Below are 49,793 nucleotides of genomic sequence, written 5' to 3'. Positions count from 1 at the left end.
ACATTGGCAGTGAGAAACACGATGTCTTCCTGTGTGCGAGCCGGTCGGCAAAATCCTTTATTGACGTGGCTGCCTGCCTCTGGATTAGCCGTGACGTTGCCCCTTTGGCTTAATCCGGTTTGAAGTTCGCTCTGGCCCAACGCGAGGACCAGAGAACGAAGCGCAGCCGTGGGGCCCCTACGTCAAACAGCAACTGCAAGAATGCAAGCTTCTGTACGAATATCTATTGCGCCGTAGGGGACAGTCTCAGAGCCTGACCCGAAACTCGGGATTGGGCGTGGAAGCGGTTGAGTGGCCCCGTCCGTTGTGATTCGCTTGAGTTGTCTAGACTTGAGCAGATCACGACATGGTTGGACGGAGGCCACCCGCCGCAATATTGCCGCGCGGGGCACGCCGAGGCGTGGATTTTCATCGCCTCGATCCGCCTCATGCTTCGCCGCATGGCAGCTCCGCGTCGTGCCTAACCGAGTTTCGAGTCAGGCTCTCACAATCGAGCGATGTGATGGCGAATCGTGAATATAGTTTTTAACGACAGACCACTAAATACTTTATTCCATTGGCTAAACGCATTAACTTCTTAAACAGATGACCGCTGATCGAACCAGATAAGGAGACTTCGATGATCCACAATCTGCCAAATGCCATGCTGACAGAGGTATTCAGGCGGGTAGCCAATAATGCCGACCAGGTCGCAGCTTTCTATGATATCAATGCAGTGCGCAGCACCAATGGGAGGTTCCGAGCAGTTATTGAGAGCGATCCGACAATTCGGTCTGAATTCAGAACGCTTGAGCAGGAAACACGATCCGCTCGTTCCGAAAATGCCAGGATCGAGGCGGGTAATCCAGCTGCGACTAGAACTGCAGATGACATCATCAGCTTTCATGGCCTGACCAATCCGGTCACCCAGGACATCATCAAGCTGACAGAGGCATTCAGGCGGGTAGCCGATTATGCCGACCGGGCCGCAGCTTTCTATGAAATCAACGCGTTGCTCAGCACCAATCTAGGGTTCCGAGCACTTATTGAGAGCGATCCGACAATTCGGTCTGAATTCATAAAGCTTGAGCAGGAAACACTACCCGCTCGTTTCGCAAATGCCAGGACCGACGCGGGTAATCGAGCTGCGACCAGAACTGCAAATGACATCATCACCTATCATGGCCTGACCAATCCGTTCACGCGGGACATCATCAAAGGGCAAGCCGCGAAGCGCGACATCAACGCCAATCCCGACATGGTTGCCCGTACCGCCATCGAGCGCAATGGCGTGACCGACCCGGGCACGCAGAACCAGATCAAACAGATGGCCGCGAAGCGCGACATCGACGCAGGCATGGTTGCTCATACCGCCATGGAGCGCAATGACGTCGACAATCCGGGGTTGCGGAACGAGATCAAACAGTTAATCGCGGAGCGCGACATCAAGGCCAATCCCGACATGGTTGCTCGTACCGTCATCGAGCGAAACAACGTGGACGATCGGGGCTTGCAGGACTATATCAAAGTGCGAGCTGCGGAGCGCGACATCGACGCAGGCATGGTTGCTCATACCGCCATCGAGCGCAATAGCGTGACCAATCCGGACAAGCAGAACCAGATCAAAGAGCTGGCCGCTAAGCGCGACATCGACGCAGGCATGGTTGCTCATACCGCCATCGAGCGCAATGACGTGACCGATCCGGGCACGCAGAACGTCATCAAATATAGAGCCGCAAAGCGCGACATCGACGCAGGCATGGTTGCTCATACCGCCATCGAGCGCAATGACGTGACCGATCCGAGCAGTCGGTACTGGCTCAGTCAGCGCGGCTCGAACGCCAATAGGCTCGGCGACCGTTCTCGTCAGGAGGGAGGACGTGGGCTGTGATCGGCTTCCAAAGCGTAGGGCGACCCAGGTGCTCCCGTTGTACGGACATGTCCAAACTTTGGAACAAAGACCCAGACGCTACTAGCTCGGAGACTACGAAAAATATATGTTCAAAGAAGAGTGTTTTGAAAATCAATTCGATCGACCAATTCAGCGTGGCAGCTTCGATGCAGGAGTACACTGCCGTGCAATAGAACAGCACCCAGGCAACTTGCAACTCATTCCGCCTGATCCGACGGCCGCAGATCACAATGGAGGATCCGGCATCCTGACATCAGCGGGTCGATGCGGATGCCGCCGCGGTACGGCCTGCACAGCAAAGACGGTTCACTGTGGTCGCGCGTTAAGACAGCAGTTAGGAAAGCGGTTGGAGAATGTTGCGTCCGAAAGTCCTCTAGCGGATCGGCGCAAGCGTCTGGCAACCACGACAACAGCGCTTTACCTCACTCACAAACAAGGCGGTCCTCACCGGTGCCAAGGCAAAGCCTATGCCGCGCGATTAACAAAGGCAGGCATCAGCAGCGGTTTTCCGGAAACAAACGTGCCTGCATCCACGGCGAGCGTCTGTTGACAGACCTTCGCGCTTTGGAAATCCGAATCGAGTCAGCCGACAAGCCCGTTCGTGTTGGAGGCCGGCTGTGGGTCGGCCGCCGCGGGGCACAGATAGCCGTGCATCGCCTCACGCAGAGATTCGCGTTCTGTTTATCGTCTTTTACGGGGTGCAAACCTGACGTTAGCTTGTTCATAGAACGGCTTGCGCTCGCTCATGAGTCGGGTGATTGTCTGATCCCGGTCGGAGCCTCGCAGCAGCGGGCGGGTGGTATCGTTCCTGAGGCGACGTCGGAGCATCTCCGGGTCGGTATCGATCCAGATCGAGACCGCTTCTCGCCGACGAGGCGCCTGGTCTGCTTGTCCATTAACGAGCCGCCACCAGTCGCGATGACCGCGGGCCCTTGCTCGAGCACACGCGATTTCCTTCGCCTCGAGCGCCTTGAAATAGTCCTCGCCATTCGAATTGAACATCTGCGTTATCGATATACCAGCCTGCCTCTCGATCTTTTTTCGTTATCGATGAATTGCAGCCCCAGTCGGTTGGCGAGGGGTCGGCCAATGTTGGATTTCCCAGCGCCGGGCAGCCGGGGATGCCGATGAACACGATCGGCCGTGCGCCGAGGGCCGCGACAATCTCGATTGCCTCCGGTGACCTGGGGCGCTGGGGCCATTCTTGATTTTTCGACAGGTCGCAATCCAAACACCGCAGCGGCGCTACCTCTGCGATCCCCTTCGGCTTCCCAGTGAGGGAATGTCCAGTGCGCCGTCGAGGATCGCAATTTCCGCGCAGATCTTCTTCGTCCGCTGCACCAGTTGCTCGACCCTGGCTTGCGCCAAAGCATCGCTGCTTGATTCTCGCCGCAGCTTTTCGAGCAATTTATAAATGTGGTGATTGCCAAGATTGGCTCGATAGCTGTGGCGTGTGGAACTCGACCTCGAAGCGGTAAGCTTCCGGCGTTGTGAGCACTGTCTTTATGTCGACGAAGGTCGAACTGCTTATTCTGAACCAGTTGGTTGTCTGGCGCTCGGTGTAGCCGCGCTCCTCGAAGGCCAGCATGGCTTTCTTGACGGCTCGTGAAAAACCCCTGTCGGGGACTTCGAAGACATGGCGTACGGCACTGCTGATGAGCTGCGGCGCGCTGCCAGGCGGGACGTTCATGCCGGTGAGCTGATCTGCCAGAGAGGCATGCGACCCCAACCGGCGCTCCAGATGGGGCCTATTCACCTTGATGTTCGCTTTGTCGAGCTTATCGCAACTTGCGTGCCGCCTCGGTGATTTTCCCCTCTTCGGCTCTAGCGCGGGCGGGCTCGATATGAGCGCGCTCTAAGGCCACCTCGCGGGTGAGCGCGATCATATCAGACTCCTCGGTGGGAGACCAAAGGCGGGAGGGTGCAAAATGCCCTGCTGGGTGGCGAGTTTGACTGAGGCTTCCATGATTGAAGCCGCCAGCGTTGGATTGTCCTTGAGATCCTCCAACGTCGCATCCACATCAAACCTTCCTTGGGCGAGGGTCTTCGGGCCACTTGCAGAAACCATTCGCAAGGGTCGCCAGTTCCTGTGGAACAAAGCGAGAGAGCCCAGGGTCGCAGGCGGCGCGGCCAACAACCTCGTTGGCGATTAGGGCCGTGGCTCGGCGACAGGCCGTCTCTCTCCGATACTTGCTGAAAGCGCCCGCTAGCGTCGCGAGATCCCGCGAGACAAAACTCGATAACGCGGTGCCGCGGTCGGCGCGGCCAAGAACATGGTTGGCGATTGCAGCCGTGGCCTTGCAACAGTGCGCCTCGTTCGGCCATTTGCTAAGAGCGTTCGCCAGAGTCGCCAGTTCGATCGGAACAAAGCGAGAGAGCCCAGGGTCGCGGGCAGCGCGGCCAACAACCTCATTAGCGATTAGGGCGGCTTGACGACAGCCCGTCTCTTCCAGCCATTTGCTGAATCCATTCACGAGCTGCGATAGGTCCTGCGGCTTAAAATGAGCGAGCTGAGTCCCGACGCGAAGGATCTCCTTGGCGATCGCGACTGTGGCTTGGCGACAGTCCGCCTCCTTTGGTCAGTTGCTGAAACCATTGGCAAGCATTGACAGGTTGCAACCACTTGCCTCATCAAGTGCTCGCTTTGTTGACAGAGTTGAGCGATTCTGATCGCTCCATCGCGACATTTCGTCGACAATCGGTCCCGACCGAATGACGACGCAAGCAGGTGAAACGCATTGAGTTCGATCTTGCTCATCAGCTTGAGATCGAGCCGCGATATGCGAGCTGCAAGGGCCCTGCAAGCTTCTTTCCCCGCCCGCTCTCCCGCGTCCCGGCTCACCGCGTTGCATGTGGTCGCGTACCCCCATGATTCCCCGGCGACGATATCTTCATCCAAGCGCGAGACAAATCTGCTGTTAAATTCGACGGCGGCCTTTTGAAGAAACGTAGCTTTATCTGGGATCCGCAGGCGGTCGGACCACCGTACTACTTCTGTCGAGAACCCACCGATGTTGTGCGCGTGATAAATTGCTTTCAATGCGACATAAAGCTCGTCTGAATTGCGAGCCCTCGGCCGCCTGATCGCCGTGCCAGGATCCGTCCCCGAAATGGGACCAGCTTTCCCCGCTGCGCAAACCCCGCCCCACCCACGTGCGGCAACAGAGGAATCAGGAGATGCGTCGTGCAGGATGTTACTGCTGCGGACGGGTCCACCCTCTGGATTCTTAGGCTCGGAGCGCGTCCTCTCCATTGGCGGATTAAACTGTGGACCAGCTTCTCCAGAGCCAGGATCGCGGGGCCCCACCTGTGTCCTCCGCGCCGCGAGTTGCGCTCATCGGGGTCGTCAAGCCTCTGGACTAGCGCGACGAGGCCCTCCTGCTGCGCCTTGGTGAGACAATTAAAGTGGGGCGCGAGTGATTGGATCACGCTGGGCTGCATGAGCGCGGCGAAGCGATCCGCGCCGGGCTCGTGACCCGTTAACCTCGCCCAGATGGCCTGAACCCGGATAGCCCTTTGACGCCTTTCTCGAGACGCGGGCGATAGCTGGGCGGCGTTACGCAACTGGTGATTTGTCTGCGACATACTCAGCAGATCGGTCGGGCTCAGCCGCTCAGCAATATCACCGAGTAGCTCCGGCTGCAGATGAAGGATACTGGTGTGCTGCATGCTGAGAGAGGAGGAAACGCTTGACGCTTGAGGATCAGAGCGCGCCTGCTTCACCATAGAACAGGACGATTGTCCGGATCCTTCGACCCCAACAGCCGGTCCGTCGGTAGAATCGCCCGTGATATTACGTTCGATGGGCCTAACCATCGAGATGGGCGCCTTGCCAAGTTCGTCAATGCTCCTTATAATTCAGCGGCCTTGGCGACAAGCCATCCGTGATTGTCGCGCAGCGGCTATCGGCGATCTGTCGGCTGTGCAATATTGTGGCGAATTTCAGACCGCTGGAAACAACCTGCATTTTGCATCAGCCTAATTTGTCGGCTCCTTCGTCATCAAGATGTTTCCCAGCAAACGACGTGCCGTTTGAACGACCGATATTGATCTGAGCCCTACCGTGCCGAGGGAGATGGAATTTGCCTGCTCAGTCAGCGGTGCTGATGTCGGCTCTGGCTTACGATTTCCCCGGAGAAGACCTGTCCCATCGCTCCATGTCCGCTCGATCTGGCATGCGCGGCAAGCTTGCGGCAAAACTTTCTATCGCCGCTCAGGCCGCTTCAGATCGCAGCAGTGATCGGTCCGCGGAACGTCGCGACGAACCGGCGTCAAAGCCTCTTGCGTGAAGGGAAAGTTTCCGATCCTGAACCCACCGCGCGATCTTGGCCATTTTGCCTTACCGACGTGTACGGTGCAAAGCCAAAGGCGGCATCGTGGCGTGCTCACTGGAACGGATCTGAAGGTAAGTGGCGGGCCCTAGGCGATTGCTGGTCTGTTCGTTTGCTCGAAAGCAGACATGCCGAATGTCAATAGTCCGCCAATCTGTTGGGAAGGCAACCAACGCTCGCCAAAAACGAGCACCTATTTTCGGCTGCGCAACTTGGCCCGGATCTTGCGGCGTGCTTTATCGCAGCACGAAAAGATTGGTTTTAGGTGTCCCAGTCCACAATATGGCAACGTGATGTCCAAGTGCATTGAACTTCACTCTTTATTCGCGCGCCTGGAGCGCGCCTATATTCGCGCGCCTGGAGCGCGCCTATAAAATCTTGTCGCGAAGTACGTTGCCGCGGATCGCAAAGCAGCCCGCTGGCGATTAGCCCATCAACATCAGAGGCAAAATGGCGTCACTTTCGGCCTCTTTCAAAACACAGATGATGTCGCCACTGCCACAAGCGGCATCAGGCGCAAACTACGTCTCTTCAAATTTGTCAAGGCTATCCATGCAACTACGCCACCTCCGCTATTTCGTGAGCATCGTCGATGCTGGGAGCTTCTGCCGGGCAGCGGCCACCATCCATGTGGCCCAGCCAGCCCTCAGCCAACAGATCGCTGGCCTCGAAGCCAGGCTCGGCGCCACCCTGTTGCACCGCAGCGCACGCGGCGTTTGCCCCACTCAAGTGGGAAAGGCCTTCTATCGGGAGGCCGTCTTCATCTTGCAGCGGCTAGAGCGACTGCCCGGCATCGTTCGCTCCACGGAGGGAGAGCCAGAAGGTCCAGTTGGGCTCGGCATGTCTTCGACGCTCGCCGTCTCCCTCGCCGCCCCCTTGGTGGCCGCCTGCAGGACGGCACTCCCCAAAGTAACCCTGAGCTTGGTTACTGGTGATTTTCTCCGCATCAGGCCGCTCATGGAATCGCACGCGCTTGACGTTTGCATGGTCTTCGAGGACACACCCACCCTTGGTGTTTCCCGCAAACCGCTGTTCCGCCAGCGCCTCTATCTGATCCGGCCTGCCAAGGCAGAAAATGCCGCAACATCCGTGTCCCTCAAGACGCTAGCGGCAATTCCCCTTGTGCTGCCAGCGCAGCCGCATACGATCCGCGACGCACTGGACCGGGCGTTTAGAGCGGCCGGAGTGATACCGAACTGCGTGGCAGAGGTCGACACGTTCTGCAGCGTGCTCTCCTTGGTCAAAGCCGGCGTAGGAAGTGGGATCGTTCCCAAGAGGGATTTCTCGGGCATTCCAGGCTACGAAGGTCTGAGGCCTGTCGTCATCGATCCGCCAATTCATCTGACGGCATGCCTCACGTCATCCGCCCACATGCCGCTCACCTCCGCCGCTGAGGCGGCAAGTGCCCTGCTCGCCGCGCAGGTAGAAAAGCGCTTTAGTGAAGCGCTGCCCGCCGAATGGGAGCGCGTCCCGATTTAGAAGTTGTCGAGAGGCGAGTAATCCAAGCGGTATGTCTTTGGCACCGTTTTCAAGGCGATCAAGCGATTTTAGCCACGAACCCACGAGCTGGTTTCAGCTATGGCCTGTGAGCGGCGTCCTCTTGTGGAGCGTTATGTGTGCGCTTCTGTGTCAGGCCTTATGACGCGCGCATTGCTCCGGGCAAATAGCGATTGCTCCGCCTTGGTCAAGCACAGGGGACGCGTAAAGTCGCCAGCAACCAGCAGCTGCGGCGACGCCAACCCATGGCGGTCCTCGCCGCCATCGCCCGGCTCAATGCGAATGGTGATCCGGCTGCTATCGATTTCTGTTACCTGATACGCGCCCCGTGGCGCGTAAGCCCACCGCGTCTGTGGCATCAGAGCGACCGGGTTCCTCGTCGCGTTCACTGCGCTGACCACCTCAGAGGCGCTCAGCACGACCAGCAACTTGCGCGGCGCCGTCGCTTTGAACGCCTCGGCACGACTTCTTGGGCGCTACTGCCTATCAAGGCCACTCAGGGTGGATGTAGTCAGATCTCATTCATAAGAATTGGAGATGATCCCATATCGACATGATATTTGCTTCTGGCCCACGTTGAGTAGATTGGATGTAAACGACAGTTCGACCATTGAGCGGATGCCCCTTCCCCAGCGAGTGGAGTGATTTCGGGATATCCGTCGCCATGACGGGAGCGATTTCATGGGGAGCCCGAAAGGCTTGCATCAACAGCTTGTCCGAAAAGCACGAATCACTAGGCAGCTTGCCGATTTCAGAGATCTTTGACGATGTGTTTTGGGCTGAGCTGTTCCATTGCGACTGTCGTCCGCATCGTTGGTCGCCGATTCGGCCGTCACAAACAGTGTCTGTTCCACCCCACCTGCGGGGCGGGCTACCGCGCCGCCGCGGGACCTCACCTTGGGGACGATGAGCGGTTCTCGCAAACGCTCAACGAGCGGAATTTCAAAGAGTGTGAGTCACTCGACGACGCACCCCGCAAGGGTCTCGGCAGTCACGAGCTTGAGTCGCTCGAAGCAGCAGCCAGGCGCCCAACCCGTCAACAAAGCTCCATTTCCTGGGCGGCACAACCGACCGTCTCGCTGGCTCGAGCGAGTTCTTCCATATGGAGGGGCACGTGATTGATCTGCCTTGCTATAGTTCACGAGAGGCCGCCACCATTTCGCGTCTTGCAGCCCGCTTGCCGGCCCCTTTCAGCCTCGCTGGCATCAACGTGGCAGCCGTCATTCCCGGTTCGACACCACCGCGTGTTCCGGCGGATTGCCGCCGGTTGATGGTACGCCTACACGGCCACGATCTCCGCATCGCGATCGACCCGATTCTCCTTCCGTCCATGGCGGTGACACACTGGCCGGACATCACGGCGCTGCCATTGGACCACGGCTTGCGGGAAATTCTGTTCGACATCGTGCTACGCGATGTGGCGATTCAGGTGGAACGATGGTGCGGTCAGCGGCCCATCTGGTCTTCTTCCGAGATCACCGAAGTGCTGCCCTACGCCATTGGGCTTGTTCGCTTGGACGGTCCAGAAAAATTCCTCGGCCTAGTAGAATTCGATGCCGGCGGACTCGAATGGATCACCTGCTGCTGCTGCGATGCGCTGCCGGTCGTGTCCGCAATCCTCGACGATCTGGCCCTCTCTATCGATCTAAGAGTCGCTCGTTTGAACCTTACTTTGGCGGAACTACAGTCAATCGCACCGGGCGACGTCATTTTGCTCGACGCCTCACCGGTCGCTCGTGACGGAACGATGACCGTTCTGATGTGTCTCTTTGGCAACACACGATTCCGCGTCTCGATAATGGATGCCCGCCTTGCAGTCCTTTCAGCAGTGGACCACATGATGGATAAATCAGACTCTCTCCCTCCGGAAACCTTCGACAGCATCGACCTGCCGGTCGATGTGGAGGTCGGACACCTGACCATGTCGCTCAAGCAGCTTCGTGAACTCGCTGTGGGCCAGGTATTGGATCTTGGTTTCGACGCGACGACCAATGTCGCTTTGCGAGTCAATGGCCAGGTAGTCGCTGCGGGCGAGTTGGTGCGCATCGCCGATCGGACAGGTGTGCGTGTCGTAGACATACGCCTACCACGCGCCGAGTCATGAACACCGGGTTGCCCGATCCCGCTACGATGATCGCCTTGATCGGCGCGATGGCAGTTGTCCCTTTCCTTGCGATCACCGTCACGTCGTACGTCAAGCTCGTTGTCGTGTTCGGGCTGATCCGAAATGCCCTCGGCGTTCAGAACATTCCGCCGAACATGGCAATGAATGCGGTCGCCATCCTGCTCTCCGTATATATCATGCAGCCAGCGGCCAACAAGGCATATGAAGCCGTGCGCCACAAGGAGATCGCGTTCGAAGATTTCCGTGGGCTCGTCGAAACGATACCGCTAGCTATAGAGCCCTTTCGCGATTTTCTCCTAAAGAACACGTCGCAACAGGAACGACAATTCTTCGCCAATGCGACCCGTGAACTATGGAACAAACGGGACGCCGATGCGGTAACCGACAGCGATGTTATGATTTTGGTCCCGGCATTCATAACATCCGAGTTAGCGGACGCGTTCAAGATAGGTTTTCTGCTGTTCCTGCCCTTCATCGTCATCGACCTCGTCATTTCGAATATTCTTCTGGCGATGGGTATGATGATGGTTTCGCCGATGACGATCTCCCTGCCCTTCAAGCTGTTCTTGTTCGTCGCTGTGAACGGATGGCAGCGCCTGATCCACGGTCTAGTCTTGTCCTATGCGGGACCAGCATGATGAGTACCGCCACTCTGGCCAACATCGCCGTCGAAGCCCTGAAACTGACTCTGGTTCTGTCGATGCCCACGATCCTTGTCGCGACGGGGGTCGGGCTGGTCGTCAGCTTGGTGCAGGCCCTGACCCTAGTTCAAGAGCAGACACTTCCGTTCGCGGTGAAACTGATATGCGTGAGCCTGGTTTTGATGACAACTGGGAGCTGGATCGGTCAGGAGCTGTACCAGTATACGCTAAACGTCTTCAACAATATCGGAGCGATGTAAGGTCCGTCTCATGTCGCTGCTTGATCCGTCTCTCTTGCATACTGCCCTTGTCGTCTTTGCGCTCGCGACGACGCGTACGACGGGCATGATGCTGATTATACCCATTCTGGGGCGCAGCATTGTGACCGGACTGGCGCGGAACGGCGCGATCACAGCATTGAGCGTCCCGGTGATGGCGCATGCTTGGGCAACTAGGCCTGCGAGCCTCGATACCTGGGATCTGAAGCTGATCCTGGGCCTGGGGCTGAAGGAACTCTTGCTTGGCCTCGTACTCGGCATGCCAATTGCCGCGACCATCTGGGGTGTTGAGGCGGCGGGCACCTTCATTGACAACCAGAGGGGCGCCGCAATGGTGAGCCTCTTGAACCCGGCGAGCGGCAATCATGTCTCGCCGCTTGGAACGCTGTTCGCCCAGCTCTTCGTCACATTGCTATTTGCCACCGGCGGCTTTTCCGCATTGGTCGAAGCGCTCTATCGCTCGCATGAGGTCTGGCCTTTGTGGAGCTTGCATCCTGCATTCGGTCCGGCATTCGCCACGGGGGTTCTGCATCTCGCAGATGTCGTCATGCTACTGACTTTACTCCTCGCCGGTCCAGCTATCGTTGTTATGTTCCTTAGCGAAATGGGTCTGGCGCTGATCGGCCGCATTGCACCGCAACTGCAGGTCTTTTTTGTCGCCATGTCTGTTAAGAGTGCGGTGGCCCTCCTGGTTTTAGTCCTCTCGCTCACGATCATTCTGGCCGAGGCTGATAAACGCGTGCCATCACCGGTCGCGATATTCAACCTCATCGCCACATGGTTGTCATGAGCGCCGAAAAGACCGAAAAGCCTACACCCAAAAGGCTGCGCGACCTGCGCAGGAAGGGGCAGGTGGCGCACAGCCGTGAAGTCGTTTCCGCGGCACTGACTATCGCATTCTTTTCTCTGTTCTACGCCTCCTTATCCGGCATGATAGACCGGCTCGAGGCGATGATCCTGCTACCTGTACCGCTTCTCCAAGGTGATCTCCTGAGTGTCACTCAAAAGCTCCTGCAGTCCTATGTTGCCGAACTACAACGCATGCTCGCGCCCTTCATCGGCATCGTTCTGGTCATCGGCGTGGGTGCCAACATATTACAGAATGGCCCGATGTTCTCGCCCGAGGCGACCTCGCCAGCGCTGAAGAAGCTAAGTCCCCGTGAGAACGTCAAGAGGATCGTCTCGCTGAGGAATTTCATGGAATTGGGCAAATCAATCGGAAAGATTTTGGTACTCGTCTCGGTTCTGCTGCTCGTGCTGCGCGAAGGGATGCATGCGCTCGTCGAGACGCCGAGTTGCGGGATCTCCTGCCTAAGGGGGGTGACAGGTAGCCTGCTGCTCAGTATCGCCATCTATGCGGGATTGAGTTTTCTCACGGTGGCAATTGCGGACTTTGCGTTTCAGCGTCGGCAATTCACGAAGAAAAACATGATGTCGAAGTATGAGGCGAAGCGAGAATACAAGGAGAGTACCGGTGCCCCCCTGGTCATAGCAAAACGCAAACAACTCCATATGGAGTTGCTCACCAAAGGCATGACCAACCGGTCGCGCAGGGGACCGTCGTGATACCATCCGACGTATGTTGCGTGGCGATTTATTACTGTCGGAAGCGTACTCCTCCGTGATCAGTACCATCGTACCGATCTGGCGCAGCATATGATCGATGATGTTGGCTACCACTATGCCAGTGAGGCGAAACAATCCGCTGCACACACGCTGCTGAAGGCTGACGTCCTAAACTTGCTGGAAATTGAGGGCGGGGTACATCCTTTGCTGAGGATCAGGAGCCCATGCCGGGGTGCCGGCACCAGCATTGGAGGCACCCATGACGACGAGAATACCGGCATCGATGCGCACGCGCCAATCCCTTTCCGACCTATTGAAGGGCGTCTTCCACACCGGCTGGTCGCTCGGATCTGATGAAGCTTGCGACCCGCCTAGTCGTGGAGGAAGCACTGGAGGGGGAAAGCCGGGATGCGGTCGGGCGGGACTACTACATTGCCCGCGATCTCGCTGCCGGTCTGGTGAAGGACCACGAGGCCGAGCTGCCGAGCGCGGTCGTCTGCTTCATAGACAACTTCGAAGCGGCAATCGCGCATCTGAGAATGCCGATCACTCACCGCGCGCCATCAGGACCACGAATCTTCTGGAACGTCTGTTCGTCGAGGAGCGGCGCAGGCTAAAAATCATTCCCAATGCTTCGGTGAGAAGCTCGTTATCAAGCTCATGTTCGGCGCCATGATCCGAGCTGCCGAGCAGTGGCGGGCAATAAGGATCACCGACTCCGACCGCCGACAGTTGACCGTCGTCAGGCAGGAACTCGATCAGGAGTACGAGGCCCGAAACGACCTCGACAAGAAAGCAGCGGCAAACGAGCCCAGATTTGTCCAGCAGTTTCCGGACTTTACCCTGCTGAAGGACGAGTCCAGTAGACGAATATATTACACATCTACTCGAACCTCTCGCCAAACTTCTTCGGCTTCCCGGTAAATCTGGAGACCCGGCCCGGCGATCGGTCGCGCTATTTAATGTGTCAGCTGGCCTCCGATACAAGATTTATTGCGGGCTGATTTGTCTGTTGAGTCCTATATGCATTTTGTATGTACTCATATCGGTTTGATATTTGTTAGGCATGTCGCGACGTTATAATAGGTATGGACCGATATCCCTTTGGCGCGACCGAAAGAACATAGCCCACTGACACAGTTCGCCTCGATGGGCGCTGCCCAGAAGTTGCTTCGACAGGAGCGGGCACGAAGCCTTAAATGGTGGGAAACATGCGGATCCGCCAAGCCGCGGACCGGCAAGTCGGCCCGCGAGGAAGCCCGTGCGCCGCAATCTGCAGTGCACTGCCCATAGACGTTGGCGGGACGCCCCAGGCGAACCGCCGTAAGACCGCACGGAGCCGAAGTAATGTCTGATGGGACAGTATTCGAAACGGCCCCTTCGCGCCTTTGCTCTGATCGGATGGCGATCGAGCCGGTCCCGGTGCAGGTGGGCTCATGGCGCGGTGAAGTTGTTCGCCTGGCGGGGCCTACACACTCGACCCTCTTGGAACAGGCAAGAGAAGAGCGCACTTTCGGGTTTTCCGAGGCGATCGAGTCAAAGGCGCTAGCTGAGCGCAAAATCTTGGAGGAGCGCTTAGCGCCGTCGCTCAGCGCGGTCCATGAGATTGATGCCTATTTTGAACGTCTCCCTTATTTCGACCGTACCGAGTTGCCGGGGCTGTTGCGCGATATCCGCAGCGACGATTCTGCCGTGCAGGACATACTCCGAAAGGTATGCCGGCGGTTCGCTGACCCCTCTTATGCCTATGCGGCCCTCGATCTGGCGGCGCGAGAGTTGCGACGCGAGGGGCTCGACCAGCTTGCCGTACGGACGGATGGTGCCAAGGCCCAACTCATGGCCAAGCAAGGGGTGGCTGTTCGTGCCGGCCTCAATATTTCAGTGGTGGCGTCTGAAGTAGCGGCGGGTGATCAGAGGCTCGCTGCAGAGCTGCGTGATTTCTATCGGGCCACGGTCTCCAGCGATCCAGGACCGCTCCGGCTTTATAAGGAGATTCTGAGCAAGTTTGGAGTCGAGGGCTTTGCTCGGCATGTCGCCTTTCTTACGCGTGCGCTCGGCGAGGACATCGCCTCGGCTGGCCCGTCGGTCGAGCCGGCTCGGCTCTGGGAGATCCTCAGCGGATTATCGGCGCTGCGAGTGCTGGATACCGTGCACGAGTGCTGCCAAAAAATGGTCGAACGGATACGGCGGCGAAATATCATCGACATCACCGCTACCGGCGTGATGCGGCAATTGTTGCCGCTGGTGGAGGATACCGTTCCTGGCCCGTCGAAGGTCATTCCCATTCCCGAACGGCTAGGAATCCCTCTCGTTCACCTTGATATGCAGATTGCCGTACTGCGTGACTCTCGAGATCTTCTCGCGATGATTCCGGTGGGAGTCTACCGCGACTTGGAGGCAAGAGAATCGACGTTGCGGGCGATAGAGGAAGCGATGGACATCCGCATTGAACAGGAAGAGAGTGCATGAGCGCCCATGCTTCTATTCGGGCTTTTTGCTCGGCGATGGGACTTCCACCGCAGGCGCCCCCATTGACGCTGCGTTTTGAACGATCGGGTGATCTCCACATGGAGTGTCGCGATGGCTCTGTCGCAATGTACTTAACGCGCGCCATGCCGCTTCACCGCAAGGGGATCGCCGCGGCAGCTCTCAAAGCGGTACACCCGGATCGTATACTGCCGCACATGGTGAACGTCGCCTTTTACGGCGAGGCGCTGCTGGTCCTGCTCATCAGCATAGCTGAAAACAGCGTTGATCTTCCAACGCTAGAAACCGCGGCGCAGGTTCTCGTACGGCTCGTCGACGAAATTGATGCCGCAGCGCGGTGACCAATGATTCGCATCGATTCCGGCAGCTTGAATTATTCTGCTCCAACCGTCTCCGGATCGACGGAACTGCGGCGAACAGGCCTCATAGCCGATGCTCGGTCGACTTTGCAATTTGATCTCCTATACGACGCCCCCACCGTCGATGACCTGATGATGGCCGCCTTTGCGCCTCCGATCGCGAATCGCGGAATTCTCGAGGCGCCGACATACGCCTTGACGCTTAAGGCCGCACATGCATCGCTGGCCGATCTGGCTGCGCAAACGGGAGGCCTAGATCGTGCCGTGCTGTGCGACGCGCTCTCGGTGCTCGATCGGGCGCAATGCGACCGTTTTTTTTCGAAAACGCCTGCCGTGCTTTGATGCGAGGATAAATCTGATGAGGGAACCGTTTATCAGTCCCGACAAGCGCGATGCGCTATCAGTGCTAGCGTATCTCTACATCAAGTTTGGCCTTCTTCACGATGCAGCCAAGCTTCTGCTCGCCCTCGAGCATCTCGACCCCGCATGGGGTTGGGCACGGCATGCACGCTGTCTGGTATTGCTACGAGCGGGAGACTGCGAGGAGGCCGCTGCCGAGGCGGGTCGGCTTCTTTTGCACCCGCTGAGCGATGAGGAGCGATTCCGGATATTGCAGGTGCGGCTCAAGGCTTATTGGAAACTGGGTCTCAGATCCGAGGCGAGAGCCTGTCAGCGAATGGCCACAATACTGCTGACACAGACGGCCGTGCCGGGTGGGTCGCCGGGACGGACAGCGTGAATTTTCTCAACAAGGTCCTGGCAGTTGCGACTGGCCGGAACGACATTATTCTGGCGGGGCTATTGGTTGCCATCATCTTTATGATGATCATTCCGCTGCCGGCCATCCTGATGGATGTGCTTCAAGCTCTCAATCTTGGGATTTCCGCGCTCCTGCTTATGGTGGCAGTCTATATTAAGTCACCCCTCGCTTTCGTCACCTTCCCGTCGGTGCTTTTGCTGACTACGCTCTTTCGGTTGTCCCTCGGTATCGCTGCGACACGCATGATCTTACTGCACTCAGACGCCGGCCAGATCATCAAGACTTTCGGCGATTTCGTGGTAGCTGGGAATCTCGTTGTGGGCGCGGTTACTTTCTTGATCATCACCATCGTGCAGTTCGTGGTCATCACCAAGGGGTCCGAGCGCGTGGCTGAAGTCGCCGCACGCTTCTCGCTGGATGCGATGCCGGGCAAGCAAATGAGCATCGACGGCGACCTGCGTGCCGGCGGCATCGATATTCAAGAAGCCCGTCGGCGCCGCATCGCCATCGAGCGCGAGAGCCAATTGTACGCCGCGATGGACGGTGCGATGAAGTTCATCAAAGGTGACGCAATCGCAGGCTTGATCAGCATCTTCGTGAACATCATAGGCGGTATTGCGATTGGTGCCCTGCAAAAGGGCCTGGGCTTGTACGAAGCGCTCGAGATTTACACCATCCTGACTATCGGCGACGGGCTCGTCGGTCAGATCCCGGCTCTCTTCACCTCAATCACGGCAGGCTTCATCGTCACGAGGATAAGCGACAGGGATAAGGGCTCAGATCTCGGCAGTGAGATTGGAGACGAAGTCACAGCCCAACCACGTGCCCTGATCGCAGGATCCTTCATTCTAATTCTGTTCTCTTTGGTACCTGGCTTTCCTACGGCAATTTTCGTGATCTTGGCAGTATTGGCTGGAGGCGGTGGCTGGTTGTTGCAGCGCAGACGGCCGCTTTCAGCACCGTCGAGTCCCTACTCGGTCGCCGGTGTCAGGGCGCCCGTGACGGCGTCGGACGGGCCGGCTGAACGGAGCGGCGGAGGCTGCGATGCCATCACGCTCACAGTTCCTCTGATGCTCGACATTGGTCGAGACGTTCAGAGCATCGTCCGGCCAGACTGGCTGAACAAGGAGTTGGGCGCTGTGCGGCAGGCGCTCCTTCTCGATCTCGGCGTTCCCTTTCCAGGCATTAATCTGCGTGTCAGCGACAGCAACAAGGATGGCGCGTACACGATCAATGTAAATGAAATTCCATGTGGTGAAGGATCGTTACGGGCGCAGCACCTTCTGGCTCGTGATATCCCCGAGAACCTCGACCTCGTGGGCATTCCGTATGTTCTCGATAAGCCATTCCTGCCTCAGATCGAGACCACGTGGGTGGACATCACACATCGCGAGTCGTTGCAAGCCGCCAATATCCCATTTTTTGAACCGGTTCAGATCCTCAGCTACCACATTGGTCATGTCCTGCGTCGGCAAGCAGGTGAGTTTATCGGAATCCAGGAAACAAAAATTCTGCTGAATCAAGTGGAAAGATCTTTCCCGGAACTCGTAAAAGAGGTGCTGCGGACCGTTCCTCTGCAGACGATTTCTGAGATCTTGAAGCGATTGGTTTCCGAGGAGGTCTCGCTGCGCAACATGCGCGCTATCCTCACCGCGCTGGTCGAATGGGGACCGAAGGAAAAAGACACAGTTCTGCTCACTGAGCATGTGCGCTGTGCATTGAAAAGGCAAATCTGTTTCCGGCATTCTGTCGGCAGGACCCTGTTGCCAGCCTACATTCTTACGCCGGAAGTGGAAGACACGCTGCGTAATGCCATTCGGCAGACTTCCGCCGGCAGTTATCTCGCCCTCGACCCTGGCACCACGCGGCAAATCATTGAGAAGGTGCGGGATGCGATCGGCAATGTCGGCCAGCAACCGCACAAGCCTGTGCTACTGACCTCTATCGACATCCGCCGATACTTGCGCAAGATCATCGAAGTCGATCTCTACGGGCTACCCGTGCTCTCCTATCAGGAACTTACCCCCGAAATCTCCGTACAGCCGCTGGCAAGGATATCGCTGTCGTGAGAGGTGCCAACATGGGATACGTTAGTCTGGCTAGCGATGATGCCAAGCTGAGCCTACGCGTGCTGTCCGGTCCCAACCGGGGTGCAGAGACCCCGCTCGAGGAAGGAATGTGGCTGATCGGTGCCAGTGATACCGACGACCTCACCTTCGCTGATCCAGAACTGGCTGCCACACATCTTCGCATTACCGTCGAGGCGGGACGCATCCATATTATTGCCTTCGCACCGGGGGTTCGCATCGGGACCAAAGACCTCCCGGTAGGTAACTTGACGGTGCTCGATCCGCTAACACCGGTAAAGGTCGGGCGGACGATTTTTGGGATCGGGCCGGCCGGGAGCAGCTTTCCCGAGGCGGACTCCATAGGAAACAGGGAGCAGGACACTTCCGCGCCGCTAGCCCCTCCCGAGCTGGCGCCGGCCTTGATCGGCCGACTGATACATCTCATGGCAGGCTCGATACCGCGGCGACTACGGCTCGGGGCGGTAGCTTGCGCTCTCCTGATCATGCCTGTCGCCGTGTTTTGGGCCGCCATAGGGCGAGTTCCCCCCTCCGCCTCACAAGTGTCTCCGGCCACTGACCCGATGAGGACCATGCAACAAATCATTCGCGAATTGAATGTCGCTCGAAACGTCGAGATTGCCCGGGTTGATGACAGACTGGTCATCGAAGGAGACTTCCGACCTGGAGACGATGCTGAACTACAAGCCGCCCTGAACAACGCCGGCCTTGAGGCGGAAGTGATATCCAAACCACCGACCACTCTATCGGAATCGCAGCTCATCGATCTCGTGACGACGGTCATAAGCGGCTTCGGAATTGAGGGCAGCGTCCGCTTGATCGGCGCCGGGGAGATCGCGATAACAGGATATGGGCCAAGCGATGCGAAGGTCGAAGCAGCGCTTCATCGCCTGCGGCAGGACATTCCGGGGCTAACCGAAGTTGAAAACGCGATCGTGACACCCGACGGCGCTCGCGTTTTTCTAGAGACCGCGATGACGGCGCAACTGCGGCGCTCCATTCACATCTTGACGAAGGCAGACGGCGTGCTCGTTTCGGGGGCTCTGACTCCGCTTGCTTTTGAAGGGTGGCAGAAGGTTGCTTCTCGCTTTCAGCAGAAGTTCGCACCCTACATCCCGCTTGAGACACAGTTCACGACGGTAATATTGCCGGCGCCCAGAGGTGTACACCTAGGCCGAACGCCGTTCATCGTCGTTGAGAATGGAACGCGCCTGAAGATCGGCGACAATCTCGAGAGCTTGGGCCAGATCGTTGCTATAGACCGAGGCGGAATTTCAGTGCGCATCGGCGGGGATGAGAGGCATGTTCCTTATCCGAGCAAGCCGAATTGGATGGTGGAGGAGGAAAAAGGGTGAGCGAAGTCATAGCCATGTTTGAGTTGCAGAGACAGCTGCTAAGGGATTTTGACGGTGCAAAGAAAGCCGCCCTAGAGAGGGAATTCGATACCTGCCGGCAATCGTTGAAACGTGAAATGGATGCTGGCGTTTCGAGGCAGGAATTCGAAGTTTTGGCGGTCATAGCCGACGCGATAGGCGCGGCTACAGAAGTGATCAATGCAATATAGATGGCGTATCGCGATAAAGAAATTCCGCTATCTTGGAGATAATCATGTCGCCTATTTCTGGTAATAACCTTTCCGTAAGCAGTATCGATAGCAGCCTCGGCAATGCCACTGTTGAAGCAGAAAGAAATCTTAACGGCTTCATGGCATCCGTGAAAGCGGACAACCCGGCCGATCTTATTAAACTTCAATACCTCGCTCAGCAATGGACCCTGAGTCTAAGTTTGGAATCCGATATTATCAAATTGCTTTACGATGCCCTGAAGGGAGTGTCCCAGAAAATCAACTGAACATCCGGCTAGATTGGAGGATTTTGGCGCTTCCAACTTCTCTCGCCTGGCGCTGGCAAGCAGTACTTTGTTGATGCCTTCCCAGGTCGGCGCCCGGATTGCGCTGATCGTCTTGTCTGCACCGCTGCATGCCGTGTACATGGCCGCGGGAGCTATGACTTGGGGCGACGGTCTTCTGCGGTAGGTTGCGGTGCGTCGCCCGCTGGCCTGCGCTCATCGACGACATTCCGAGCGTTCTCGATTCCGAGGCGGGATAATCATCGTAGGTGCTCAGGAAGCCATCTTCGGAGAACAACGTGATCAAGCAATTGCGCAAGAACTCTTCGTCCTCACCAGGAACTGCTCGCCGTCAACGCCTATGCAAGGCGGGCGGAATCAAGAGTTAAGACGCACAGGAGATCAGCAAGGCGCTTACGACGGAGATGGAAGATGGATAGGATCAATAACACTGTTCACGCGGCAGCCTCAGCCACGCAACACGCAGCCTTTGACCAGCATCTGCGCGAGTCAGCACAGCATTGTGAACGAGAATTCCATGCAGATCCTTTCCCTGGTCCTAGCTCTGCCCAGCAAGAGGACCATATCGGTGAGGCAACCCAGCAACCACAGCTTGTCGTCGTTTCGAACCGCGTTTCAACTTTTGACCCCTATCGACCCAAGACGGGCGGGCTAGCCGCGGCTCTCGAGCCCCTCGTGGAACGTTCCGGCGCCGTCTGGATGGGGTCGTCGGGCAACTTAGGCGATGACAATCAGCGCCCCTTGGACCTCGCGCAGCATGGCGAAGGCCATGTGGCGAGGCTCGATCTTCCGGCCGCACACTATCCTGGTTTCTACCAGGGTTTTGCGAACTCGACGCTGTGGCCAGCGTTGCACTCGCTGCCCGACCGGATCCAGGGCTCGGAAGAGCATTTTAAAAGCTATCGCGAGATCAACGCCTTCATGGCGCGCGCGCTATTCGACTTGAGGGATTCGGACGCGGTCTGGGTTCATGATTATCATTTCCTCCTGCTCGGCGTTGATGTGCATAAGCTCGGCATCGACTGGCCGATCGGCTTCTTCCTACATACGCCATGGCCGACGCCTGACATTATGGAGCGGGTGCCTAACCATCGCGAACTCGTGAAATCGATGCTCGGGTACGATCTACTCGGGTTTCAAACCAACTGGGACTTGGATAATTTCCTTGCCTATCTGCGTTCCCATCTGGGGCTGAAAAGCAAGGATGGCGTTGTGGTCTCGGAGCGCGGCCGAACGCGATGTCAGAAATTTCCGATCGGTATCGATCCGAAGCAGTTCGCACAGCATGCTTCCGAGTCGCTTACGAAACAGGACCCCTATATCTCGTCCTTGCAGAAGAAACTCAAAGGCGCGAAGCTTGCAATCGGGGTCGATCGGCTCGACTACACGAAGGGTATCGAAGCGCGGGTCGAAGCCTTCGATCAGGTCTTGGCAACCGAGCCGCGCAGCATCGTGCTCCTGCAGATCGCCAATCCCTCCCGCACGGAAATCGAAGCCTATAAAAGTTATAAGCGCAACGTTGAGAGCCTGGTCAAACGTGTCAATGACGAGCATGGCACGGACGAGTGGCGGCCGATCCTCTACGAGAATGATGCTTTCAGCCAGGCTCAGTTGGCAGGTCTCTATCGCGCCGCGCATATTTGCGTCGTAACGCCCCTGCGTGACGGCATGAATCTGGTAGCGAAAGAATATGTCGCTGCGCAAGATCCGGAAGATCCCGGCGTTTTGGTGCTGTCGAAGTTTGCGGGTGCGGCCGAAGACTTCAACCACAACGAAGCGCTGCTGGTGGATCCGAACCGCCCCGACGAGATCGCGACCGCGATTTCAAGAGCGGCCAACATGCCGCGCGAAGAGCGCATCCAACGCTGGCGGCCAATGATGGATAAAATTGAAGCATATACGATCCATGATTGGTCGGCGGACTTCGTTCGGAAATTGGACAAAAGCCGGGTCACGGTGCCGGCGGACCACTTCCGATACCTCGGCTTCGGCTGGATCAACGAGGCGCAAATGCCCCCGTACCCGACCGACGAGTTGGACCCCGCGCTGAAGAGCACAGCCGAGTTGGACGCCGCGATGAAGCGCGCAATGGATAGACATTGGGTCCTGCCGCCGACGAGCGGTGCAGACCGTGCGGAAGCGTCCATGAACAATCGATCAGCAAGTGATGTGTACTATTTCGACGGGGCACGGTCACAAGGTCCGCCAAGTTGAAGAGATCTTCGACTTGGCCGCGCGCTCCCTCATTGAACACGGCCATCGTCAGCCGATGCAGTTTCAGCAGATCCGCGCAGCTACGCCCTCGTCGGCAGAAAGCTAAAATCACTAGCGACCCATCACCAGGTGCACGAGCGGTTTCTGCTGCCTAATATGTTAACGAGTACCGTTCGTTGTCGGTCCCTTCGGGGCTATGGAGGTCAAGCCATTCGGACCATAACAAGGGTTGTCCATTGGAATTTGCTTTGGAATATTTGTAGAAGAGCGAAATGAATTCCAGCCGATCATTGCGAAAGTCTGAACGTTCTTCGTGGGCGACGTTCTTGTAGAAATTCAATGCTCGGCCAGGGTTAAACGCGAGCTGCCTATTTATGATTTCCTCAAACGACACCCTTGAGGAATTGCGCAGCATGTCGTGCATCGCGATAAAGATGCCCGTACGGCCCTGACCCACACCACAGTGCACATGCAGCTTCTCGCGAGCCGCCATGCCCCGCTCCATTTCAATAAACGCATCAACATCCTCTGCTCGCGGACCGAGATGGTCGGACACCATCAAACGCACATATTTTGCACCCGCCGTTCTTACAACTTCTTCTTCGCTAAAGATTCGCGGCGCATTCAAGGTCACTGAGCGCGGATTTTTAACCTTATTCTTAACGTCTTTGCGGTGAAGTATCTGCACTGTATCTTGCCCCTTTAGCCCATGTATCCTATCGCGTTCATCCGCTAGAACTTCTTCGCGCGATTTGCCAACATTAGCCCAGTTATTGGGCACCCGCCAGGTCCCCGGAAAACCGCCGACGATCGCATGGGACTCTCCCGGACGTCAAGTACAATTACTGGGCTCTCCGGCGATGGGTTCAACCTACTAACTTGTTCGATGGAAGCAATACTGGCGCTGCCAGACACATGCAGGTCCTTCCAGCCTGTTGCATTGCAACTTTTTGGAAAATCAAACTCATCCGACGATCTAAAGTTATCTACTGATCCAGGGCTTCTGTCATATTGCAGAACTGGTGTTGCCAAAGGACGCCGCGGTACTAATAGTGGGGCCTTGAATTTCTTAATCAGTTGCGAAAGGCGTTTGGGCATTGACGGCGTACGTTTCTCTGCAGGGACGGAGCTTTTGCCACCATTCGGCGTAACGTCCTGCTGCGAATCAACGGGGCACGCAAGATTCGAACACTCGTTGCTGTCGCTGGCCCCCGCTTGACCCAGCTGGTGATTTGTCTGCGACGCCATCAGCAGATCGATCGGGCTGAGCCGCTCAACAATCTCACCGAGTAACTCCGGCGCCAGGGGAAGGACACCATCGGTTCGCTGCTCCTTCCGAGAGGAGGAAGCGCTTGACTCTTGCGGCTCAGAGCGCGTCTGCTCCATGACAGGACAGGATGTTTGGCCGACTCCTTCAAGGCCAACAGCCGGTCCAGCGGGTAATTCGTCGGGGCTATCACCTTCGTTGACGCTGTATCCCGAGATGGGCGCCTTGCCCCAACCATCAATGCCCCTCATCATCCCGTCTCCTAGAGAGCGACAACGTGATTGTCGCGCAGCGATTAGTCTCGGATCCAAACTTCGGTCTCGGAGCACCAATCACCGGACGTTTGGGCGACGCAGAAGGCTTGACGGCATTCCCCCAAGTCACCGGATGAATGACCACCTGCACATATCACTACTTGAGGCGGTGCAAGGCGCAAATACTTGATCACTATAAGGGTATCGGTGGCCGTGATGGATCGGTGCGTCTTGGGGCCGAGGTGTGCCCGCCGCTTCCAGTGGGCCAATAGACCCCTTGTCGCTTGGCACTTAACCGGGGTCTTCCTCAATTTGTGTGGTTCATCCGCTGTTAGCGACGCTATCGCTATGGGCGGGCATGCGAACGAAATCGAAATGGTCGCTCGGCCCAGGGGTCAGAATTCTGGGTCTCGCGCTCACTGATGATCACAGTTGGGTTGTTTCCGCTGCCGGACCAGCGATCGGCATTTGCCCCGATTGTGGCCGGCGAAGCCGAAGACGGCATGGCTGGTCCAACCGCAGCCTTCAGGATCTGCCGGTCCAGGGCAAGCCCGTGACGGTGAAGCTCCTTCGCACAGGCCGGCGAGAACCTTTTCAGAGTGAGTGAATCCTTCGGAGCGTTTGAACCGCATAAATCAAGAACTCCAACATTTTTCGTGCCGAAGTCAAGCAGATTGCAGAGTGAAAATGGTGCGGGGCAAGCGGACTCGAACCGTCAAGGGGTCCCGATCAAATCAGAATCCGCTCGACCTACTCGAGTGTCACGTCATCGCTGCGGCGATCATAGAGCTGCGTCGTGGTGGTAGTGGAATGGTTCGCCATGTCGCGCGCCTTTTCCAGGGTGCCTCCATTATTGAGATAGGCGGTAATGCCGGTGCCGCGCATGCTGTGGTTACCGATCTTCCTGTCGCCAAGCTTCGCCTCATTCGCCCTTCGGCGTATCATCTGGTAGGCGGCAGGCTGTGTAATGGCCTTTCCGGTCCTGATCCATGTGGTGTCATCGCGGGCCATCCGCCGCGAACAGCTTGGAAACAAGGCCGCTTTGGGATCGTCGCGCAAGCCGCTTGCATCGAGCCAGGCTTCGAGCGCCGCTTCCAAGGTGTGATGGCAGGGGTTTTCATGCTCCTTGCCTCCTTTCTCGTGCAGCCGCACCCAAAGACGGCTCTGCCGGACAAACACGTTACCCACTTTCATTTTCGTGGCCGCGCCTATGCGTGAGAAGGCGAAGACCATTAAAGCGATGAGCGCCCGGTCGCGTTGGCCGAGGAGTGTGCTCGTGTCGATGCTGTCGAGGAGCACACGCGCATCGTCGGCATCAAGGATGGGCGTCTTCCCGCGTCGCCATAATCGTATTCCTTGTAACCATTTCAACGTGGGCAGGCCATAAGCCAGTCCGCTTCATACCGAGATTTCAGGGGCAGCAAAAGCGAAAATTGCAAAAGCCCGGCCAAATCGCAAAGCGGCTCGCAAGGCTCATGACCGCCTGTCGCCCGAAGCATCTCCCGCGCTGGCGCTCGGAATGGCCCAAAAGACAAGCGATGCCTGCAACGCTCCGGAAAAAATTGCAGAACCGCATTTATCGCTGGTTTTAGAGTCCTATCACGGGATCTGCGATCTACCGATGTGAGCAAGGTACGCTGACGACCCAGCGACTACGGGCGCGCGCTAACGCCTCCATATTCGTCGCTCGCCGACGGGTAGTTCACCTAGCCGCCTTTCAAGCGGCAAGCTCTTCCCATACGGCGGTGTCAGATGTCCGACAATGTCGGATACGCAACACACAGAGTCCGATTAATCACATAGCCGAAACGGTTTTCTCATTTGGCACGGTGCGTGCGTGGTCATCGCAAACACATACGAAGCCAGGAGAGTCGTCCCATGATCCCCCACCAAAAAATGCCGCCCCACCTTTCCACGACGCATTCAAAACCGGAGCCATCGATAAATCTTCGGTCTGGTTGGCTGCGCGGGACACTTTTTGCGACCGCGCTGTCGTTTGTGACCACCGCCGCTCCGGTTCTGGCGGCCACCGATGACATCAAGGCAACGAATTTCCTGCTCGACAACGGCATGGAGGTCGTTGTCATCCCCGATCGCCGGGCCCCGATCGTCACTCATATGGTGTGGTACAAGATCGGCAGCGCGGATGAGCCGCCGGGCAAGTCCGGCATCGCCCATTTCTTCGAGCATCTGATGTTCAAGGCGACGACCAATCACGCGGCTGGCGCGTTCGACCGCGCCGTCTCCGCCATCCGCGGTTCGAAAAACGCTTTCACCTCTTATGACTACACTGCCTTTTACGAGACGGTGGTGCCGCAGGCGCTCGAGCAGATGATGGATTTCGAGGCCGATCGCATGCGCAACCTCGTCTTGACCGACAATGTCATCGCCACCGAGCGCGACGTGATCCTCGAGGAACGCCGCTCGCGCATCGATAGCAATCCGCAGGCAGTGCTCGGCGAGGAGGTCGATGCGACACTCTGGCCGAACCAGCCCTATCGCATTCCGGTGATCGGCTGGATGCAGAAGATGGAAAAGCTGAACCGCGCCGACGCCAAGGCTTTCTACGACAAGTATTACACGCCCAACAACGCCGTGCTGGTAGTGGCCGGCGATGTCGAGCCGGAGGTGGTCAAGGCGCTGGCCGAAAAGACCTATGGCAAGATTGCGCGTGGTCCAGACCTGCCGCTGCGCATCCGTCCAGTCGAACCCGAGCAGAACACCAGGCGCACGGTGACGCTCACCGACGCGCGTGCCAGCGTGCCAAATTTTTCGACGCTATGGGTGGCTCCCTCCTATCACACTGCGAAGCCGGGCGAAGCGGAAGCGCTGGCCCTGCTGGCGGAGATCCTCGGCGGCGGTAGCCGCAGCCGGCTCCACCAGCAGCTTGTCGTCAAGCAAGGCATCGCCGACGCGGCCGGCGCTTTCTTCCAGGGCACCATGCTCGATGCCACCAACTTCACCGTCTATGGCGCGCCGCGCGGCGACGCCAAGCTGGCCGATGTCGAGGCGGCGGCCGAGGCCGAGGTCGCCCGCATCGCCAAGGACGGCGTCACATCGGGCGAGTTGGAGAAGGCCAAGGATCGTTTCGTCCGCTCGATGATCTTCGCCCGCGACAAGCAGGATTCGATGGCCAACATCTACGGCGCGACGCTCGCCACCGGCGGCAGCGTCAGGGATGTCGAGGAATGGCCGGACCGCATCCGCAAGGTCACGGCCGATCAGGTTAAGGCCGTTGCCGCCCGTTATCTCGTGTCCGACCATTCGAGCACTATTTATCTCTTGCCCAAGGACAATTGACCCGAAACCAACTCCGCAGCGCCATTGCACAAGCATTGCCCTCTCCCGTTGGAGAAGGGAGGGCCGTGCGCCTCGTCACCTTGCTGGCCGTCCTTTCCCTTGCTATTTTCTTCCTCACCCTGCCAGCGTGTACCGCCCGTGCTGCGGCGAACATCCAGGAGGTGAAATCTGAAAAGGGGATCACCGCCTGGCTGGTGGAAGACCATAAGCTGCCGATCGTCACGCTCCAGTTCGTGTTTGACGGCGGCACCAGCCAAGACCCGGCCGGTAAGGAGGGGCTTGCCAATTTGATGACCGGCTTGTTCGACGAGGGCGCAGGCGATCACGGCGGCGACACCTTTCAGGTGCGGCTCGATGATGCCGGCGCTGAGATGAGCTTCCACGCACGGCCTGACGGCATCTATGGCTCAGTGCGCATGCTTTCCCAGCGCCAGGACGCCGCTTTCGATCTCATCAGGCTCGCGTTGAACAGGCCCCGCTTCGATCAGGAACCCTTTGACCGAATCCGCGCTCAGCTTCTCTCCGGCATTATTGCCAACGAGCGCGAACCTCACGCGATCGGCAGGGATGCATGGCGGTGTTTTTCGCCAACACTGTCGCACTCAAAATCCACCTCCGTCTTTGCAGGACTCTTCGGCCAGCGCAGGCTCTACGGCGCGCATCCGTATTCGAGGCCGCCCGAGGGCACCAAGGAAAGCCTGGCCCGCATAACGCCCGCCGATCTAAGCGCCTTCCACAAGGCCGCTTTCGCCCGCGAGGGGCTGCACGTGGCGGTTGTCGGCGACATCGATGCCAAAACTCTGAGTGCAAGGCTCGACCAGTTGTTCGGCGATTTGCCTCAGAAGCAGGCGCTCGCCCAGGTACCTGATGTCACCCCGAAGCTCGGCCGCATGGACCGGTGTTGGGGTGCCGGCCGCATTCCCGTTCGAGACGCTTTTTGAGGATACAATAACGTGATCCACACCCCCAACGATCTGCTCGAGCGGATCGACACCGGCGGCATAAAGCAGGCGAAGTTTGCGAAGCTTGGCCTGGAGTTCATGATCGAGGTGGCGAAGAGTGCGGGCACCGCGACGTCGCTCTCCGAGACAGTTGGCTTTGTCTGGAGCACCGATGCCGGCTCGCTCGCCGATGCGTCCCCTGCCACCGCCTACGGCGATGTCACCGCCGAGCGAACAGGCATCGGATCCTACGCGGTGACCTTTGTGGGGCTTGGAGAGTGGGATAGCGCGCAAGTCGACGTGCAGGTTGTCGCGTTCGGGTCGCCGGACAGCCGCTGTGCGGCAAGCTCGACGGCGTCAGCCGGCCAGGATCTTGTTGTGGACGTGCGCTGCACGGGCCTTGACGGGGCTCCGGTGGATAGCCGTCACTCCGTCCTTCTCACATTGCCATAGTCCGGTTCTCGACAGCGAGTCGCGCCAATCGTCCTATCCGCACCGGCTGCTTCCGCTGGAAGCCGCCGGTTGCTCTTCCAATGTACCAAGTGCCCGGATAATGGAAGCGGCCACCGTTGCCGGCCCGCGGGTGCCGTCGGAGGCCTCGTCGGAGTGTCAATGAGCGTGGAATCGGGACCCCGCATTTTCGCGCAAAAGGGACCCCGGTGTTGGGGCGGTGAAGGGCACGCCGATGAGCGCCCGATCAGGCGGAGCTGGTCGGGGTTGCACAGCCTGATCGGGCGCGGCTGATTGGCTTTTCGGCTTTAGCTTTGAGAGCGGCTCTTGAAGCGCCAGGAGTCGTTTCCGGTCTCGACGATCTCACAGTGGTGCGTCAGGCGATCGAGCAGCGCGGTGGTCATCTTGGAATCACCGAAGACGCTCGGCCATTCGCCGAAGGCGAGATTGGTGGTGATGATGACGCTGGTGCGCTCGTAGAGCTTGGAGACGAGATGGAAGAGCAACTGCCCGCCGGCCTGGGCGAAGGGAAGATAGCCGAGTTCATCGAACACGACGAAGTCGAGCCGAGTGAGATGATCGGCAATACGTCCCTGCCGGCCGGCACGGGTCTCGGTCTCGAGCCTGTTGACCAGGTCGACGGGCGTTATCAACTTAACTCGCGTTCAGGGATTTGCGGCATAGACCCGATGTCATGAACCGCAACCGTCAGCTACAAGCGCCATCGTTTCCCGCCGCAGATCATCGCCAATGCGGTCTGGCTCTACTACAGGTTCCCCTTGAGCCTGCGTCTGGTCGAGGAAATGCTGCTGGAGCGCGGGATCGTGGTTTCGTATGAGACAATCCGCCGGTGGGGCATCAAGTTCGGTCCGCATTACGCTCGCCGCTTGCGCCGCAAGCAGCACAGCCGAAACGATGTCTGGCACCTGGACGAGGTCGTCATCACCATCGCCGGCAGGAAACACTGGTTGTGGCGCGCCGTTGACCAGGATGGCTATGTGCTCGACGAGATCGTCCAGAACCGCCGCAACACCAAAGCGGCCAAGCGCTTGCTGACGCGGCTGCTGAAGAAGCAAGGCGTCGCGCCGAAGCGCATGATCACTGACAAGCTGCGCTCCTATGGAGCAGCCAGGCGACAGGTGATGCCGGACGTCGAGCATCGGGCGCATAAGGGATTGAACAACCGTGCCGAGAATTCGCATGTGCCGCTGCCCGGCGTGCAGTTCAAGACCGCCTGGGTGATGCTCATGAAGCTACGTGAGGCGATCGCGTGGCGCAGGGAAGACATGGTGCTCAAGGGCGAAGTCGAGATCGACGGCAATACGCTGGCGGCTATATCCGACCCGCGAACAAGGCCGAAGACCGCGTCGACCGCCGGCCGAGACCGCGCTCCTGAGCGCCAAGGCGCACAGCCGCTTCATGTTCTGGAACTGCTTCAGGCGTGGCGGCCAGACATTCACGCGCGGCATCCGCGACGATGACGGAGGTGGGCAGCGGTCCGTGACCACGTCTCCCGCGAAGCTACCGTGAACCGTGATCTCCGACGAGCATGGCAGCTACAACGACCTGGCGGGCGTCAACAAGCTGAAGCGAGTGAACCACTCCAAGGCCTACCAGACCGAGGGCGGCACGAACACCAACCAGGTCGAAAGCTTCTTCTCGCGGGTGCAGCGCGCCTACCCGACCAATCTTTGCGAGCTGTCGAGGACCGCTGACAGACGATTTGCGATATGGGTCTGCGAGGCCTTGGCTGCGACTCCTCGGAAATGGATCCCATTCGCATTTTGTATGAAATCGCCGGCTTTTCCGGTTGGCACAAGCGTTGCAGAGCTATTTGCGATAACATTTCGCCTAATGGGTAGGACGCATGAATTGCTGCAACAAGCTGCCTGACATCGGCCGCCGTCAATTTCTAAGAGGAGGAACGTTTGCCGATGCAGGAAGGGCCATACCTGTGGAACTGCCTGCGCAGACTCAGACAAAGTCTGCACTGGGGCTGGCACTCGTCGAATACCCATCGAACAGGCTGAAGCCGAACGAACCCTCGACGTCAGTTACCAGACGGCGCGGGCCGGACCGCGACATTGTCAGATTCTCGACCACGCGCCCGCACAAGAGCTTTCCATGGAACTACAACGCAGATGACCACTCCTTTAGTTGTCCCGACCACAACACACATTTGAGAAAGGTAGCAGATCTGGGACCAGTCGACGGCCAATATTCCTCAATACGAGCTGCGCATCGACGCCAAGGGCGAAATCTACGCCGAGTGAGTCGACGAGCTTCTTTACGGCTGCCTGAGCAACGTACTTTAAGCGAGGATTGGATCATGGCTTATAAACATATCGACCGCCTGCCGTATCTTCAATCGGGGAATTCCCGCGTGAAATATCTGTTCGTCGGCGCCACAATGGTTTTGGCGTGCTTGCCTCCGGTCGCCCGGGCTCAGGATATCGAGGCCGGAAAGACAGTCTTCAAAAAGTGTGCCGCCTGCCACAGCGCTGATACCGACGCGAATAAGGTCGGGCCAACCTTGAAAGGCGTTGTAGGCCGGACAGCTGGCACCGTCCCGGGCTATTCGTACTCGAAAGCCATGAAGGATGCGGGCGCAGCGGGCCTCGTATGGGATGAGCCGAACCTGATGGCATATTTGGCCAATCCCAAGGCGAAAGTCCCGGCGAACAAAATGGGGTTCCCTGGCCTCAAGAATCCCGAGGACCTCAAAAACGTCATCGCCTATCTCAGGAGTGTGTCAGGTTAGAAACCTTTGGCCGTTGCGTTTCGGGAACAACGCGAAGGAGAGAGCAATCGTGTTTCAGCCGTGAAACCAGTTTTGAAAGCCGACTGTTCTGTCGGGCAAAGTGGCGAAGCTATCCGACGCGGCTGGTCGAGCAGGCCTGTGCTCATGCCGTCAGCAACCGCAGGACGGGAACCCATCCAATACGCTTGCTCTGGCTTCGCCACGACGGTACTCATTAGGCCGCGTCCTATGGCTCTGCCCAAAATATAGCCATGCGTCGCCGCGCCCTTAATAGGTCAAAGTTGGTTAAGTTGCTCCCTCTTCCGGCAGCCTGCATTCAGCAAGGGCCGCCGACAATTGACTCATTTCGCTGAGTTTCCGGGGCTGTCGTCCCGTTTCAACGGGATGAGGGGGGATGTCACGTTGTCTGTATACACGCGTTGAGACCTGCAGCCGCTGATGTCAGCTGACCATGGCCACGGCTTTCCATTCCGCCATGGCCTGCAGGCGGTGAATATGTGTAGCGAGAGCGGAGCGTTTTGAGCGGGGCGGGACGAAGAGATTGCGCAGAGCCGAGAAGATCGAAACGAAGCGTTGCAGTGCTCCTGGTGATCGGAAGCCTTGCATAATCCGCTCCCGTTTTCGCAGCGGCACATGCGAATTCTCGGCACGGTTGTTCAATCCCTTATGCGACCAATGCTCGACGTCCGGCATCACCTGTCGCCTGGCTGCTCCATAGGAGCGCAGCTTGTCGGTGATCATGCGCTTCGGCGCGACGCCTTGCTTCTTCAGCAGCCGCGTCAGCAAGCGCTTGGCTTTGCGGCGGTTCCAGTACCGATGCTACTGCATCCCGCGCCTGTCAGCGCAGGAAATCCCATCCTAACCGGTCGACAATGGATTTTTGCGCCCTAAAGTGCCGATTCCCTGATATCCAACGCCGAGGTTTTCCCGGCCAGTATTTGATTGCAAATCTCCTCGAGTGTGGACGTTGCAAACATTTAAGAAGCCTTTTCTAAAGAACGCTAAATTTACCGGTTCTCAATATCGATAAGCGGAATTCATCGAATCAATAGGGTTACCGCTCAAGAGCTGGCCGCCACTGCTGCGGATAACAGCACATGCGGCATTCAAGCCCGTTTGTACCGCGCCCTCGACCCACCCGCCGGTAAAGGAGCATCCACATCCTGCGAGATACAAGCCCGTGTCTTCTTCCGGTCTTTTTGCGGTAGCGAATTGGAAAAATAACCGTTCTGAATAGATGTCTTCACCAGGATAATTGAGCTTGAAGGCACCTACTGAATATGGATCCATCAGCCAATCGTGCTGCAGGACATGACGTTCATAGTCACCGTTAGCCGGGACTAGATGACGGGCGAAATCAGGGGAAATGGTGGCCAGATCATCGACCAGACGCTGGCACCGTTCCTTTTTGTCCAGAATGGAAAGCATTTTGTTAGCATCATCTTCCCATGTATAACTTAACAGCACCACGCCCTTACCATCCGGATCATCTGGCTGATAGTCTAGGCAGTAAACCCCTCTGGCAAGGCCATCTGACAAGATGGTTGTCGGCGAGCCCTTTTTTAACCAGAACTTGTTTTCCGTCAGCATAAACAGCTTGGAAGAGCCGGTAAGGTGAGTTTCTCTGACCGCTCGCAAAACTTCGTTAGTAAGAAAGGTTCCATCCGCCGTGAGACGATGGGCCAACTCCATAGCTCGATTGCTGGTAGTGACGATGACGCGGTCAAAAGGCACGACCTGCCCTCCTGCGCATGTCACGAGAATCTGACCGCCCTGTTTGTAAATACGGCTTACATGACCGTAGCGGACACGCTGCCGCAAACTCACACCGTTAAGCTCCTGTTCAGCCAACCGTTTCACCAACAGGGAGATCCCTCCCATAATCAGGCGCTGATCGTCCTCGTACCCGTTAATTACTAGACGCAGTATCTCAGTAAACGCGGCTTGGTACACAGGTAAAAAGCCTCCAGATCCAATCCCCAGCGATCCGAAAAGCTCAAAATCTTCCGGCCTTTTCCAAGGTACGCGCCCTGGTGGCTGCGGTCCGGTAAAGATGGTGACGAGGGCCGAATAGAAGGAGATGTCGCGAAACGAATCTAGCCAGGCCTGCCATGCGTCACGAGCTTGGTCAAAGCGATGCGACCGAAGCAAAGTTGTGATCTTCGCCGGTGCGGGCAGTTGAATCCCTTCGTGCACGTAACCGTCGCTTATCAAAGCCTGCCATCCTTGATGAACGCGTCTGAACAGTGGCGGCGGAGACTCGCCGGCCTGCCATAAATGACGCGCACCTCGATAGTGCACCTCGGTATCCACGATGCCCGGATCGGGGAAGGAAGCTGCGGTATCTATCCTCAATTTGTCCAGATAATGGAACAGGCAGGTTGCGCTGGAAGGAAAGCGCATAGCGCCCATCTCGGCAATGAGATGCGGTTCGCGCGGGTCGAAGATTTGTGACCAAGCCCGCCCACCCATACGATCCCGCGCCTCAAATAGCACGATGTCCGTTATTCCGGCGCGCAAAAGTTCAGTCGCCGCCACCAAGCCACTGATGCCGGCGCCCACAATGCCAACCCGCGGGCGCCGGCTGTTTTGAGCAAAGCTCCCAATACCACCTTCAGACTCGCTCAATCGCAAGAACGGTCCATAATCATACAGAAGATCGATACTCGGCAATGAATTTCTTGCGATGGTATTGTTCAGCATGCCGCTCTCCGGTGATAGCTATATTTCTTGAGATCTAGTGTGGCCGCCCTCAGAATGCCTCCCCCGTTAAATTGGAACGCCGCGGCAGCATAACAATTTCTGCGCACCGGAGGCGCAATTAACGGTGCGTATTAGACAAGAGCTTGCCAGATTCTTTACTTAGTAATAATAATCACTGCAAACGCATATCGCAATCGACGATTGACGCAATATTTATTTGGATTAGAATGGATTGCTCAGCCGAAATACATCGCGTTCCTCTCATAGGAGAAGTCTCGCTCCTGACGCCGAGCATGTTCCAAATACTCGCGCGCGATATCTTCTATTAGTGCTTGCTAACGATCCGTATTATCTATTTCTTTCTATCACTCAATTCCCACTCATTGAATTAATATTACGTTTCATATGTAATATAATACGCTTCCTCACTGATCAGAACCCATTTGTCCATTCTCTTCGGCCGATGGACATGATGCGCCAAGGCTGGTTTTCGAGCTTGCGCCAAGCATCGCAGCAATGGGCGACGATATCGTCATAGGATTTGAAGATGCGGTTCGACAGCCAGTTTTCGCGCATGACGAGCCAGAGGTTTTCGACCGGGTTGAGCTCCGGTGATTTCGGCGGCAGTGGCAGGATGGTGATATTCGTGGGCACGACGCCTGGCGTCCTTTCCGGCAAGCAGCCTTTGGTTGCTTCCATCGACGGCTATATCACTTTGGGGGGCGAGGATGAGGCAGCTGACTACGTCGACGAAAACGGCCAGGCATGGCAGGCCACGCCCGGTGCAGTCGCGTGGCTGGCGGAGGTTACCAGAAAGCTGAAACCACGACGACAGCGTAACTGACCACCGGAACCGATGGGCGTGTTCTAATTTGGGTATACCCGGCCTGAACACCCGCCATGAACACGTCGCAACCGGAAAAGCCTGTATATTTTGGGCTCAATCTTCGTTAATGAACAGAGCATCGCGCCGGCACACCCAAAATGAACAGTTTGCATGACCCGCATCGGATACGCTCGCACCTCCACCACCGACCAGAACCTCGCCGGGCAGATCGCCGCGCTCAAGGCCGCCGGCTGCGAGGTCATTCGCGAGGAGCAGAAGAGCGGCTCTACCCTGGAAGGCCGTCCGCAACTCAACACCATTCTCGACTTCATTCATGCTGGCGAGACGCTTGTCGTCACCCGGATTGACCGCCTGGCCAGATCGCTGCGCGACCTGCAGATGATCGTGGACAAGCTCAAGACGAAGGGCGCGCATCTCTCCGCGACAGAACAACCTGTCGATACGTCGACCGCCGCCGGTAAGGCCTTCTTTGACATGCTTGGTGTCTTTGCCGAGTTCGAGACCAATCTGCGGCGCGAGCGCCAGGCGGAGGGAATCGCTGCCGCCAAGAAGCGCGGCACATACAAGGGCCGGCCGCCGAAAATCGACCGCGACGCGATCCAGCAAAGGCTTAAACAGGGTCAGGGCCCAACACAAATCGCCCGCGATCTCGGCGTCTCACGCGGTACTGTCTATCAGGTGAGGAAGGGCAAATGACGAAGGGCAGGCTCATAACCCGTCTGACGCCAGCGACATGCGAAGAGATCCAGACCCGCATGCTCGAAGTCTGCCAGAAGATCGCTGAGGACCATGGCCTGGTCATCGAGGGCGCCGGATGGCACGGCACGGATACCGGCTTCTTCTTCGAGCCCGTGTTCCGCGTCAGCATTCCCGCTTCCGACGGCACCGCATTCAATCTCGAAAAAGACAGGTTCGAGTTCTTGGCAGAGCAATTCGGATTGGCCCCTTCGGACTTCGGACGCGAGTTCTGCACCGGAAGCGAACGGTTCCGGATCACCGGCATCGATCCAAAGCGGCCACGCTACCCGATCTCCGCCGAGCGAATTCCCGACCGCAGAGGGTTCAAATTTGCCGCCGAAACGTCGCCATGCTCCTCCAAGCCAAGGAGAACAAGCCGTGACGTTCTCGGATTGCTCCGCAAGTTGGCCAAAATCGCAGCTTCGGGCCGATTAGGCCAAGGTGCGTTTGATTTGACAGAACCGAGCCAGTCACAAGTTGCGGCACTACGGGGAGCGCTTGGGCGCGCGCCTCTCCGCCGCTCCAATCGCGGTCGACCGTGCGAGCCGGATCTGCGGCACTCATCCCGACCGCCCATCGCGGAGTGCCCGAAGCTCCGCAATAAAGGCGGTGGCGATCTCAGTTGCCTGGGTCGCATCAGCCTCCGGGAGGTCGAGTCCGTGCGCTGCACGATTCATCGCTTGAAGGGCGATTCTGAACCGGTCGGCGCTTTGTGGCGCAATACCAAGCCGCTGCACCTCTTCGAGCACGGATCCGAGACCTACGGGTCGCTCAGCTTCCATGTCGCTGTTAATCAGCAAGCGGATTTCGCGTTCAACTTCAATGCGCAGCTTTACCAAGGAAATAAGCGGGAACTCGCGGGCAAACTCGGCCACGGTAGGCAGCTCAGTTTGCAGTGGTTCGGGAAGCGCTGCCGACACCCGGTACTCCGCGATGCCCATTGGTTTCGTTGAGTCACGGAGCGCGTACTCAACGATCACCTCGTTCTTCCCCTTGCAGAGAATGATGCCGATGCTGGGAGCGTCTGTTTCGTGCCGAAGTTGGTCATCAACCGCGGAAAGATAGAAGTTCATCTTGCCCGCGAACTCCGGCTTGAACTCCTCAATTTTGAGTTCGACAACGATGAAGCAGCGCAGCCGGAGATGGTAAAATAGGAGGTCGAGGTAAAAATCCTGCTCCGCAACCTCAAGATGGTATTGGCTGCCGACGAAGGCAAAGCCCTTGCCAAGCTCAAGGATCAGCGCACGCAGGTGCTCCAAGAGGCCCCGCTCAAGCTCCCGCTCCGTCATTTCAGGACCGAGAGCTAAGAAGTCGAAGCTGTATGGGTCCTTGATGAGCTCTTGCGCGAGGTCAGACTGGGGGGCGGGCAATGTCCGAGCGAAATTGGTGAGCGCCTTGCCCTGCCGTCGATGAAGCTGGCTCTCGATTTGATGGGCGAGGACATTACGACTCCAGCCGTGCTCTATGGCTTGGCGAGCGTACCACAGCCGCTCGGTAGGATCCTTCAGGGCCTCGACAAGTTTGACATTGTGGCCCCATGGCAATTGTGCAACGACCTGTTGCACAAATTCCTCGTCGGGGAACGCCTCCGCGAAGGCGCGCATATACTTCAGGTTTCGAGGGGATAGCCCCGTCATCTCCGGGAAGTCCCGCCGCAGGTCCGCCGCGAGGCGGTCGATGATCCTTGCGCCCCATCCCTCGGCCGTTTGGCGCGCAAGGATGTCGCGGCCGATGCTCCAGTAGAGGAGGATCAGCTCGCGGTTTACGGCGACGGCAGCCTTGAGGCGAGCCGTCCGGATCCGCTCCTTGAGCTCTGCCAATAGCGAGGCATAGCCGCCGCCCTCAGGTGCTGAGACAGGCGCGGTCATACCTCCTCTCTAGCAGGTTCAGGTGTGAAAAGCTTCACCGATGCGAACCGAAGCGGAGGCCCAGATTTGTGTGTGCGCCGCACAACGAAAGTGTCAGCCGGACCATCTTGCTTCGCGGGCGCGCCCTTATTGCGGGATTTCCTTGTCGGTAGAATGACGACGGTTGTACCTTCGGTTAGGGCAGGCGTAATAATCACCGGAACGGCCAACAGCCATTTCCAGTCGGTCCGCCACGATATGATAATTTTTGAGCCCGCTCCTCGGCGAGCAGGGCTTCAACCGTCGACTTCAGATGTCCCGATCGCCGGTTGCACCGGCGCAACAGGAAGATGAGGAGCTCGCTGCGACCCATAATCTCTTTCGTAGTGCGTTGCCGAATCGCACGTAAAAAAGTTTTACCTTTCTTGCAGTGAGACGCGTCATCGCGGGTTCGACCAGCCATAATTGTCGCTTGGCAGATGGGGTGGTTGCCGTCCTCCCCTAACGGCATCGCAATGTGCCAAGCGACAATTCTATATTTGAGGAACCCAAATTCTCGCGCAATTCGCTGTACTCGTATCATCGCAAGCGCGGGATTGCGACATCCTGCGAAGTGCCCGCGTTGCTGGAATGGATTTTGGGGAAGTAAAAAGGCCCCTGCGCTGGGTCGCGCGCCGGGGCCTTCAGGCATGTACGAGCTACCAGCATGTCCAGTTATGATCGTGCGCTATTATAATGAACAAACGGTGAATGATCGCTATCCGAGGTGCAGGCGGGCCAATGGTGGGGCGGTGAGGGACCTGTACCGCAGCAGCGAGGCCACGAGCAGCGACCCGAGCCATGCGCCACGCTGCAGGACCTCGATTTCGGGCCAAGCCTCGAGCCAGCAACTCGCCTTGCTTCTCGGAAATCAGAAGGCTTTGGGAGGCGGTTACGCAGCGCGATACGGCCGCGGCGATACGAAGTTTAATCATTTTTCCCCTGTTCAGACGGTCAGGCTGCCTTCGCCGCCGGCTTGGCTGCCTTGACATGGGTTATACTGCGGCGACCGTCGACGCCGACCGGAACGTCACCGTCTACCGTAGCGCGACGCACAACCCGGTGCTGGTCGCCATAGTCGTTGACCGCATAATGCTGGGTAGCACGGTTGTCCCAGATAGCGACGTCGCCTACTTGCCAGCGCCACCGCACGGTATTTTCCGGGGCAGTGACGTAGGACTGGAACACCTCGTAGAGTTTGGCGGAATCGCTCTTGGAAAGGCCGACGAGGCGCTGCACGAAATTGCCGAGCAGCAGCGACTTCTCCCCGGTTTCCGGATGGACGCGCACGACCGGATGCTCGGTCTCGTAGATCGTCGATGTGAAGACTTCCTCGAAGTGCTTCTTCTCTTCGGCTGGCCTGATCTGAGGAGAACATACCCCGGGTGCCGTCATCTCTAACGGGGGATGAACCAGACAAAATTGAAAGGCCCCGTTTAACTGCCGAGCCACAATATAACCGACGACGAAGTGAGCGCCCACATGAACTCACCGATGACGGCCGACGCAATGGCTGGCTGACACTATTTGCCAAGACATCCTGATGCGGTGGCTATGCACGGAACTGAGCATCTGTTCAGGGCCACGGGTGTGCTATACGGCTTTGATGGTGCCATTCGACGCGATGATCCTTCGACCAGGCGAGGATCGCGTTCGAGGTGAACTCCGTGCCGTGGTCGGAGACGATCATGTCGGGCTTGCCGCGCTTGGCGATCAGGTCCGTCAGTTCGCGCGCGACACGCCGGCCGGAGATCGAGGTGTCAGGGATGGCGGCCAGGCATTCCCGCGTCACGTCGTCGACGATGTTGAGCACGCGGAAGCGTCGGCCGCAGGCGAACTGGTCGTGCACGAAGTCCAGCGACCAGCGCGCGTTCGGCTTCGCCTCGACCAGGATCGGCGCCCGCGTGCCGACCGCTCGTCGCCTTGCCCGACGCTTGCGCACCGCCAGCCCTTCCTCGCGGTAGAGCCGATAGATGCGGTTGATCCCCGATGCCTCGCCCTCGCGCCTGAGCAGAATGAACAGGCGTCGATAGCCGAAGCGCCGGCGCTCATTAGCGATGTCGCGCAGACGGCCGCGCAGTTCCTGCTCGGGCGGACGCCGGGACTTGTAGCGGATCATTTTGCGATCGGCGCCCACGAAGGAACAGGCCCGCCGCTCCGACAAGCCCATCGTGGCCTGCAGATGCGCGACGGCTTCGCGCTTGGCGACGGGCCCTACCATTTTTTTGACAGAAGCTCGCGCAGCGCCGAGGCTTCCAGCATCTGGTCGGCGAGCAGCTTCTTCAGCTTCGCGTTCTCGTCTTCCAGGGCCTTCAGGCGCTTGGCGTCGGACACGTCCATCCCGCCATACTTCGCCTTCCAGTTGTACAGCGTCGCCTCCGAAATCCCGTGCTTGCGGGCCAGATCGCCCGCCTTCGCCCCCGCCTCATGCTCGCACAAAACCGCGATGATCTGCTCTTCCGTAAACCGCTTTCTCTTCATCAGTCCGTCCTTCAAACGAGGCCGGACTCTAATCCCAACTGGAGGAAATTACCCGCGGCAGGTCAATCGAGGGTCATGATGGCCATTTTCCTCGATAGATTCTTTCAGAGAGCCATCCGACGGCGAACCTAGGGGTAAGTCATTTTTTGAGTCCTTCTGGTTAGCTGACGCAGCCAATTTAATGATCAAGCCATAGCTTGCTAATAGCCTGATTACACATGAGTAGCCTCGCGTACGGGAATGGTCCATTTTTTGCGTGGTCGTGGGACAATTTCTGCTCAGTGTGAGCGCGTTTGTCGATGACAGCATTTAACATGCCAACAGAAAAAACAGGGCGCTGGCGTCTGGAGCGGTTTCGCCGCTGACAGGGGGGCAGGTCAAGCCGCTCAGGTTCATGCGCTTTGAAGCGGTGGGATCCCGATCGTCTGGTCAGGATCATCCGCGCGGTGCGCAAGGCATGATCGCCTCAGGAGTTGTCGTTTACGTGTCGTGCCAGCCGGTCGGGTTCCGCAAGAAGGCTGCGATTTCGTCCATCTTGGCCAGGGGGATCTTGCACGGGCCGATGTGAAGGCGATTCGACGGGTGGGCATCAGACTGGGCCTCAGCACCCATGACGACGCAGAGCTCAAAACCGCGCTTGCGGCCGAGCCGGATTATATGGCGCCCGGCCCGATCTACTCAACGGTGCTCAAGATCATGAGGTACGCGCCACAGGGGCTCGACCGCATCGCTGTCTGGAAGCAGCGCGTCGGTGACCTTCCGCTCGTTGCCATCGGCGGGCTGACCATCGAGCGCGCAAACGGCGTCTTCGCTCAGGGCGCTGAGAGCGCCGCGGTCGTGACCGACATCGTCGGCAACACGCGTCCCGAGGTTCGTGTCCTAAATGGCTGGCGGCGACGGCCCAATGGCGATGACGCCGCATGTGCTGATTGTCGCCGGCTCGGATTCGAGCGGCAGCGCTGGAGTCACACGCGACCTTGAGACGATCGCGGCGCAGGGCCTCAGATCATGCGCCGCCGTCACGGCGGTGACCGCCCAGACGCATCTGTCTGTCGAATGGATCGAGCATATGCGCCGGGTTTCGTCGCAGCTCAGATGCCGGCCGCGGTTGCCGCCAGCAACGTGAAGCCATCAAGATCGGGATGCTTGGCACAACATGGCGGAAGCCGCGACGGTTCTGCGGAATCACTCGGATCTTCCAGTGATGCTGGACCCGGTTTTCGCCTCTTCGTCCGGCGGGGCGCTGATCGTGGAAGACGCTGTCGCCGCGCTGCGCGGTCATCTCATGCCGCTTTGCCGGATTGTCACGCCGAACTTGCCGGAATTGGCCGCGCTGACCGGATCGCGATCGTAGTCGATGAAGCATCCGCTTGCCGCCTGGGTCAGGAGCTGTCGAGAACTGTCTCGGCCGCCGTCCTCGTCAAGGGCGGTCATGCCCGCGGCAACGATGCAGTCGACCTGCTGGTGCAGCCGGACCGCCCTGCCCTTCGATTTGGTGCGCGCCGCCTGCCGAGCGATATGCGGGGGACGGGCTGCATTCTCTCCAGCGCCATTGCCGCCTCTCTTGCGCTTGGGGCGTCGCTGGAAGAAAGCGTGCCCAATGCCAAGAAGTACGTATTCAACACCCTTGCTAATCAAAGTGAGATTTTGGCCACTTGGGATGATGAACAAGCCGCCGGATGAACGAAGTGCCCTCTTCAATCCAGCAATCCTCTCGGTGGGTCTACCATTCTTCATGGGCAGGCCGGGCTGGCTGCGGTCGAGCGCCTGGATCTGGCTCTTCTCGTCGACCGACAGCACGATGGCGTGAGCCGGCGGATCAACGTAGAGGCCGACGACATTGCGCAGTTTGTCGACGAACTGCGCATCATTGGTAACTGGCGCCAGCGGTTGGGCTGCAGCCCGTGCGCCCTTCCAGATGCGGCGCACCGCGCTGGCGCTAATGCCGGCTGCGGCCACCATCATGTCGGCGGTCCAGTGCGTCGTCTCGCCAGGCGGGTCCTGCAACGTCAGTGCCACCAGCGCTCGGCGACTTCTAAAAACTGGATGAAGCCTGGATCGTGAACTGTCTGCAGGGACCTGGACGTAATCGGCTTCGGCGCTAGAATCCGTTCGAACCCCACATTGCGAAGGCCAGCGATTATTCGTTTCGGCCGTTCTGGTGTGTCGAAGCAGGGCACCATCTGTCCACGCCATAACCCGCCCGCGCTTTCATGAGCATATTGGTCCTCGGAAAAGACAATAAGCACGTTGCCCTAATCCTCTTCGCCAATTGGGCGTACTTGCATAGAGACGGCACGGCGCTCTGGCATGGATGTAATCAACGCACCGACGATAATGGCCAATGCTGCAAACATTCCTGGACCTGTCAGCCATTCGCCGAAGAGCGCGGCTGCGAAGAGCGCAGAAAAGAACGGCTCGCTCGATTCGATGACCTGCGTCTTGTATGCCTCGATATGCTGAAGAGCGAGAATTGTGCAGTAGAACCCAAAGAACGAGGGGATAACCCCCAGTGATAGCAAGCTTGGCAGCGCGTTCACTGACGGGATTGGTGCTCCGCTCCAAGCATAGGGAACAGCGAGCATAACGAGGCCATAAGCCAGGAACCACCAGAAGGTTTCTAGGGATGAGCGCAGCTTAAAGAATTTCCAGGCGAAGATAAAGCTGGCGTAGCCTAGACCCGCGATAAGGGCGAGGCTGACACCGATAATGCTTCCGGTCATCAGGCCGTCCCCAGCAATCACGAAGTAGCCTCCAAGAAAGACCATGGTCATGGCGAACGCCTTTCGCGTCGTTACCGTTTCCTTCAAGATGAGGATGTCGAGCGCGATTGCACCAAGGCCGCCAGCGAAAACAAGGATGGCGACAAGCGGGATCGGTGCATACGTGAAAGCTTGGGTTTCGAAATGGTAAAGTGTGAAGATGCCAAGCGCGGAGCAGACGGCGATCTTCCACGATCCCGTGAACACTGAGACTAGTCGGGCTAAACCTCCAGACCTTAAAAGGATGATGATCGAGAGCAGCGAAAACGCAATGGCGCAACGCCAAAATGCAACTGCAGTGTGATCGAGGCCTTCCTTGAAAGCGGACCGCGAAAGCACGCCGACGGTTCCATTGGACAGAGCTGCAAGGAGAGCGAAACCGGCCCCAAGGATTGATGAAAGATAAGCATTTCTCATGGCGGTCACTTTGTTTCTATCATATGCGAGCGGCAGGCCTCGCCGAATGCACGAAAGATTTCGACGCTGAGCAGATCCTCAACGTGAAACCATTCAGGATGCCATTGTACGGCGGCAGCAAAAGTTGCCGTGTCCTTTACCGATATGGCTTCAATAACGCCGTCCACGCATCGCGCATCAACCGCAAGGCCATCCGCCAAACGCGCGATCCCCTGCCGATGCAGGGTATTGACCAAGACTGGATTCTTTTGCGAGCGGCGGATGCATTGGGCGATGTGGCCGTGGCCTTCGGCTAGAATTGCATGAAAGGGGGCGTATTGAAGGTCGCGTGGGAGAGAGAGGTCTTCCACATGAGTGATCCGACCTTCACCTTCCGAGATGTTGCTTGAGAGGCTGCCACCAAGTGCGACATTGAGTTCTTGCAGCCCACGGCAGATTCCGAACAGGGGAATGCCCGATGATAATGCAATCTTGATCGCAGCAAAGCTTGTCCTGTCCCGGTCAAGATCAAGCGTCTTTGGACAAGCCTCTGGGCCCCCGTAAAATGAGGGCGAGACGTTCGACTCCGCCCCGGTCAGCAGTACGCCATTGAGGACTGACAAACAGACTCGCAAATCCCCTTCCACCAGTCCGCACGGGATCACTAGCGGTAAGACACCTGCGGTCGTACGCAGGGCTTCAAGATAACGAACGCGTACGGTCTCATACCCGACGCCGTCCTCTGTCCGGCGGTCGGAAATGACACCAACGCGGGGCCGCTGTTTATCAGCGAGGCCACAATCAGGTGCCCTCAAGAGCTTGCCCGATATCGGCGATGATATCCTCAATGTGCTCAAGTCCTACAGAAATCCGGATTGTTCCATCGCGAACTCCGGCAGCAAGGCGCGCCTCGCGCGGGACCGAAGCATGTGTCGTCGAGGCTGGATGCGTGGCGAGTGTTCTCGCGTCGCCAATATTTGAGACGTGATAGGCGAGGCGCAACCGCTCGATAAAACGGCGCCCAGCCTCAATGCCGCCAGCGATCTCGAACACGAGCATCGGGCCACCATGATCACCCATGTTCTGCTCGGCGCGATGCCGTTCAACAATCCCGCCAAAAGTCGGATATGTTACGTCGAGAACGCCAGGATGCGCCATGAGAAACTCGGCTAGCTGGCGGGCATTGGAGCAATGTCGAGGCATTCGCAAAGGTAACGTTTCCAGACCTTGGATACAGAGAAAAGATGCGAATGGCGACGGGCAGGGACCGAAATCGCGCATGAGCGTATTGCGCATCTTGAGCAGAAACGGGCTGGCTCCGTAGGGGCCGGGCAGATTGCGCGCGGCATCGAGCCAAAGAATGTTACCGTGCGAGATGTCAGGACGTGTCATCAACGAAAAGCGTTCGGAATAGGCAGCCCAGTCGAAGGTGCCCCCATCCACAATAATGCCGCCAATCGTCGTGCCGTGGCCGCTGATATATTTGGAAGTGGAGTGCACGGTAATGTGGGCGCCAAGCTCGAGAGGGCGGGAGATAAGAGGGGTCAGCGTGTTGTCGATGATCAGCGGAATTCCGAGTTCCTGCGCGATCGCCCCGACCTCGACGATCGGGAAAGGGCTGAGCTTGGGGTTGGGAAGCGCTTCGCCGAACCAACAGCGCGTTCGGCGATCTGAGGCTTCGCGGAAACGTTCGGGATCGCTTGGATCGACGAAGCGGGTTTCAATCCCGAGCCGTTGAAACGTACTGGCCAGCAAATTGATTGTGCCACCATACAGGTGCGTGGAGCTTACGATATTGTCCCCGGCTACGGTGATGTTTAGGATTGCAAGCATAATTGCGGCTTGCCCCGACGAGGTTGCCAAGGCGGCGACGCCACCATCCAGAGCCGCAACGCGTTGCTCGAAAATATCCGTTGTCGGGTTCATCAACCGCGAATAGGTGCGCCCCTCGCGTCGGAGATCGAAGACGTCCGATGCGTGATCAATTGATTCGAATGCATAAGCATTCGAGAGATAGATCGGTACAGTTGTAGCAAGGGTCGCCGGATCATAGCGATAGCCGCCATGCAACACTGCCGTTTCCGGATGCAGGTGTGGCGTTGGCGCCAATCGTGCTGAAGGGTCATTTTTCTCTGGTTTGGTCAATATTGGATCTCTCCGGGAGTTGGATACTTCTCGGCGCGGCATTCAGACTGGGCGAAGCGCTTCCGGTTCTGGTCGCGGATCAATTTCAGGATCGAAGGCTCACCGTTTGGGCCAGGCTGGAATATCCCACCCGTTTCGGAGCAGTGCGCCGCATAGACGGTGTCCCCCATGCGGATGGCATGTGCTTCGGGTAAGCGCCAGAACGGGGTTGTCGGGTCGAGATGATGATCGAGATGGTAGTTGTCGTTATTAATCGCGGTCAGCCACTTCTCGATATTACAGCTGCGGCGGTTCCTAGCCATGTGCAGGTTCACGGTCTGATTTTCGATGGAGCTGCAATGCTCAGACATCTCGATAAACCAGCCGATAATGTGGAATGAGGTGAGGTAGGGGACGACCCAGAGAAGGACGACTTCCGAGAAGTAGCCATAGATCAAAGCGTACACGACGATACAAGCCCAGAACGCGTAGAATCCCCAGCGATCGAACTCGTAACGCCACTTTTCTCCGCGCTTCACCCGCACTGAACTCTCCTTGCCGGAGAGGGAATTGAGGATCAATTGATATCTGTTGCGGACCAGATACTTCAGATAAGCGTAGGTTTTCGATCCGAGCAGGGGCAGGATGATGAGGTTCCAGACGAAGGAACGATCCGTTCGGGGTGTGAAGACACCTTCCGCGATGAAGAACTCCAGGTCAGGATCGGCGTCGGCTCTTCCCAGAAAGGGATGATGGCTGTGGACGTGTGATTCCTTGTAGGCAAAGTGGCGTTGAAAGATGGGCCAAGCCGTTGGCAATGTGCCGAGCAGGAAGTTCAGCAGACGGTTCTTTGTCAGCACACCGTGCGCAGAATCGTGCAGAATGGTGGAGATTCCTCGCTGATGGGCTCCGATCATTATCACTGCGAGAGGATAGAACCACCAGTTGACCCCAATGACCAGCCACGCGAAGGCAGCGATCACCGTATAATCCTTCACGATATAAAGCGGGCCATGCCAATTGTCAGTTGTAAGAGCTTTGATGTCACTAGTGATGCAACGATCAAAACGATGGTGAACGTAGCGGCCGGGCGCTTCGATGCCGCTGTAGAGCGGCCGCGCGTGAGCGTTCATGAAGACACCTTTTGCCGAGAATTGCAGCGCCACTCTGCGGTATAGGCACCGACGAAGCGGTCAATGAGATCAGCTTTGACGTTTGGCATAACGATCGCGTGGGCGGAGTTGTCATGGCATGCGAGCTGGTATTCGCTGACGAGCCTCTCGGATGGCTTCGGAAATACAACCGTCAAGGACCATGGATTGAGCAACACCGGGATGCCCGCTGAACGAAATGCTGCTGCGAGGCCTTCCGCACGCTCGATGCAGGTTCGGGCATTATGGCGGAAACCGGCTATGCCAAGCCGCATCACCCGGTTCCAGATCGCGAGAACGGCGTGGCCGTTGCGCGATCCCATCAGAGTCGTATCATCTGAGCGCAAGTAGCTGACGGCGGAAGCCACTCGACTGACATGCTCACGACGAACTACAAGGATACCGCAGGGCATTGGCGTGCCGATCATCTTATGACCTGAGGTTGACACGCTGTCGATCCCGTGCCGGAAAGAGGGACGGATGCAGTTTGGTAAGCCATCGACAAAGGGAAGGACCATTGCATTCAGGGCGCCATCGACGTGAACAAAGCGTCGGCTCGGATCGATCCCGACGCGGTCCAGAACGCTGACGCAGGACGTGATATCGTCGTGTGCGCCTTTGATCGTCGTTCCAGAGGTCAGTGCGAGAATGATGCTGCGATGACGATTTGCGTGGATAACCTCAGAAAGAGCATCTGGAGAGATGGCACCGGAACAATCGGCCCCGCACGTCAAAGCCTCGATCCGGAGGATTTTTGCAGCCTTTGGAAGCGAATAGTGCGCCTCTGTGGAGTATATCAGAACAGGATTATCAAGGGTCTCGCGCGCAAGGTATATGGCCCATAGATTGCCTTCAGTTCCGCTCGCGCCCACAGTCCCCCAATATTTTTCTGGATCGGCGCACTCCCATACCCGCATGATCCAGTCGACCACCTCTCGCTCTAAGTCACAGACCTCGGTCGCATAGTGTGAACCGACATATGGATCACCTAAATTATTAATTAAAAACTTGTCGAATTGAGAGATTGGCTCGGGGTCAAAATCGAGATTGTAAGGATATCCCAGATGGTTATCACGCTTGTCGGAAAATTTCTTGCTAAGACTATGCAGCCTCGCATCAATATATCCATGCTTTCTTGAAAGATTGCCATCATCTTGGTTGCATATAATCTTCACGCATATGATCCACTATCAAATTCGGATGCATAGGATCTACACGATGGGACACTTATTATGCTATCATTATTATGTAACGTGACACTTTTGGATGCCAGATGCAGTTGAAATCGCCTTGGGAACCACGACTCGCCGTAGGTAGTGAGCCGATCTACCAGCGCCTCGCAGCCGCGATCGCGGAGGATCTGAGCAGTGGCAAAATCCCACCGAGCGCCAGGCTCCCAGCGCATAGGGACTTGAGCTATCAACTAGGCGTGGGCTTGGGAACGGTCACCAAGGCCTATGGCCTGCTGGAGCGCCAAGGCCTCGCCTCATCTGTCCATGGTCGCGGCATGTTCGCGACCAAAAAAAATCTCACGATCAACAAGGCTATTGATCTGAGCGTGAACGTGCCTCCGAACATTATGTCGGACCGGTTGCTAAGTGGGACATTGGCTTCGCTAGCGTCGGCGATTGATGCCAAGACCTTCGGAGCATATGCGCCTCCGCAGGGAATGTTTCAGCATCGTCTGGCACTCGCAGGATGGCTGCAACGTTACTGTGCCTCCGTCGACGCCGAGCGGATGATCCTCTGTAATGGTGGCCAGCAAGCACTTTCAATTGTGCTCGCAGCGCTGCTCGCGCCAGACCTTTGCATAGCGACAGACGATCTTCCGTTCCCTGGCCTCCAGATGATCGCGGGGCTATTGAGCCTTCAATTATTCGGCATAAAAACTGATTTTGAGGGCATTCTACCGTCTGCATTCGATAAGATTGCACACGAGGTCGCGGCGAAGGGGAAGCGTCTAATATTATTCACGAACCCGACGGCGCAGAATCCAACCGGCAAGACGATGTCGCGATCGCGCCTCAAGGATATTGCGGAAATTTGCAGGCACCGAGATGTATTGATCATTGAAGACGACGTATACTCTGCCTTCTCCGCTCGAGATCACCTCTGTTTTCTCGATCTCGTGCCTGAAAGAACATACTATATCAACAGTTTAGCTAAGATTCTAACGCCTGGAATGCGACTCGGTATTCTCATAGCACCGTCTGACCAACTAGGTAATCTCCTGCGCGTGATCCACGCGCAGGGTTCCACTGTTTCTCCGATTGCAAGTCTTGTCATGTACAGATGGGTCGTGGATGGAGTCGCATCCCATATCGCGACGATGACACATTCAGAAGCGGTCGCGAGGAATAAACTAGCGGCTTCAGTCTTTAGCTCCATAACTGATGCCTGGATTGGCAGCGGGTTCCATATGTTCCTCCCGACACGCCGCGCGGCGGCCATCGCTCTTGCCAGCGCCGCCCGCGAAAACGGTATACTGGTCACCGAGCCTGCACTTTCCTTATCAGAGGAAAGCGATGAAAGTGGAATTCGCCTTTGTCTTGGTGGACCGACCTATGACGAGCTCAGCATCGCACTGAGAAAGGTTGCAGCTCTGCATGTTCAGGGATCGGTTCCGGCTGGGGGCGAAAAACCACTCTAGCGAATTAGGCCACAATTGTCACACTGCACTAGAGAATGCAAAGTCAATTATTTCAGAGGCTTAGCTGTGTACTTAATTTGAGATTGTGTACTTAATTTGAGAATTCGAGGCGACATATTGCACTTAATGCGAGAATCAGGACTCACCACGTTGATCTCCGTGTTGTGAGGCAAATGACCGAACCGTTTCCCGATGAGGTGGACCAGCAGCGCTGGGACGAGGCCTGCCGACGCGCGGACGACGGCCCGCAGCAGATGAGAAACCCTGCCTGCGTCGCGCTGGCGTGGAAGGACAGGCACTATGGCCTGCGATGATTACCGGCCGATAGGAACGGCGGGGCTCTCGCCGGTCAGAAACGCCAGCTGCTCTGCAGCGCCCTAACCCGCCTGTTGTTGGGCGGCGCGTGCTCCGAATGAGCATTGGAGGCGAACAGCGTTTCCCTTGAGTGGCAAAGAACAGCACCTGATACTTTTATAGTCTATCAAATCTCTGGACATACTAGCAGCGAAATTCGGAGCCTTCCCAAAACTGGAGCGAGATGATGGTGTTAGCTGTGGAGAGATTTTCAAGAAGGAGGTTTGGTGGGTTCGTGGCCGCGTTCGCGGTAGGCTTGGTCGCTTCTTTCTCCCCTCTCATTGCCCAGGCGGGTAGTCCGGACGCTGGCAAACTGCCGACCAAAATCCCGGCGGGCACTGTGCTTCGTATCGGCGATCCCGAGACGCAAACGGCGCTGGAATTATCGGGGCTGATCGATCAACTGCCGTTCGAGGTCGAATGGGCCAATATCAGCGGCGGTCCACAGACCATCGAAGCCTTTCGCGCCAACGCATTGGACGTCGGATCCGTTGCCGACATTCCGCCCATCCACGCGACCTGGACGGGGCTCAAGGTCAAGATCATTGCCGCGAAATTCCGCAAGGAACCGGTTGCGCACCCGATCTATCAACTCGGCATTGCACCGGGAGTCGAGGTCAAGA

Annotated in this window: 38 protein-coding genes and 13 pseudogenes; 32 read left to right on the top strand and 19 right to left on the bottom strand. The window is 57.6% G+C overall.

The window, feature by feature from the left end; all coding sequences use genetic code 11:
- Positions 1-619: 619 nt before the first annotated feature.
- A complete protein-coding gene (locus tag AC0L2C_RS31430) occupies positions 620-1,870 on the top strand; it encodes a hypothetical protein (protein WP_473525247.1) in 1,251 nt (416 codons plus the stop codon).
- A gap of 702 nt (positions 1,871-2,572) precedes the next feature.
- On the opposite strand, the gene AC0L2C_RS31425 is transcribed toward AC0L2C_RS31430, so the two are convergent.
- Both AC0L2C_RS31425 and AC0L2C_RS31420 read right to left on the bottom strand, forming a co-directional pair.
- Positions 2,573-2,719: a shikimate kinase gene (locus AC0L2C_RS31425; RefSeq protein WP_473525253.1), complete on the bottom strand. Its 147-nt coding sequence runs from the start codon at positions 2,717-2,719 to the stop codon at positions 2,573-2,575.
- Positions 2,720-3,299: 580 nt separating this feature from the next.
- The gene (locus tag AC0L2C_RS31420; protein ID WP_473525246.1) at positions 3,300-3,620 is read right to left on the bottom strand and encodes a hypothetical protein; all 321 of its coding nucleotides are present in this window, start codon (positions 3,618-3,620) and stop codon (positions 3,300-3,302) included.
- 3,052 nt (positions 3,621-6,672) lie between these two features.
- Between AC0L2C_RS31420 and AC0L2C_RS31415 the strand changes: the two genes are divergently transcribed.
- The 16 genes and pseudogenes from AC0L2C_RS31415 (at position 6,673) to AC0L2C_RS31340 (ending at position 22,105) form a co-directional block, all read left to right on the top strand.
- Positions 6,673-7,701, top strand: a complete 1,029-nt coding sequence (locus AC0L2C_RS31415) for a LysR substrate-binding domain-containing protein (protein ID WP_473525245.1) — start codon at positions 6,673-6,675, stop codon at positions 7,699-7,701.
- A gap of 1,132 nt (positions 7,702-8,833) precedes the next feature.
- Complete coding sequence (gene sctQ, locus AC0L2C_RS31410) at positions 8,834-9,823, top strand: type III secretion system cytoplasmic ring protein SctQ (RefSeq protein WP_473525244.1); 990 nt, start codon at positions 8,834-8,836, stop codon at positions 9,821-9,823.
- Positions 9,820-10,482 carry a type III secretion system export apparatus subunit SctR gene (gene sctR / locus AC0L2C_RS31405; protein WP_473525243.1) on the top strand — a complete coding sequence of 221 codons (663 nt, stop codon included), beginning with the start codon at positions 9,820-9,822 and terminating at the stop codon, positions 10,480-10,482. Before sctQ ends, sctR begins: the two co-directional genes overlap by 4 nt.
- Positions 10,479-10,745, top strand: coding sequence for a type III secretion system export apparatus subunit SctS (gene sctS, locus AC0L2C_RS31400; RefSeq protein ID WP_473525242.1), 267 nt, complete (start codon positions 10,479-10,481; stop codon positions 10,743-10,745). The genes sctR and sctS overlap by 4 nt, the downstream gene beginning before the upstream one ends.
- A gap of 10 nt (positions 10,746-10,755) precedes the next feature.
- A complete protein-coding gene (gene sctT / locus AC0L2C_RS31395; protein WP_473525241.1) occupies positions 10,756-11,553 on the top strand; it encodes a type III secretion system export apparatus subunit SctT in 798 nt (265 codons plus the stop codon).
- Entirely contained in the window at positions 11,550-12,329 is a 780-nt protein-coding gene (locus AC0L2C_RS31390; protein ID WP_473525240.1) for an EscU/YscU/HrcU family type III secretion system export apparatus switch protein, read from the top strand. Before sctT ends, AC0L2C_RS31390 begins: the two co-directional genes overlap by 4 nt.
- A gap of 90 nt (positions 12,330-12,419) precedes the next feature.
- Positions 12,420-12,683: a hypothetical protein gene (locus AC0L2C_RS31385; protein ID WP_473525239.1), complete on the top strand. Its 264-nt coding sequence runs from the start codon at positions 12,420-12,422 to the stop codon at positions 12,681-12,683.
- A 77-nt stretch (positions 12,684-12,760) separates the two neighbouring features.
- Positions 12,761-13,145, top strand: a pseudogene (locus tag AC0L2C_RS31380) (transposase); the annotation flags it as partial.
- Positions 13,146-13,676: 531 nt separating this feature from the next.
- The gene (sctW, locus tag AC0L2C_RS31375) at positions 13,677-14,798 is read left to right on the top strand and encodes a type III secretion system gatekeeper subunit SctW (RefSeq protein WP_473525238.1); all 1,122 of its coding nucleotides are present in this window, start codon (positions 13,677-13,679) and stop codon (positions 14,796-14,798) included.
- Positions 14,795-15,157, top strand: a complete 363-nt coding sequence (locus tag AC0L2C_RS31370) for a hypothetical protein (protein WP_473525237.1) — start codon at positions 14,795-14,797, stop codon at positions 15,155-15,157. The genes sctW and AC0L2C_RS31370 overlap by 4 nt, the downstream gene beginning before the upstream one ends.
- A gap of 3 nt (positions 15,158-15,160) precedes the next feature.
- Positions 15,161-15,517: a type III secretion apparatus assembly protein SctX gene (sctX, locus tag AC0L2C_RS31365; RefSeq protein ID WP_473525236.1), complete on the top strand. Its 357-nt coding sequence runs from the start codon at positions 15,161-15,163 to the stop codon at positions 15,515-15,517.
- Positions 15,518-15,910: 393 nt separating this feature from the next.
- Positions 15,911-18,004, top strand: coding sequence for a type III secretion system export apparatus subunit SctV (sctV, locus tag AC0L2C_RS31360; RefSeq protein ID WP_473525235.1), 2,094 nt, complete (start codon positions 15,911-15,913; stop codon positions 18,002-18,004).
- Positions 18,005-18,015: 11 nt separating this feature from the next.
- Positions 18,016-19,377 carry a type III secretion system inner membrane ring subunit SctD gene (gene sctD, locus AC0L2C_RS31355; protein WP_473525252.1) on the top strand — a complete coding sequence of 454 codons (1,362 nt, stop codon included), beginning with the start codon at positions 18,016-18,018 and terminating at the stop codon, positions 19,375-19,377.
- On the top strand, positions 19,374-19,586 hold the full coding sequence (locus tag AC0L2C_RS31350; protein ID WP_473525234.1) for an EscE/YscE/SsaE family type III secretion system needle protein co-chaperone: 213 nt from the start codon (positions 19,374-19,376) through the stop codon (positions 19,584-19,586). The genes sctD and AC0L2C_RS31350 overlap by 4 nt, the downstream gene beginning before the upstream one ends.
- Before the next feature lie 44 nt (positions 19,587-19,630).
- Entirely contained in the window at positions 19,631-19,873 is a 243-nt protein-coding gene (locus AC0L2C_RS31345) for an EscF/YscF/HrpA family type III secretion system needle major subunit (RefSeq protein WP_473525233.1), read from the top strand.
- A 429-nt stretch (positions 19,874-20,302) separates the two neighbouring features.
- Positions 20,303-22,105: an alpha,alpha-trehalose-phosphate synthase (UDP-forming) gene (locus AC0L2C_RS31340; RefSeq protein WP_473525232.1), complete on the top strand. Its 1,803-nt coding sequence runs from the start codon at positions 20,303-20,305 to the stop codon at positions 22,103-22,105.
- 151 nt (positions 22,106-22,256) lie between these two features.
- Here the strand turns inward: AC0L2C_RS31340 and AC0L2C_RS31335 are convergent, their stop codons facing one another.
- A complete protein-coding gene (locus AC0L2C_RS31335; RefSeq protein ID WP_473525251.1) occupies positions 22,257-22,916 on the bottom strand; it encodes a phosphatase domain-containing putative toxin in 660 nt (219 codons plus the stop codon).
- Between the two features lie 1,068 nt (positions 22,917-23,984).
- Here AC0L2C_RS31335 and AC0L2C_RS31330 point away from each other — a divergent pair.
- A pseudogene (locus AC0L2C_RS31330) lies at positions 23,985-24,197 on the top strand (transposase family protein); the annotation flags it as partial.
- A 179-nt stretch (positions 24,198-24,376) separates the two neighbouring features.
- Here AC0L2C_RS31330 and AC0L2C_RS31325 read toward each other — a convergent pair.
- The gene (locus AC0L2C_RS31325; protein WP_473525231.1) at positions 24,377-24,997 is read right to left on the bottom strand and encodes a tyrosine-type recombinase/integrase; all 621 of its coding nucleotides are present in this window, start codon (positions 24,995-24,997) and stop codon (positions 24,377-24,379) included.
- 525 nt (positions 24,998-25,522) lie between these two features.
- Here AC0L2C_RS31325 and AC0L2C_RS31320 point away from each other — a divergent pair.
- From AC0L2C_RS31320 to AC0L2C_RS31310, 3 genes and pseudogenes are all read left to right on the top strand, one after another.
- Positions 25,523-26,926 carry a M16 family metallopeptidase gene (locus AC0L2C_RS31320; protein ID WP_473525250.1) on the top strand — a complete coding sequence of 468 codons (1,404 nt, stop codon included), beginning with the start codon at positions 25,523-25,525 and terminating at the stop codon, positions 26,924-26,926.
- A pseudogene (locus tag AC0L2C_RS31315) lies at positions 26,923-27,816 on the top strand (M16 family metallopeptidase); the annotation flags it as partial. The gene AC0L2C_RS31320 and the pseudogene AC0L2C_RS31315, both read left to right, overlap by 4 nt.
- Positions 27,817-27,879: 63 nt before the next feature.
- Positions 27,880-28,320, top strand: coding sequence for a hypothetical protein (locus AC0L2C_RS31310; RefSeq protein ID WP_473525230.1), 441 nt, complete (start codon positions 27,880-27,882; stop codon positions 28,318-28,320).
- A 305-nt stretch (positions 28,321-28,625) separates the two neighbouring features.
- Here the strand turns inward: AC0L2C_RS31310 and AC0L2C_RS31305 are convergent.
- Positions 28,626-28,961 (bottom strand): annotated as a pseudogene (locus AC0L2C_RS31305) (ATP-binding protein); the annotation flags it as partial.
- A gap of 96 nt (positions 28,962-29,057) precedes the next feature.
- On the opposite strand from AC0L2C_RS31305, the pseudogene AC0L2C_RS31300 reads away from it, so the two are divergent.
- From AC0L2C_RS31300 to AC0L2C_RS31290, 3 genes and pseudogenes are all read left to right on the top strand, one after another.
- A pseudogene (locus tag AC0L2C_RS31300) lies at positions 29,058-29,528 on the top strand (IS6 family transposase); the annotation flags it as partial.
- A gap of 322 nt (positions 29,529-29,850) precedes the next feature.
- Positions 29,851-30,210, top strand: coding sequence for a transposase (locus AC0L2C_RS31295; protein ID WP_473525229.1), 360 nt, complete (start codon positions 29,851-29,853; stop codon positions 30,208-30,210).
- 517 nt (positions 30,211-30,727) lie between these two features.
- Positions 30,728-31,078 (top strand): c-type cytochrome, encoded by a 351-nt coding sequence (locus AC0L2C_RS31290; protein ID WP_473482474.1) that lies wholly within the window; start codon positions 30,728-30,730, stop codon positions 31,076-31,078.
- 441 nt (positions 31,079-31,519) lie between these two features.
- Here the strand turns inward: AC0L2C_RS31290 and AC0L2C_RS31285 are convergent.
- The 4 genes and pseudogenes from AC0L2C_RS31285 to AC0L2C_RS31270 all read right to left on the bottom strand — a co-directional run.
- Positions 31,520-31,873, bottom strand: a pseudogene (locus AC0L2C_RS31285) (DDE-type integrase/transposase/recombinase); the annotation flags it as partial.
- Between the two features lie 222 nt (positions 31,874-32,095).
- The gene (locus AC0L2C_RS31280; RefSeq protein ID WP_473482428.1) at positions 32,096-33,781 is read right to left on the bottom strand and encodes an NAD(P)/FAD-dependent oxidoreductase; all 1,686 of its coding nucleotides are present in this window, start codon (positions 33,779-33,781) and stop codon (positions 32,096-32,098) included.
- Positions 33,782-34,017: 236 nt separating this feature from the next.
- Complete coding sequence (locus AC0L2C_RS31275; RefSeq protein WP_473525249.1) at positions 34,018-34,107, bottom strand: hypothetical protein; 90 nt, start codon at positions 34,105-34,107, stop codon at positions 34,018-34,020.
- A 106-nt stretch (positions 34,108-34,213) separates the two neighbouring features.
- Positions 34,214-34,435, bottom strand: a pseudogene (locus AC0L2C_RS31270) (transposase); the annotation flags it as partial.
- On the opposite strand from AC0L2C_RS31270, the gene AC0L2C_RS31265 reads away from it, so the two are divergent.
- Both AC0L2C_RS31265 and AC0L2C_RS31260 read left to right on the top strand, forming a co-directional pair.
- Positions 34,329-34,625 carry a hypothetical protein gene (locus AC0L2C_RS31265; RefSeq protein ID WP_473525254.1) on the top strand — a complete coding sequence of 99 codons (297 nt, stop codon included), beginning with the start codon at positions 34,329-34,331 and terminating at the stop codon, positions 34,623-34,625. The pseudogene AC0L2C_RS31270 and the gene AC0L2C_RS31265 sit on opposite strands and share 107 nt — an antisense overlap.
- Before the next feature lie 153 nt (positions 34,626-34,778).
- A complete protein-coding gene (locus tag AC0L2C_RS31260) occupies positions 34,779-35,324 on the top strand; it encodes a recombinase family protein (protein WP_473525228.1) in 546 nt (181 codons plus the stop codon).
- 602 nt (positions 35,325-35,926) lie between these two features.
- On the opposite strand, the gene AC0L2C_RS31255 is transcribed toward AC0L2C_RS31260, so the two are convergent.
- From AC0L2C_RS31255 to AC0L2C_RS31240, 4 genes and pseudogenes are all read right to left on the bottom strand, one after another.
- Positions 35,927-37,234 (bottom strand): PDDEXK nuclease domain-containing protein, encoded by a 1,308-nt coding sequence (locus tag AC0L2C_RS31255; RefSeq protein WP_473525227.1) that lies wholly within the window; start codon positions 37,232-37,234, stop codon positions 35,927-35,929.
- A gap of 736 nt (positions 37,235-37,970) precedes the next feature.
- Positions 37,971-38,099 (bottom strand): annotated as a pseudogene (locus AC0L2C_RS31250) (DUF1612 domain-containing protein); the annotation flags it as partial.
- A gap of 107 nt (positions 38,100-38,206) precedes the next feature.
- Positions 38,207-38,617, bottom strand: a pseudogene (locus AC0L2C_RS31245) (TauD/TfdA dioxygenase family protein); the annotation flags it as partial.
- A gap of 241 nt (positions 38,618-38,858) precedes the next feature.
- Positions 38,859-39,733, bottom strand: a pseudogene (locus AC0L2C_RS31240) (IS3 family transposase); the annotation flags it as partial.
- 489 nt (positions 39,734-40,222) lie between these two features.
- On the opposite strand from AC0L2C_RS31240, the gene AC0L2C_RS31235 reads away from it, so the two are divergent.
- The 3 genes and pseudogenes from AC0L2C_RS31235 (at position 40,223) to AC0L2C_RS31225 (ending at position 41,416) form a co-directional block, all read left to right on the top strand.
- Complete coding sequence (locus AC0L2C_RS31235; RefSeq protein WP_473525226.1) at positions 40,223-40,714, top strand: thiamine phosphate synthase; 492 nt, start codon at positions 40,223-40,225, stop codon at positions 40,712-40,714.
- A pseudogene (locus tag AC0L2C_RS31230) lies at positions 40,617-41,087 on the top strand (bifunctional hydroxymethylpyrimidine kinase/phosphomethylpyrimidine kinase). Before AC0L2C_RS31235 ends, AC0L2C_RS31230 begins: the two are co-directional and overlap by 98 nt.
- Positions 41,027-41,416: a bifunctional hydroxymethylpyrimidine kinase/phosphomethylpyrimidine kinase gene (locus tag AC0L2C_RS31225; RefSeq protein WP_404926246.1), complete on the top strand. Its 390-nt coding sequence runs from the start codon at positions 41,027-41,029 to the stop codon at positions 41,414-41,416. The pseudogene AC0L2C_RS31230 and the gene AC0L2C_RS31225 overlap by 61 nt, the downstream one beginning before the upstream one ends.
- Positions 41,417-41,455: 39 nt before the next feature.
- Here the strand turns inward: AC0L2C_RS31225 and AC0L2C_RS31220 are convergent.
- From AC0L2C_RS31220 to AC0L2C_RS31195, 6 genes and pseudogenes are all read right to left on the bottom strand, one after another.
- Positions 41,456-41,719, bottom strand: a pseudogene (locus AC0L2C_RS31220) (IS630 family transposase); the annotation flags it as partial.
- Between the two features lie 269 nt (positions 41,720-41,988).
- Positions 41,989-42,912 carry a DMT family transporter gene (locus tag AC0L2C_RS31215; protein WP_404928054.1) on the bottom strand — a complete coding sequence of 308 codons (924 nt, stop codon included), beginning with the start codon at positions 42,910-42,912 and terminating at the stop codon, positions 41,989-41,991.
- A gap of 5 nt (positions 42,913-42,917) precedes the next feature.
- Complete coding sequence (locus tag AC0L2C_RS31210) at positions 42,918-43,706, bottom strand: gamma-glutamyl-gamma-aminobutyrate hydrolase family protein (protein ID WP_473525248.1); 789 nt, start codon at positions 43,704-43,706, stop codon at positions 42,918-42,920.
- Positions 43,693-45,036 carry an O-acetylhomoserine aminocarboxypropyltransferase/cysteine synthase family protein gene (locus AC0L2C_RS31205; RefSeq protein ID WP_473525225.1) on the bottom strand — a complete coding sequence of 448 codons (1,344 nt, stop codon included), beginning with the start codon at positions 45,034-45,036 and terminating at the stop codon, positions 43,693-43,695. Before AC0L2C_RS31205 ends, AC0L2C_RS31210 begins: the two co-directional genes overlap by 14 nt.
- Positions 45,033-46,148, bottom strand: coding sequence for a fatty acid desaturase (locus AC0L2C_RS31200; RefSeq protein WP_473525224.1), 1,116 nt, complete (start codon positions 46,146-46,148; stop codon positions 45,033-45,035). The genes AC0L2C_RS31205 and AC0L2C_RS31200 overlap by 4 nt, the downstream gene beginning before the upstream one ends.
- Entirely contained in the window at positions 46,145-47,341 is a 1,197-nt protein-coding gene (locus AC0L2C_RS31195) for a histidine decarboxylase (RefSeq protein ID WP_473525223.1), read from the bottom strand. Before AC0L2C_RS31195 ends, AC0L2C_RS31200 begins: the two co-directional genes overlap by 4 nt.
- Before the next feature lie 98 nt (positions 47,342-47,439).
- Between AC0L2C_RS31195 and AC0L2C_RS31190 the strand changes: the two genes are divergently transcribed.
- The 3 genes and pseudogenes from AC0L2C_RS31190 to AC0L2C_RS31180 all read left to right on the top strand — a co-directional run.
- Positions 47,440-48,816, top strand: coding sequence for an aminotransferase-like domain-containing protein (locus AC0L2C_RS31190; RefSeq protein ID WP_473525222.1), 1,377 nt, complete (start codon positions 47,440-47,442; stop codon positions 48,814-48,816).
- Between the two features lie 173 nt (positions 48,817-48,989).
- Positions 48,990-49,130, top strand: coding sequence for a hypothetical protein (locus AC0L2C_RS31185; RefSeq protein ID WP_473525221.1), 141 nt, complete (start codon positions 48,990-48,992; stop codon positions 49,128-49,130).
- A 227-nt stretch (positions 49,131-49,357) separates the two neighbouring features.
- A pseudogene (locus AC0L2C_RS31180) lies at positions 49,358-49,793 on the top strand (ABC transporter substrate-binding protein); the annotation flags it as partial.

The organism is Mesorhizobium sp. WSM4845 (genome assembly GCF_055811455.1).
Note: the sequence above shows the minus strand (reverse complement) of the source record. Positions and strands in the feature narration are given on the sequence as shown.

What these genes read in the sequence shown, in the direction of transcription:
- sctR (WP_473525243.1), top strand. Translation starts at nt 9,820, where the DNA reads ATGAACACCGGGTTGCCCGATCCCGCTACGATGATCGCCTTGATCGGC.
- AC0L2C_RS31345 (WP_473525233.1), top strand. Translation starts at nt 19,631, where the DNA reads ATGTCGCCTATTTCTGGTAATAACCTTTCCGTAAGCAGTATCGATAGC.
- AC0L2C_RS31280 (WP_473482428.1), bottom strand. Translation starts at nt 33,781, where the DNA reads ATGCTGAACAATACCATCGCAAGAAATTCATTGCCGAGTATCGATCTT.
- AC0L2C_RS31320 (WP_473525250.1), top strand. Translation starts at nt 25,523, where the DNA reads ATGCCGCCCCACCTTTCCACGACGCATTCAAAACCGGAGCCATCGATA.
- AC0L2C_RS31340 (WP_473525232.1), top strand. Translation starts at nt 20,303, where the DNA reads ATGGATAGGATCAATAACACTGTTCACGCGGCAGCCTCAGCCACGCAA.
- AC0L2C_RS31430 (WP_473525247.1), top strand. Translation starts at nt 620, where the DNA reads ATGATCCACAATCTGCCAAATGCCATGCTGACAGAGGTATTCAGGCGG.
- AC0L2C_RS31415 (WP_473525245.1), top strand. Translation starts at nt 6,673, where the DNA reads ATGGCGTCACTTTCGGCCTCTTTCAAAACACAGATGATGTCGCCACTG.
- AC0L2C_RS31190 (WP_473525222.1), top strand. Translation starts at nt 47,440, where the DNA reads ATGCAGTTGAAATCGCCTTGGGAACCACGACTCGCCGTAGGTAGTGAG.
- sctT (WP_473525241.1), top strand. Translation starts at nt 10,756, where the DNA reads ATGTCGCTGCTTGATCCGTCTCTCTTGCATACTGCCCTTGTCGTCTTT.
- sctD (WP_473525252.1), top strand. Translation starts at nt 18,016, where the DNA reads ATGGGATACGTTAGTCTGGCTAGCGATGATGCCAAGCTGAGCCTACGC.
- AC0L2C_RS31185 (WP_473525221.1), top strand. Translation starts at nt 48,990, where the DNA reads ATGACCGAACCGTTTCCCGATGAGGTGGACCAGCAGCGCTGGGACGAG.
- AC0L2C_RS31390 (WP_473525240.1), top strand. Translation starts at nt 11,550, where the DNA reads ATGAGCGCCGAAAAGACCGAAAAGCCTACACCCAAAAGGCTGCGCGAC.
- AC0L2C_RS31260 (WP_473525228.1), top strand. Translation starts at nt 34,779, where the DNA reads ATGACCCGCATCGGATACGCTCGCACCTCCACCACCGACCAGAACCTC.
- AC0L2C_RS31385 (WP_473525239.1), top strand. Translation starts at nt 12,420, where the DNA reads ATGATCGATGATGTTGGCTACCACTATGCCAGTGAGGCGAAACAATCC.
- sctX (WP_473525236.1), top strand. Translation starts at nt 15,161, where the DNA reads ATGATTCGCATCGATTCCGGCAGCTTGAATTATTCTGCTCCAACCGTC.
- AC0L2C_RS31255 (WP_473525227.1), bottom strand. Translation starts at nt 37,234, where the DNA reads ATGACCGCGCCTGTCTCAGCACCTGAGGGCGGCGGCTATGCCTCGCTA.
- AC0L2C_RS31290 (WP_473482474.1), top strand. Translation starts at nt 30,728, where the DNA reads ATGGTTTTGGCGTGCTTGCCTCCGGTCGCCCGGGCTCAGGATATCGAG.
- AC0L2C_RS31425 (WP_473525253.1), bottom strand. Translation starts at nt 2,719, where the DNA reads ATGCTCCGACGTCGCCTCAGGAACGATACCACCCGCCCGCTGCTGCGA.
- sctW (WP_473525238.1), top strand. Translation starts at nt 13,677, where the DNA reads ATGTCTGATGGGACAGTATTCGAAACGGCCCCTTCGCGCCTTTGCTCT.
- AC0L2C_RS31370 (WP_473525237.1), top strand. Translation starts at nt 14,795, where the DNA reads ATGAGCGCCCATGCTTCTATTCGGGCTTTTTGCTCGGCGATGGGACTT.
- AC0L2C_RS31200 (WP_473525224.1), bottom strand. Translation starts at nt 46,148, where the DNA reads ATGAACGCTCACGCGCGGCCGCTCTACAGCGGCATCGAAGCGCCCGGC.
- sctS (WP_473525242.1), top strand. Translation starts at nt 10,479, where the DNA reads ATGATGAGTACCGCCACTCTGGCCAACATCGCCGTCGAAGCCCTGAAA.
- AC0L2C_RS31265 (WP_473525254.1), top strand. Translation starts at nt 34,329, where the DNA reads ATGCGGTTCGACAGCCAGTTTTCGCGCATGACGAGCCAGAGGTTTTCG.
- AC0L2C_RS31215 (WP_404928054.1), bottom strand. Translation starts at nt 42,912, where the DNA reads ATGAGAAATGCTTATCTTTCATCAATCCTTGGGGCCGGTTTCGCTCTC.